The 57,671-nt window shown below is 71.4% G+C and carries 48 protein-coding genes (2 of these 48 running past the window's edge); 33 read left to right on the top strand and 15 right to left on the bottom strand.

Going from position 1 to position 57,671, the window contains the following annotated elements; genetic code table 11:
* From F4558_RS22165 to ilvA, 5 genes are all read left to right on the top strand, one after another.
* On the top strand, positions 1 to 41 hold the 3' portion of the coding sequence (locus F4558_RS22165; RefSeq protein WP_167945887.1) for a YncE family protein. 1,012 nt of this gene lie to the left of the window's left edge; the window shows 41 of its 1,053 coding nt (coding positions 1,013-1,053); its start codon lies beyond the left edge, outside the window; its stop codon occupies positions 39 to 41.
* Positions 42 to 164: 123 nt separating this feature from the next.
* Entirely contained in the window at positions 165 to 1,307 is a 1,143-nt protein-coding gene (locus tag F4558_RS22160) for a cystathionine gamma-synthase (protein ID WP_167945885.1), read from the top strand.
* Between the two features lie 12 nt (positions 1,308 to 1,319).
* Complete coding sequence (locus F4558_RS22155) at positions 1,320 to 2,729, top strand: amidase (protein ID WP_053655291.1); 1,410 nt, start codon at positions 1,320 to 1,322, stop codon at positions 2,727 to 2,729.
* 44 nt (positions 2,730 to 2,773) lie between these two features.
* The gene (locus F4558_RS22150; RefSeq protein ID WP_167945883.1) at positions 2,774 to 3,667 is read left to right on the top strand and encodes a DUF4328 domain-containing protein; all 894 of its coding nucleotides are present in this window, start codon (positions 2,774 to 2,776) and stop codon (positions 3,665 to 3,667) included.
* A 133-nt stretch (positions 3,668 to 3,800) separates the two neighbouring features.
* Positions 3,801 to 5,021, top strand: a complete 1,221-nt coding sequence (gene ilvA, locus F4558_RS22145) for a threonine ammonia-lyase (protein ID WP_053655287.1) — start codon at positions 3,801 to 3,803, stop codon at positions 5,019 to 5,021.
* 62 nt (positions 5,022 to 5,083) lie between these two features.
* Here ilvA and greA read toward each other — a convergent pair whose 3' ends face one another.
* Both greA and F4558_RS22135 read right to left on the bottom strand, forming a co-directional pair.
* Complete coding sequence (greA, locus tag F4558_RS22140; protein WP_053655285.1) at positions 5,084 to 5,581, bottom strand: transcription elongation factor GreA; 498 nt, start codon at positions 5,579 to 5,581, stop codon at positions 5,084 to 5,086.
* Positions 5,582 to 5,738: 157 nt separating this feature from the next.
* Entirely contained in the window at positions 5,739 to 6,179 is a 441-nt protein-coding gene (locus F4558_RS22135) for a DUF4307 domain-containing protein (RefSeq protein ID WP_053655283.1), read from the bottom strand.
* Between the two features lie 200 nt (positions 6,180 to 6,379).
* On the opposite strand from F4558_RS22135, the gene mca reads away from it, so the two are divergent.
* The 6 genes from mca (at position 6,380) to purE (ending at position 14,267) form a co-directional block, all read left to right on the top strand.
* The gene (mca, locus tag F4558_RS22130; RefSeq protein WP_053655281.1) at positions 6,380 to 7,261 is read left to right on the top strand and encodes a mycothiol conjugate amidase Mca; all 882 of its coding nucleotides are present in this window, start codon (positions 6,380 to 6,382) and stop codon (positions 7,259 to 7,261) included.
* A gap of 48 nt (positions 7,262 to 7,309) precedes the next feature.
* Entirely contained in the window at positions 7,310 to 7,603 is a 294-nt protein-coding gene (locus F4558_RS22125) for a hypothetical protein (RefSeq protein ID WP_167945881.1), read from the top strand.
* A gap of 179 nt (positions 7,604 to 7,782) precedes the next feature.
* The gene (locus tag F4558_RS22120) at positions 7,783 to 10,305 is read left to right on the top strand and encodes a putative bifunctional diguanylate cyclase/phosphodiesterase (protein ID WP_053655277.1); all 2,523 of its coding nucleotides are present in this window, start codon (positions 7,783 to 7,785) and stop codon (positions 10,303 to 10,305) included.
* A gap of 112 nt (positions 10,306 to 10,417) precedes the next feature.
* Positions 10,418 to 12,454 (top strand): thioredoxin domain-containing protein, encoded by a 2,037-nt coding sequence (locus tag F4558_RS22115; RefSeq protein WP_167945879.1) that lies wholly within the window; start codon positions 10,418 to 10,420, stop codon positions 12,452 to 12,454.
* A 131-nt stretch (positions 12,455 to 12,585) separates the two neighbouring features.
* Positions 12,586 to 13,761: a 5-(carboxyamino)imidazole ribonucleotide synthase gene (locus tag F4558_RS22110; RefSeq protein ID WP_167945877.1), complete on the top strand. Its 1,176-nt coding sequence runs from the start codon at positions 12,586 to 12,588 to the stop codon at positions 13,759 to 13,761.
* 17 nt (positions 13,762 to 13,778) lie between these two features.
* Positions 13,779 to 14,267, top strand: a complete 489-nt coding sequence (gene purE / locus F4558_RS22105) for a 5-(carboxyamino)imidazole ribonucleotide mutase (RefSeq protein WP_167947599.1) — start codon at positions 13,779 to 13,781, stop codon at positions 14,265 to 14,267.
* Positions 14,268 to 14,445: 178 nt separating this feature from the next.
* On the opposite strand, the gene F4558_RS22100 is transcribed toward purE, so the two are convergent.
* Together F4558_RS22100 and F4558_RS22095 are read right to left on the bottom strand one after the other, a co-directional pair.
* Positions 14,446 to 19,335, bottom strand: coding sequence for an SCO7613 C-terminal domain-containing membrane protein (locus tag F4558_RS22100; RefSeq protein WP_167945875.1), 4,890 nt, complete (start codon positions 19,333 to 19,335; stop codon positions 14,446 to 14,448).
* A 151-nt stretch (positions 19,336 to 19,486) separates the two neighbouring features.
* Positions 19,487 to 20,914: a UDP-glucose dehydrogenase family protein gene (locus F4558_RS22095; RefSeq protein WP_053655269.1), complete on the bottom strand. Its 1,428-nt coding sequence runs from the start codon at positions 20,912 to 20,914 to the stop codon at positions 19,487 to 19,489.
* Between the two features lie 245 nt (positions 20,915 to 21,159).
* Here F4558_RS22095 and F4558_RS22090 point away from each other — a divergent pair, with 245 nt between their 5' ends.
* Both F4558_RS22090 and F4558_RS22085 read left to right on the top strand, forming a co-directional pair.
* Positions 21,160 to 22,329, top strand: coding sequence for an acyl-CoA dehydrogenase family protein (locus F4558_RS22090; RefSeq protein WP_167945873.1), 1,170 nt, complete (start codon positions 21,160 to 21,162; stop codon positions 22,327 to 22,329).
* Positions 22,330 to 22,554: 225 nt separating this feature from the next.
* The gene (locus F4558_RS22085) at positions 22,555 to 23,832 is read left to right on the top strand and encodes a multidrug effflux MFS transporter (protein ID WP_369814790.1); all 1,278 of its coding nucleotides are present in this window, start codon (positions 22,555 to 22,557) and stop codon (positions 23,830 to 23,832) included.
* A gap of 51 nt (positions 23,833 to 23,883) precedes the next feature.
* Here the strand turns inward: F4558_RS22085 and F4558_RS22080 are convergent, their stop codons facing one another.
* On the bottom strand, positions 23,884 to 24,549 hold the full coding sequence (locus F4558_RS22080; RefSeq protein WP_167945871.1) for a hypothetical protein: 666 nt from the start codon (positions 24,547 to 24,549) through the stop codon (positions 23,884 to 23,886).
* Between the two features lie 23 nt (positions 24,550 to 24,572).
* Between F4558_RS22080 and F4558_RS22075 the strand changes: the two genes are divergently transcribed.
* The gene (locus tag F4558_RS22075) at positions 24,573 to 25,097 is read left to right on the top strand and encodes an acyl-CoA thioesterase (RefSeq protein ID WP_053655263.1); all 525 of its coding nucleotides are present in this window, start codon (positions 24,573 to 24,575) and stop codon (positions 25,095 to 25,097) included.
* Between the two features lie 150 nt (positions 25,098 to 25,247).
* Positions 25,248 to 27,218: an acetoacetate--CoA ligase gene (locus F4558_RS22070; RefSeq protein WP_167945869.1), complete on the top strand. Its 1,971-nt coding sequence runs from the start codon at positions 25,248 to 25,250 to the stop codon at positions 27,216 to 27,218.
* Between the two features lie 935 nt (positions 27,219 to 28,153).
* On the opposite strand, the gene F4558_RS22065 is transcribed toward F4558_RS22070, so the two are convergent.
* Positions 28,154 to 28,843: a TIGR03089 family protein gene (locus tag F4558_RS22065; protein WP_053658583.1), complete on the bottom strand. Its 690-nt coding sequence runs from the start codon at positions 28,841 to 28,843 to the stop codon at positions 28,154 to 28,156.
* A 154-nt stretch (positions 28,844 to 28,997) separates the two neighbouring features.
* Here F4558_RS22065 and F4558_RS22060 point away from each other — a divergent pair, with 154 nt between their 5' ends.
* Both F4558_RS22060 and F4558_RS22055 read left to right on the top strand, forming a co-directional pair.
* On the top strand, positions 28,998 to 30,143 hold the full coding sequence (locus F4558_RS22060; protein WP_167945867.1) for a glycosyltransferase family 4 protein: 1,146 nt from the start codon (positions 28,998 to 29,000) through the stop codon (positions 30,141 to 30,143).
* Positions 30,144 to 30,205: 62 nt separating this feature from the next.
* Positions 30,206 to 31,297, top strand: a complete 1,092-nt coding sequence (locus tag F4558_RS22055; protein ID WP_053658587.1) for a mannose-1-phosphate guanylyltransferase — start codon at positions 30,206 to 30,208, stop codon at positions 31,295 to 31,297.
* On the opposite strand, the gene F4558_RS22050 is transcribed toward F4558_RS22055, so the two are convergent.
* Positions 31,266 to 31,883 (bottom strand): NUDIX hydrolase, encoded by a 618-nt coding sequence (locus F4558_RS22050; protein ID WP_167945865.1) that lies wholly within the window; start codon positions 31,881 to 31,883, stop codon positions 31,266 to 31,268. The genes F4558_RS22055 and F4558_RS22050 overlap by 32 nt on opposite strands.
* A gap of 327 nt (positions 31,884 to 32,210) precedes the next feature.
* Between F4558_RS22050 and F4558_RS22045 the strand changes: the two genes are divergently transcribed.
* A complete protein-coding gene (locus tag F4558_RS22045) occupies positions 32,211 to 33,200 on the top strand; it encodes an ArsR/SmtB family transcription factor (RefSeq protein WP_053658589.1) in 990 nt (329 codons plus the stop codon).
* 95 nt (positions 33,201 to 33,295) lie between these two features.
* Here the strand turns inward: F4558_RS22045 and F4558_RS22040 are convergent, their stop codons facing one another.
* Positions 33,296 to 34,384, bottom strand: a complete 1,089-nt coding sequence (locus tag F4558_RS22040; protein WP_167945863.1) for a coenzyme F420-0:L-glutamate ligase — start codon at positions 34,382 to 34,384, stop codon at positions 33,296 to 33,298.
* On the bottom strand, positions 34,381 to 35,328 hold the full coding sequence (cofD, locus tag F4558_RS22035; RefSeq protein ID WP_167945861.1) for a 2-phospho-L-lactate transferase: 948 nt from the start codon (positions 35,326 to 35,328) through the stop codon (positions 34,381 to 34,383). Before cofD ends, F4558_RS22040 begins: the two co-directional genes overlap by 4 nt.
* A 98-nt stretch (positions 35,329 to 35,426) precedes the next feature.
* Here cofD and F4558_RS22030 point away from each other — a divergent pair, with 98 nt between their 5' ends.
* From F4558_RS22030 to F4558_RS22005, 6 genes are all read left to right on the top strand, one after another.
* Positions 35,427 to 36,566 (top strand): hypothetical protein, encoded by a 1,140-nt coding sequence (locus F4558_RS22030; RefSeq protein WP_167945859.1) that lies wholly within the window; start codon positions 35,427 to 35,429, stop codon positions 36,564 to 36,566.
* A 147-nt stretch (positions 36,567 to 36,713) separates the two neighbouring features.
* Complete coding sequence (locus tag F4558_RS22025) at positions 36,714 to 39,257, top strand: bifunctional FO biosynthesis protein CofGH (protein ID WP_167945857.1); 2,544 nt, start codon at positions 36,714 to 36,716, stop codon at positions 39,255 to 39,257.
* Between the two features lie 161 nt (positions 39,258 to 39,418).
* Complete coding sequence (locus F4558_RS22020) at positions 39,419 to 39,697, top strand: hypothetical protein (RefSeq protein ID WP_053658597.1); 279 nt, start codon at positions 39,419 to 39,421, stop codon at positions 39,695 to 39,697.
* Between the two features lie 55 nt (positions 39,698 to 39,752).
* Positions 39,753 to 41,147, top strand: coding sequence for a DUF4331 domain-containing protein (locus F4558_RS22015; RefSeq protein ID WP_053658599.1), 1,395 nt, complete (start codon positions 39,753 to 39,755; stop codon positions 41,145 to 41,147).
* 20 nt (positions 41,148 to 41,167) lie between these two features.
* Complete coding sequence (locus tag F4558_RS22010) at positions 41,168 to 41,497, top strand: phospholipase (protein WP_167945855.1); 330 nt, start codon at positions 41,168 to 41,170, stop codon at positions 41,495 to 41,497.
* 469 nt (positions 41,498 to 41,966) lie between these two features.
* Positions 41,967 to 42,224 (top strand): WhiB family transcriptional regulator, encoded by a 258-nt coding sequence (locus F4558_RS22005; protein WP_007455784.1) that lies wholly within the window; start codon positions 41,967 to 41,969, stop codon positions 42,222 to 42,224.
* A gap of 72 nt (positions 42,225 to 42,296) precedes the next feature.
* On the opposite strand, the gene F4558_RS22000 is transcribed toward F4558_RS22005, so the two are convergent.
* Positions 42,297 to 42,746, bottom strand: a complete 450-nt coding sequence (locus F4558_RS22000; RefSeq protein ID WP_007455785.1) for a metallopeptidase family protein — start codon at positions 42,744 to 42,746, stop codon at positions 42,297 to 42,299.
* A gap of 153 nt (positions 42,747 to 42,899) precedes the next feature.
* On the opposite strand from F4558_RS22000, the gene F4558_RS21995 reads away from it, so the two are divergent.
* Positions 42,900 to 43,265 carry a DUF3499 domain-containing protein gene (locus F4558_RS21995; RefSeq protein WP_053658603.1) on the top strand — a complete coding sequence of 122 codons (366 nt, stop codon included), beginning with the start codon at positions 42,900 to 42,902 and terminating at the stop codon, positions 43,263 to 43,265.
* A gap of 22 nt (positions 43,266 to 43,287) precedes the next feature.
* Here the strand turns inward: F4558_RS21995 and F4558_RS21990 are convergent, their stop codons facing one another.
* The 3 genes from F4558_RS21990 to F4558_RS21980 all read right to left on the bottom strand — a co-directional run bounded on the left by F4558_RS21990 (position 43,288) and on the right by F4558_RS21980 (position 46,726).
* Positions 43,288 to 44,694 carry an NAD(P)/FAD-dependent oxidoreductase gene (locus tag F4558_RS21990; protein ID WP_167945853.1) on the bottom strand — a complete coding sequence of 469 codons (1,407 nt, stop codon included), beginning with the start codon at positions 44,692 to 44,694 and terminating at the stop codon, positions 43,288 to 43,290.
* Positions 44,679 to 46,025, bottom strand: a complete 1,347-nt coding sequence (locus F4558_RS21985) for an aspartate aminotransferase family protein (RefSeq protein ID WP_053658607.1) — start codon at positions 46,023 to 46,025, stop codon at positions 44,679 to 44,681. The genes F4558_RS21990 and F4558_RS21985 overlap by 16 nt, the downstream gene beginning before the upstream one ends.
* A 188-nt stretch (positions 46,026 to 46,213) precedes the next feature.
* On the bottom strand, positions 46,214 to 46,726 hold the full coding sequence (locus F4558_RS21980) for an Lrp/AsnC family transcriptional regulator (RefSeq protein ID WP_053658609.1): 513 nt from the start codon (positions 46,724 to 46,726) through the stop codon (positions 46,214 to 46,216).
* A 162-nt stretch (positions 46,727 to 46,888) separates the two neighbouring features.
* On the opposite strand from F4558_RS21980, the gene F4558_RS21975 reads away from it, so the two are divergent.
* The 8 genes from F4558_RS21975 to F4558_RS21940 all read left to right on the top strand — a co-directional run bounded on the left by F4558_RS21975 (position 46,889) and on the right by F4558_RS21940 (position 56,041).
* Complete coding sequence (locus F4558_RS21975) at positions 46,889 to 48,073, top strand: polyamine ABC transporter substrate-binding protein (RefSeq protein ID WP_167945851.1); 1,185 nt, start codon at positions 46,889 to 46,891, stop codon at positions 48,071 to 48,073.
* Between the two features lie 5 nt (positions 48,074 to 48,078).
* The gene (locus F4558_RS21970) at positions 48,079 to 49,230 is read left to right on the top strand and encodes an ABC transporter ATP-binding protein (protein WP_053658612.1); all 1,152 of its coding nucleotides are present in this window, start codon (positions 48,079 to 48,081) and stop codon (positions 49,228 to 49,230) included.
* Positions 49,227 to 50,135 carry an ABC transporter permease gene (locus F4558_RS21965; protein ID WP_053658613.1) on the top strand — a complete coding sequence of 303 codons (909 nt, stop codon included), beginning with the start codon at positions 49,227 to 49,229 and terminating at the stop codon, positions 50,133 to 50,135. Before F4558_RS21970 ends, F4558_RS21965 begins: the two co-directional genes overlap by 4 nt.
* A gap of 117 nt (positions 50,136 to 50,252) precedes the next feature.
* Entirely contained in the window at positions 50,253 to 51,089 is an 837-nt protein-coding gene (locus tag F4558_RS21960) for an ABC transporter permease (RefSeq protein WP_231640147.1), read from the top strand.
* Between the two features lie 37 nt (positions 51,090 to 51,126).
* Positions 51,127 to 52,566 carry an NAD(P)/FAD-dependent oxidoreductase gene (locus F4558_RS21955; RefSeq protein ID WP_167945850.1) on the top strand — a complete coding sequence of 480 codons (1,440 nt, stop codon included), beginning with the start codon at positions 51,127 to 51,129 and terminating at the stop codon, positions 52,564 to 52,566.
* Positions 52,566 to 53,774: a saccharopine dehydrogenase family protein gene (locus F4558_RS21950; protein WP_167945848.1), complete on the top strand. Its 1,209-nt coding sequence runs from the start codon at positions 52,566 to 52,568 to the stop codon at positions 53,772 to 53,774. Before F4558_RS21955 ends, F4558_RS21950 begins: the two co-directional genes overlap by 1 nt.
* A 438-nt stretch (positions 53,775 to 54,212) precedes the next feature.
* The gene (locus tag F4558_RS21945) at positions 54,213 to 54,908 is read left to right on the top strand and encodes a G5 domain-containing protein (protein WP_312877382.1); all 696 of its coding nucleotides are present in this window, start codon (positions 54,213 to 54,215) and stop codon (positions 54,906 to 54,908) included.
* A 281-nt stretch (positions 54,909 to 55,189) separates the two neighbouring features.
* Complete coding sequence (locus F4558_RS21940) at positions 55,190 to 56,041, top strand: type IV toxin-antitoxin system AbiEi family antitoxin domain-containing protein (protein WP_167945847.1); 852 nt, start codon at positions 55,190 to 55,192, stop codon at positions 56,039 to 56,041.
* Between the two features lie 242 nt (positions 56,042 to 56,283).
* Here the strand turns inward: F4558_RS21940 and F4558_RS21935 are convergent, their stop codons facing one another.
* Positions 56,284 to 56,640 (bottom strand): DUF779 domain-containing protein, encoded by a 357-nt coding sequence (locus tag F4558_RS21935; protein ID WP_053657369.1) that lies wholly within the window; start codon positions 56,638 to 56,640, stop codon positions 56,284 to 56,286.
* Between the two features lie 194 nt (positions 56,641 to 56,834).
* Positions 56,835 to 57,671, bottom strand: partial view of an aldehyde dehydrogenase gene (gene adh, locus F4558_RS21930; protein WP_167945845.1) — the 3' portion only. Its footprint extends 669 nt past the window's final position; the window shows 837 of its 1,506 coding nt (coding positions 670-1,506); its start codon lies beyond the right edge, outside the window; its stop codon occupies positions 56,835 to 56,837.

The raw sequence follows: 57,671 nt of genomic DNA, 5'->3' as shown, positions 1-57,671 counted from the left end.
ACCCGGCCACCCTGCACGTCCTGCCCGTACCGGCCGGCTGACCAGCCCCAGCACTGCCGACGCGCGGGGCCGGGCCACCCGGTCCGGCCCCGCGCGAACGGCGCGAACGGCGCGGGCGGACGGGTTCCGTTCCAGCCATCGAGACGAAGAACTAGCCTCACAGGATGAACCACGGCTTCGAGACGCTCGCCATACACGCCGGTCAGGACCCCGAGGCCCGCACCGGCGCGGTGATACCTCCGATCTACCAGACCAGCACCTACGCCCAGGACGCCGTCGGCGCGCCCCGGCTCGGCTACGAGTACAGCCGGTCCGGCAACCCGACCCGCGACGCTCTCCAGGAGTGCCTGGCCGCGCTGGAGGGCGGCCCGGTCGGGCTGGCCTTCGCCAGCGGCCTGGCGGCCGAGGACACCCTGCTGCGGGCCGTCTGCCAGCCGGGTGACCACGTGGTCATCCCCGACGACGCGTACGGCGGGACCTATCGGCTCTTCGCCCGTGTCGCCCAGCGGTGGGGGATCGAGTTCACCCCAGCCAAGGTCTCCGACCCGGCCGCCGTCCGTGCTGCCGTGCGGCAGGGCCGGACGAAGATGGTCTGGGTGGAGACGCCCACCAACCCGCTTCTCGGCATCGCCGACATCGCCGCCATGGCGGGCGTGGCACACGACGCCGACGCTCTGCTCGTCGTCGACAACACGTTCGCCTCGCCGTACCTGCAGCAGCCCATCGCCCACGGCGCGGACGTGGTGGTGCACTCCACCACCAAGTACATCGGCGGCCACTCCGACGTGGTGGGCGGCGCGCTCGTCGTCTCCGACGCCGCGCTCGGCGAGGAACTGCGCTACCACCAGAACGCCATGGGCGCGATCAACGGACCGTTCGACGCCTGGCTCACCCTGCGCGGCATCAAGACCCTCGGGGTACGCATGGACCGGCACTGCGACAACGCGGAGCGGCTCGCCGGGTACCTCGACGGGCACGCCAAGGTGGCCCAGGTGATCTACCCGGGGCTGCCGTCGCACCCAGGTCACGAGGTGGCCGCCAAGCAGATGCGCCGATTCGGCGGCATGATCTCGTTCCGCGCGGCCGGCGGCGAGGACCACGCCGTGGAGATCTGCAACCGGACCAAGTTGTTCGTGCTCGCGGAGTCGCTCGGCGGCGTGGAATCCCTGATCGAGCACCCGGGTCGGATGACACACGCAAGTGCTGCCGGCTCGCCGCTTGAAGTTCCCGGGGATCTCGTGCGACTGTCTGTCGGCATCGAGACGGTCGACGACCTGCTCGCCGATCTGGAGCAGGCGCTGGGCTGACCGCTGGGGAGGATGGCCGTGCAGGACATCATGGCGACCTGGGTCGGGGCGACTGCCAAGCAGATCGCCCGGGGCGTACGCCGAGGTGACGTCTCGGCCACCCAGGTCGTCGCCGACCACCTTGAGTACATCGCCTCGGCCGACCGCGATCTGGCGGCGTTCCGCGCCGTTCGCGGCGGCGAGGCGATCACCGAGGCGGAGAAGGTCGACGAGCAGGAGGACCTGGCGAACCTGCCGCTGGCCGGCGTGCCGGTGGCGGTCAAGGAGAACACGCCGGTCGCCGGCCTGCCCACCTGGAACGGGTCGCCCGCGGCGCGTACGGAGGTCGCGGAGGCCGACCACGAGGTGGTCCGCCGGCTCCGGGGCGCCGGTGCGGTGATCCTGGGTGTGACCCGGATGCCGGAGTTGGGCCTGTGGGCGCTCACCGACGACGACAGCGCTGTGACGCGCAACCCGTGGGACAGCACGCGTACCCCCGGCGGCTCCTCCGGTGGCGCGGCCGCCGCGGTGGCGGCCGGGCTGGTGCCGATCGCGCACGGCAACGACGGCCTCGGGTCGATCCGGATCCCGGCGGCCTGCTGCGGCCTGGTCGGGCTCAAGCCCGGCCGGGGTGTGGTGCCCTGCCAGCTCGGCGCGGACGACTGGTTCGGTCTGACCGAGCACGGCATGCTCACCAGCACTGTCGCTGACGCGGCGGTCGGTTTCTCGGTGCTGGCCGGTAGGCGTCCGGAGAAGCTGGTCCCGCCGCAGCGGCTGCGGGTGGGCGTCTCGCTGCGCTCACCGGTACGCGGCGTCTCACCGGACGCGCCCAACCGGGACGCTGTCGCCGCCGCGGGCCGGCTCCTCGCCGCTGCCGGGCATGACACGGTGCCGGCCGATCCGGTCTATCCCACAGCGCTGGGCCTGCAGGGCATCGCTACCTGGTTCGCCGCCGCCGCCACGGACGTCCGGGCCTCCGGACTGGACCGGCGTGGCCTGCAACGGCGTACCCGGCGGCACGTAGCGCTGGGCGAGTGGGCGCAGCGCCGGGGGTACGTCCGGGAAGCCGACCGGACCGCCTGGCGGCAGCGGTCGATCGACTTCTTCACCGACCACTCGGTCGACCTGCTGCTCACCCCGGCGCTGGCCAGTGCCCCGCCGGAGGCCGGTCGCTGGTCCGAGCGGTCCTGGCGGTCGAACATGTCGGCAAGCATCAGGTACGCCCCGTACGCCGCGCCGTGGAACATCGCTGGCCTCCCGGCGGTAGTGGTGCCGGTGGGCCGCCGCCCGGATGGTCTGCCGGTCGGTGTGCAGATCGTCGGTCCGCCCGGTTCGGAGCTGTTGTTGCTCGGTGTGGCCGGCCAGTTCGAAATGGCCGCCCCCTGGTCACGGCACGCCCCCGGCTACCCCCGGGTCGGCAAGGGGTCGCCAGCCGCCGCGTGATCGTCTACTGTGGACGCCACGTTGCGCGGACTCGGGAGACATCGATGCGTTGTCAGACCTGTGGGGACGCCACGTCTCCCGAGCACAACGACTGCCAGCGTTGCAACACGCCGCTCGGCCAGCCCGCCGTCTGGCCCGCTGTGGCGACCTACCGGGTACGTGGCATCGGCCTGGCCGCCTGCATCGCCGTCGGCGTGGCCGTGGTGCTCTCTCTCGTGACGGCACTCGATCCGATTGTCGGGTTGCTGATGACCCGGCGGGCCCAGAACGCCGACGACGCGGACCTGCTGGTCGACGCTTTGTCAGTGCAGGCGCTGTTGTCGCAGCCCTCGGTGGTCGTGTTCCCCGCCGCCGCCGTACTGGTGATCGTCTGGATGTGGCGGGCGCGGAAGAACATCGACGCGTTCCCGGGTGCGCTGCCGACACTCGGTGCCGGTTGGGCTATCGCCGGCTGGCTGATCCCGTTCGTCAACCTCGTGGTGCCGGCCCGGGTGATGGCCAGCGTCGCGCGGGACAGCCTCTGGCGGCGCCGCACCCCGGCCACGGTGTTCGTCTGGTGGATTACCTGGCTCGTGTTCAGCATCGGCGAGGGGGTCGTCAGCAACCAGAACGCCCAGGCGTACATCAGGCTGCCGCGGAACCCGTCCACCGATGCCGACTACCAGGCGTACATCGACCACTACGGCGATTCTCTGCTCCGTAACGCCGTGCCCGCAGTGGCGTGTGTGGTCGCCGGGGTGACGCTGATCCTGTTGATCCGACGGATCTCCGCCGCTCAGGAGGCACGCATCGCCAGTGGGTCGCCAGCATGGCCGACCGCCCAGGCCTGGCCGGCTGCCCCGGTCCCGGGCGGGCACCCCGCTGCCGGGGCCACGCCGTCGGCTTCCGGATCGGGCGGTGAGGAGCCGGCAGGCCCGGAGAATCAATCCCGGGCGTGACCCACCTCGGATCGCGGACACCGCGCCGGTGGCGCGAGGTTGATGCCGCGGCGTCGGGGACGCCGAGTGGAACTGAGCCTCTCGTCCCGGTGTCGACGAAGAGGGCGCTCGGCCCGGGTGGCACGATCGGGGCATGACGGAACTGGTCGGCCTCGACGACGTACGGGCCGCGCGGGAACTGCTCGCCGACGTCGTCCGGATCACCCCGCTGGAGCCCTCGCGGCCACTGAGCGCGGCGCTTGGCGGGCCGGCCTGGCTCAAGTGCGAGAACGTCCAGCGCGCCGGCTCGTACAAGGTGCGCGGCGCGTACGTGCGGATCTCCCGACTGTCGGCGGCGGAGCGCGAACGCGGCGTCGTCGCGGCGAGCGCCGGCAACCACGCCCAGGGCGTGGCGCTGGCCGCCGGCCTGGTCGGCACGCACGCAACGGTCTTCATGCCTGTCAACGCCCCGCTGCCGAAGGTCGCCGCCACCAAGGGGTACGGCGCGCAGGTCGAACTGGCAGGCAACACCGTCGACGAGTCGCTGGTGGCCGCGCAGACGTACGCCGAGCGGACCGGCGCGGTGCTCATCCACCCGTTCGACCACCCGGACGTGATCGCCGGCCAGGGCACCGTGGCGCTGGAGATCCTCGAACAGTGCCCGGAGGTGCGGACCATCATCACGGGCGTGGGCGGCGGCGGTCTGATCTCGGGCATGGCGGTCGCTGCCAAGGCGCTGCGGCCGGACGTCCGGATCATCGGCGTGCAGGCGGCCGGCGCGGCGGCCTTCCCGCCCTCGCTTGTGGCCGGGGAGCCGGTGCGGCTGCCGGTGTTCGCCACGATCGCGGACGGCATCGCTGTCGGGCGGCCCGGTGAGATCACCTTCAACCATGTCCGCAAGCTTGTCGACGAGATCGTCACGGTGTCCGAGGAGGACATCTCCCGGGCGCTGCTGATGCTGCTGGAGCGGGGCAAGCAGGTCGTCGAGCCGGCCGGGGCGGTCGGCGTGGCCGCGCTCCTGGCCGGTGTGGTGGAGGTGGAGACGCCTGTGGTCGCGGTGCTCTCCGGTGGCAACATCGACCCGCTGCTGATGCTGCGGGTGATCGAGCACGGCCTGGCCGCCGCGGGACGCTACCTGCGCGTGACGGTGCGGTGTTCCGACCGGCCGGGGCAGCTCGCCTCGCTGCTCGGTCAGATCGCCGAGCACCGGGCCAACGTGGTGGATGTGGAACACCAGCGGGCCAACCCGCACCTGGGCCTCGGCGAGGTGGAGGTGGCACTGTCGGTGGAGACCCGTGGGGTGGAGCACTCGGACACGCTGATCAGCGCGTTGCGGGCCAGCGGTTACCAGGTGGTCTTCGCCGCCGAGGCGTGACACCGGCGGGTGCCACGCCTCGGCGGGGGTACGCCCTCAGACGGCCCGGAGGCCGGCGGCGCTCAGCCGGAGAACGGCTCGAAGCTGACCACTGTCACCTTGATGTCGGCGCCGCTGGGTGCCGTGTAGGTGCAGGTCTGTCCGGGACGGCCGCCCAGGATCGCCTTGCCGAGCGCGGACTCGGGGCTGTAGACGGTCAGGTCGGTGGTGGCGGCGATCTCCCGTGAGCCGAGCAGGAACGTCTCGGTGTCGTCGGTGTCGTCGTCGAAGTAGATCGTCACGACCATGCCGGGCGACACCGCGTCCGTGGTCGGCGCCTCGCCGACCTTCGCGGTGCGCAGCAGTTCCTGGAGATAGCGGATGCGACCCTCGGCCTTGCCCTGCTCCTCGCGGGCGGCGTGGTAGCCGCCGTTCTCCCGCAGGTCGCCCTCCTCGCGCCGAGCATTGATCTCGGCGGCGATCGCCGGTCGGTTGGCGATGTGCTCGTCGAGCTCGGCCTGGAGGCGGTCGTACGCGTCCTGGGACAGCCAGGTGGCGGGCGCCTCGTTGCCAGTGGACACAGGCGGTCTCCTCAGATGTGCGTGGCTGGCTGACAGGTGAACTACCAAGTTACCAGTGCGGTACGACACAGCGTGTCGGCGATCATCACCGCTGTCCGGATCGGGCGTCCCGTGGTAAGAGCACCCGCGCACTGCTCGGAGCTGTGGTCCGCGCAGCTCAGGCGGGAGGACGGCAGCGCAGCACCTCGCCGATGAACGGCCGGGCGGTGGTGCTCAGGCGGTGCCGGACGGTGAGGTGCCGTTCGCCAGGGGCGGCGGTCACAGTGATCTCCTCGCGGGCCACCTGGGCGCCGGCGCGGTCCCGGGCGCGCAGCACGCAGACCGCCGATTCGCCCGCCGGCACTGTCACCCGGAAGTCGAGCACCATCTGGGTGTCCGTGATGTCGGTGTAGGTGATCACCTCGGCGCGGTAGTTCGGATCACCGTACTGCTGGTAGAGCCGCACCGAGATCAGGCTCAGCGCCGCCAACAGCGCCAACAGCGCCAGCGCGGCCAGCAGCGTACGACGGCGGCCTCCGCCGGATGCCCGACGGCGGCCGTAGCGCCCGGTCGGGAAGACCGGCGCGCCCGGTGAAATTGTGGCGTGCGTCTCGGTCACCGGCGGGTATCTCCTGGCGTTGTTGTCGGCGGCATCGGCAAGAATGACAGAGTCCATTCTCCCACCCGACCCAACGGCAGCAACGGCAGGTCGGGTCGGGCCCGCAACGCCGACCAGCGGCGGGGTGCGGAGGATCCCGGCAGGTCAGCCGGTTGATACCGGTCGGGTCCACCGGCCGGCACAGACGAGGAGCGCCGACGTTGGCAGAGCAACTGCGTCTCATGGCCGTTCACGCGCACCCGGACGACGAGTCGAGCAAGGGTGCGGCGACCATGGCGAAGTACGTCGCGCAGGGCGTGGACGTGCTTGTGGTGACGTGCACCGGCGGTGAGCGCGGCAGCGTGCTCAACCCCAAGCTTGACAGGCCCGACGTGTGGGCCAACATCGCGGAGATCCGCCGCGCCGAGATGGACGCCGCGCGGGCGATCCTCGGCGTCGAGCAGGCCTGGCTGGGTTTCGTCGACTCCGGTCTGCCCGAGGGCGACCCGCTGCCCCCGCTGCCGGAGGGCTGCTTCGCCCTCCAGGACGTCGAGGTCGCCGCCGGCCCACTGGTGCGGCTGATGCGGGAGTTCCGCCCGCACGTCGTGACGACCTACGACGAGGAGGGTGGCTACCCCCACCCCGACCACATCATGTGCCACAAGGTCAGCGTGGCCGCCTTCGAGGCCGCTGGCGACCCGGAGCGCTACCCGGAGCTGGGCGCCCCGTGGCAGCCGCTGAAGCTCTACTACGACATCGGCTTCTCCAAGGCCAAGATCATGGCCCTGCACGAGGCGATGCTCGCCATCGGCCGCGAATCCCCGTACGAGGAGTGGCTCAAGCGCTGGGACGACCGACCCGACAAGGGCCCCCGGATCACCACCCGGGTGGAGTGCGGCGACTACTTCCACGTCCGCGACGACGCGCTGCGCGCCCACGCCACCCAGGTCGACCCGGACGGCTTCTGGTTCCACGTGCCGATGGAGCTGCAACAGCGTGCCTGGCCGACGGAGGATTTCGAGCTGGCCCGTACCGTCGTGGACAGCCCGTTGCCCGAGTCCGACCTATTCGCAGGGGTGCGGGAGACGGCGCACGCGCGCTGATTCCGGCCGGGTCTACCCTGGTACCCAACCGCACATCGGAGGAACGCCATGCTGACCGCTGCCCAGGTGCTCGCGGAGAACAACTTCGGGGACACCCGCACGGGTGGCCTGGCCGGACCGATGGGCCTCTTCCTCATCCTGCTGCTGGCCACCGCGACCATCCTGCTGATCCGCAACATGAACGCCCGTCTGCGCCGCCTGCCGGACCGGTTCCCGCAGCAGGCGCGGGCGACCGACCCGACCAGGGCGGACGCGACAGTCGTCGATCCGACAGACGGGACAGGAGCGAGTGAATCATCCCCGCACGCTTCCAACGGGCACCAGCAGCACCGGAACGGGTAGTCCGCGCATGATTCACGCCGAACCGGGTGGTCGACCCCTGTTGCGACCACCCGGTTTGGCTTAGCCTTCCGCCGGGGGGACCAAAAGTCTCCGAGCCGTGCGCGGAAGGGGGCGCCGATGACTGACACAGCACCGGTGACCCGTCACAGCGTCGGTCGGCCGGCTGACGGGTATGGTCGATGACCTCCGGCCCCCCTGCCGACCGGCTCGGCGCACGCGGTATGCCGGCCCGGTTGCTCGTGCTGACCGGCGCGGTGACGCTGACCGCCCTGGTCTCCGCCATGGTCGGCTGGACCCTCCCGTTCCGACTGCCGGCTGACGATCCCCTCGGTGGCCCTGCCCGCTTCGGCATCGCCGTGGCGATCCTCGCCGTCGCCCAGCTCGCCCGACTGCGGTTCCGCACGGGCGCGGGCATGGTCAGCATCACCTGGGGCGAGGCGGCGCTTATCGTCTGCCTCTACCTCACGCCGGCAGGCTGGCTGCCGTCGGCGACCCTGCTCGGCGCCGGACTGGCCTGGACGGCGCACTCGCTGTACGGCGACCGCCGTCCATTGCTGGAGATCGTCCGTATCGCCGCGTCGCTCGCCGCCGCGTCGGCACTGGCGGTGTCCGTCACGACGGCCCTGGGGGAGCCGTTGCTCGCCCCGCCGACACCGATGCTGGCGCTGGCCGTGATCGCCGGGTCGGTGACGTACCTGCTGGTGACCGCCTGGCTGGGCGGGGTGACGCTGGGGTTGCGGCACGGGCTGCCGATCGGACCGCCGCTGCTCGCCGCGCTGCGCGCCAAGCTGCTCATGTTCGTCGGCAACGTGGCTGTCGGCCTGGTGGTCGTCACGTTGCTGGAGCTGGACCCACGCTGGTTGCTGCTCCTGCCGCCACTGCTGTGGCTGCTGCACCAGACCTACCGCTACCGGCTGCGCGCCGACCAGGAACGCCGTACGTGGCGGGCCTTCGCCGAGGCCACCGCGGCCCTCAACCAGCTCGACGAGCGCGGCGTGGCCAGCGCCGCGGTGAGCGGCGCGCTGACGCTGTTCAACGCCGAACTGGTCGACGTCGACGTGGCGCGGGCCGACGGCAGGTGGCGGCGCTACCGGGGGGACGCCGGCGGTCAGCTGGTCGACCGGGAGGTGGGCCCACCGGACCAGTCTGAGCCCGATGAGCACGAGTTGGTGCGCCCCCTGTCGGTGGGCGCCGCGCCGGTCGGCCGGTTGCGGGTCCGGTTCCCCCGTTCCGCCCCGCCCACCGCCCGGGAGCGCGACGCCATCGCCGCGTTCGGCGACGCGCTCGCCGCCGCCCTGCACGACGCCGCGACCCACCGTGAGCTGCGACTGGTCACCGCCCGATCGTCGTACGAGGCGGTGCACGACCCGCTCACCGGGCTGGTCAACCGGACGGCGATGCTCAGCAAGGGCGACCAGTCGCTGCGGCAGCTCGCGCACGAGCACCCGGTGGCTCTGCTGCTGCTGGACATCAACCAGTTCAAAGAGGTCAACGACACCCTGGGGCACGCGGCTGGCGACCAGTTGCTGCGGCTCACCGCCAACCGCCTCAGCGCGCTTGCCCGCCCCGGCGACCTGCTCGGCCGGCTCGGCGGCGACGAATTCGCGCTGCTGCTCACCTCGGTGCCCGTGCTCGGCGACCGCACCGCCCCGATGGCGTACGCGCTGCGGCAGGCCCGGGAGATCGCCGAGCGGCTGGCCGCGCCGACCGAGGTGGCCGGGGTGCGGATGTCGATCGAGGTGTCCGTCGGGGTGGTCGTCGCCGACGCGGGCACCGCCGACCTGACCGAGCTGCTGCGCCGGGCCGACATCGCCATGTACCAGGCCAAGGAGGGCGGCGGGAGCGTCGCCGCGTACGACAGCACCCGGGACGCGGCCAGCACCGACCAGTTGGCGCTGCTTGCCGAGTTGCGGGAGGCGCTGGAGGTCGACGACCAGCTGGTGCTGGCGTTGCAGCCGGCCGTCGACCTGGCCACCGGCGCGCCCACCGGGGTGGAGGCGCTGATCCGCTGGCAGCATCCCCGGCGGGGCTGGCTCAACCCGATCGACTTCATCCGCCCGGTGGAGAACAGCGAGCAGTTGGGCACGTTCACCCGGTACGTGCTGAACAAGGCGCTCGGCGTCGCCGCCGGCTGGGCCCGCGAAGGACTCGACGTACCGATCTCGGTGAACCTGTCCGCGCGTAGCCTGCTCGACCCGCGCCTGCCGGCGGAGATCGCCGAGGCGCTGCGCCGCCATCAGGTGCCGCCGCATCGGCTGGTCCTGGAGATCACCGAGACCGTGGTGATGAGCGAGTTGGAGGTCATCGACGAGGTGCTGTCCACGCTCCGGTCGATGGGCGTGCAGCTCGCTGTGGACGACTTCGGCACCGGCTTCTCGTCGTTGACCTTCCTCACCCGGATCGCAGTGGACGAGCTGAAGGTGGACCGCTCGTTCGTGATCCGGATGGCCGACTCGCCGGAGGCGGCGGCGATCGTGCGGACCACCGTGGGGCTCGCCCACGAGCTGGGGCTGCGGGTGGTCGCCGAGGGCGTGGAGACCGCCGAGCAGCGGCTGGCCCTGGCCGAGCTGGGCTGCACGTCCGCGCAGGGCTACCACTTCTTCAAGCCCATGCCGGCGGACAAGATCGGCGCGGTGCTCGGGTCGCTGCGCGACTCGGCCGAGTCGAACGTCTTCCGGCTCCGCGCCGACGGCGCCTCCTGACGGGCCGGCCGCACTGCCTGCCTGACGGGCCGGCCGCGCCTCCTGACGCGCTGACTTACCGGCCGGGTGACTGCGCCCGGCACGGCTCGGCGTAGCTGGTTATGGTCGACAGGTGAACCGACTCGTCAACGCCACCAGCCCGTACCTGCTCCAGCACGCCGACAACCCGGTCGACTGGTGGCCGTGGTGCGACGAGGCGTTCGCCGAGGCGAAGCGGCGCGACGTACCGGTGCTCATCTCGGTGGGGTATGCCGCCTGCCACTGGTGTCACGTGATGGCCCACGAGTCGTTCGAGAACGAGCACGTCGGCGCGCTGATGAACGACGACTTCGTGTCGATCAAGGTGGACCGCGAGGAGCGCCCCGACGTGGACGCGGTCTACATGACCGCCACCCAGGCGATGACAGGTCAGGGCGGCTGGCCGATGACTGTGTTCGCCACTCCCGACGGCACGCCGTTCTTCTGCGGCACCTACTTCCCGCGTGCCAACTTCATCCGGCTGCTCCAGTCGGTCGCCACCGCGTGGCGCGACCAGCGTGCGGAGGTGCTGCGTCAGGGCGCCGCCGTGGTCGAGGCGATCGGCGGCGCACAGGCAGTGGGTGGCCCCACCGCCCCGCTGGACGCCCCGCTGCTCGACGCCGCGGCAGCCAACCTGGCAGGTGAGTACGACGGGACGAACGGCGGTTTCGGGGGCGCCCCGAAGTTTCCGCCGCACATGAACCTGCTCTTCCTGCTGCGCCACCACCAGCGCACCGGCGACCCGCGCAGCCTGGAGATCGTCCGGCACACTGCCGAGGCGATGGCCCGGGGCGGCATCTACGACCAGTTGGCCGGCGGCTTCGCCCGTTACTCGGTGGACGCGCACTGGACGGTGCCGCACTTCGAGAAGATGCTCTACGACAACGCGCTGCTGCTGCGGTTCTACACGCAGCTCTGGCGGCTGACCGGCGACCCGCTGGCCCGCCGGATCGCCCGGGACACCGCCCGGTTCCTCGCCGACGAGCTGCACCGGCCGGGGGAGGGGTTCACGTCCGCGCTGGACGCCGACACGGAGGGCGTCGAGGGGCTCACCTACGCCTGGACGCCCGCCCAGCTCGTCGAGGTGCTCGGCGAGGAGGACGGCCGGTGGGCCGCCGACCTGTTCGCCGTCACCGAGGAGGGGACCTTCGAGCACGGCATGAGCGTGCTGCGGCTCGCCCGGGACGTCGATGACGCCGCACCCGAGATCCGCGCCCGCTGGCAGCAGGTGGTGGGCCGGCTGCTCGCGGCTCGGGACACACGCCCCCAGCCTGCTCGTGACGACAAGGTGGTGGCCGCGTGGAACGGTCTGGCGATCACCGCCATGGCCGAGTTCCAGCAGGTCGCCGCCCTGTACGCGTCGCCGCAGGACGAGGACGCCAACCTGATGGACGGCGTGACAATCGTCGCCGGCGGCGCGATGCGTAACGCCGCCGAGCACCTGGCGAGCGTGCACCTTGTCGACGGCCGGCTGCGCCGGGTCTCCCGCGACGGCAAGGTCGGTGAGCCGGCCGGCGTCCTGGAGGACTACGGCTGCGTGGCCGAGGCGTTCTGCGCGATGCACCAGCTCACCGGCGAGGGTCGTTGGCTCACACTGGCCGGCGGGCTGCTGGACACCGCGCTGGAGCACTTCGCCGCGCCCGGCGGCGCCTACTACGACACGGCCGACGACGCCGAGCAGCTCGTCGCCCGGCCGGCCGACCCGACCGACAACGCCACCCCGTCGGGCCGGTCCGCGCTGGTGGCCGGGCTCGTGGCGTACGCCGCGCTGACCGGCGAGACCCGCTACCGGGAGGCCGCCGAGGCGGCGCTCGCCACTGTGGCACCGATCGTCGGGCGGCACGCCCGGTTCACCGGGTACGCGGCCACTGTCGGTGAGGCGCTGCTGTCCGGGCCGTACGAGATCGCCGTGGTGACCGGCGACCCGGCCGGCGATCCGCTGGTGGCCGCAGCCCACCGGCACGCCCCGCCCGGAGCGGTGGTGGTCGCCGGAGCTCCGGACCAGCCGGGGGTCCCGCTGCTCGCCGACCGTCCGTTCGTCGACGGGCGGTCCGCGGCGTACGTCTGCCGGGGTTTCGTCTGCCAACGGCCGGTGACCTCAGTCGAGGAGTTGGTCGCCCAGCTCGGCTGAACACACCGCGACCGACGTAGCGCCCGGTAGTCGCCCGCGACCCGGGAACGGTGGTGGTCGGCGTCTCGCGGAGCGGCGGGCGCCGGCCCTCCGGACGACCGTGCCGGCCACCCGGATAGGCTGGCCGCGCTATGGATTCCCGTACCGGTCTCCCCGTTGTCGGCATGGTGGGTGGCGGCCAGTTGGCCCGGATGACCCACCAGGCCGCGATCGCCCTCGGCCAGTCACTGCGTGTGCTCGCCGCCAGTCCCGAGGACGGCGCGGCACTGGTCGCCGCCGACGTCCAGTACGGCGAGCACACCGACCTGGCCGCCCTGCGCACCTTCGCCAAGGGCTGCGACGTGGTCACCTTCGACCACGAGCACGTGCCCTCCGAGCACATCCGCGCGCTGGCGGCGGAGGGCGTGTCGGTGTACCCGCCGGCGAACGCGCTGCTGCACGCCCAGGACAAGCAGGTGATGCGGGAACGCCTCACCGAGCTGGGCGCGCCCAATCCCCGGTGGCAGCCGGTCGGTGAGCCCGCCGACCTCGTCGGCTTCGGCGAGCAGGTCGGCTGGCCGGTGGTGCTCAAGGCGGCCCGGGGTGGCTACGACGGCCGAGGTGTCTGGCTTGTCGACGACGCCGCCCAGGCCACCGAGCTGGCGACCACGCTGCTCGCCGGTGGCACCCCGCTGATCGTCGAGGAGCGGGTGCCGCTGCGCCGGGAGCTGGCCGTGCAGGTGGCCCGGTCGCCGTTCGGGCAGGTGGCCGCGTACCCGGTGGTCGAGACGGTCCAGCGCGACGGCATCAACGTTGAGGTGCTGGCCCCGGCGCCCGGCCTGGACGAGGAACTGGCGGTCGCCGCCCAGCAACTCGCCATCGACCTGGCCACCGCGCTCGGCGTGGTCGGCCTGCTCGCCGTCGAACTCTTCGAGGTACGCGACGAGGCCGGTCGACCCGCGATCGTGGTCAACGAGCTGGCGATGCGGCCCCACAACTCGGGGCACTGGACCATCGAGGGCGCCCGGACCTCCCAGTTCGAGCAGCACCTGCGGGCGGTGCTGGACTATCCGATGGGCGACACCGCGCTGACCGCGCCGGTGGTGGTGATGGCGAACGTCCTCGGTGGCGAGCCGGGCGGAATGTCGATCGACGAGCGGCTGCACCACCTCTTCGCCGCCGAGCCGGGCGCGAAGGTGCATCTCTACGGCAAGCAGGTGCGGCCCGGCCGCAAGATCGGGCACGTGACGGTGCTCGGTGACGACCTGGACGACGTACGGGCGCGGGCTGTGCGGGCCGCCCGTTGGTTGCGTGAGGGGCACGAATGAGCGAGAAGGCGGCCGGGGTGCCCACCGTCGGGTTGATCATGGGTAGTGACTCGGACTGGCCGACGATGCGGGCCGCGGCCGAGGTGCTTGACGACTTCGGCGTGTCGTACGAGGTCCGGGTGATCTCGGCGCACCGAACCCCGGTCACGATGATCGAGTACGGCCAGGAGGCCGCCGATCGGGGTCTCAAGGTGATCATCGCGGGTGCGGGTGGTGCCGCCGCGCTGCCGGGCATGGTGGCCTCGGTGACGCCGCTGCCGGTGATCGGGGTGCCGGTGCCGCTCAAGCACCTCGACGGCATGGATTCGCTGCTCTCGATCGTGCAGATGCCGGCCGGGATCCCGGTGGCGACAGTGTCGATCGGCAACGCCCGCAACGCCGGCCTGCTCGCCGTACGCATCCTCGGAGCCAGCGACGAGCCCCTGCGCGCCCGAATGACGACCTACCAGCAGGACCTGGACAAGCTGATCAAGACCAAGGACGAAGCCCTCCAGGCCACCCTGTAACCCGCCCGCCCTCGCGCTCCCACCCCCAGCCCTCGGCGATCTTGCACCTTCAGTCGCCGATTAGAGCGGGTGTGCCCCTCATGCCCGGGCATGAGGGGCAAGATCGCGGGGGAGGGGGACGGGCGGATCCGGCACGCTCACCGTCCCCACTCACCTACACCGCGGGGACCCTCCGGTTTCATCTCATGCCGCGTAGCGCGGTCTGTAGGCGTTCCTGGGCTCGGCGGCGGCGCTCGTTGCTGGCGCCGAGGATGAGCAGCAGGATGCCCACGGGGATCAGCGCCAGCCACGGGCCGAGGCTGACAAGCGCATGGATCGCCGCGATCGCGGTGACCGACGCGCCGACGATGACCGGTGCCTGCTGACGGCTGGACGAGCCGAAGATCAGCACCGCGACCGCACCGAGCAGCAGCAGCATCTGCCGCAGCGTGCTGGATTCGGTGGCAAGCACGATGGCCAGTGTCGGCACGAACGCGGCGACCAGCGCCGGCCCGTACGCCACCCAGCTGCTCATGTCCGGCCGGTGGCGCAACTCCAGCACCCCGACCAGCAGGGCCAACAGGGCGAACGGAAGCGTGTACGCCTCGGGCAGCGCCACGTCGGCGACGCGCATCATGATCCACCAGGCGGTGATCTCGCAGAACACCACAGCCCAGAAGAGGATGCGGCGCTCCACCGGCCGGCGACCGGGGCGGGTCGCCGCCACGCCGAGGACAGCGCCCCACGCGGCAAGCAGGGCGGCGATGTGGCGGGGCGAGTCGAAGGCGAGGGCCAACGCGATGAGCGCCGCCGCGTACCCGCTCCACTCGACAGTGGACGCTTCGCGCTGCGCCTCGGGGCGGCGCAGCCGTGGCAGGGTCGCGGCGAGCACCTGGAGGACCGCGCCGACGGCGAGCACACCGAACGCGGACCACACAGCGGCAAGCCCGGCGACCAGGCCGGCGGTGAGCACGAACAGTTGCGCCATCAGCGACGCGAAGAGCCAGCCGAGGATGCGCGCCCGCTGTGTGACGCCGAACAACGCCGCCACCGCGCCCACACCGACGGCGCTGCCGAGGGTGAACAGGGTCAACTGCCGGTCCGCCAGGCTGCCGGCGAGCCCGGCGCTGCCGCCGGCCAGACCGATGGCGAACACCAGCACCCGGGCCAGCCGCAGCGATCGGGCCCGCTCGACGAGCGCCGGCGGCGGGGTCAGCGCGAGGCCGAGCATCGCGATGGTGAAGACGGAGAGCGCTCCGATGGTGCTCGCGGGCCAGCCCCGGCCGAGCGCGATGGGCGCGATCAGCAGCGTGACGGCCGCACCGGGCAGCACCACAGGCACGGCGCGGGACCGCCGTCCGCCGCTGAACCCGGTGGCGGCCAGCGCGGCGGTCGCGGTGAGCAGCAGCGCGGTCAGCACATGGGTCGGGTTGACCACGTCCGCCGGTGGGGTGAGCAGCTCCGGCGGTGGGCCCTGCCAGATCCGGCTCAGCGTGCGGTGCGGCTCGACGAGGGCGGTGACCAGGGCGGGCGTGATCGAGGCGAGAGCCAGCGCCGTGGGTAGGGCGGCAGCGGCGAGGGCACCGGCGGACGGGCTGATTCGCCAGCGCAGCCGGTCCGGGTCGTCCGGTAGCCGGCGTAGCGCGCCGTCGAGGAGCACCGCCCACCGCCGGACCGGCTGGGCCGAGCCGGTGGGCGGTGTGGTGGCCGCACGGACCAGTTCGGCGAGGACGCCCAGCAGGGCGGCGGCCGCCGCGTAGACCCCGGAGGGCAGGCCGGTGGGGATGGCGGCGAGGGCGCTGATGGTGGCACCGCCGACCACTGCCACGCTGACCCAGGGCAGGTACTGCGGCACGTGCCGGCGAACCGCGGCCACGGCCGCGAGACCGAGGCTGGAAGCCGCCAGCGCTGCGGTGAGCACCACCTGCGGCGAGTGCTGGAACTCGACGGCCAGCGCCGCCACCGCACCGGGCAGGGCCAGCAGCGCGGCGCCGGCGGCCGCCCCACCGATCTGGGCCAGGTGCGGCGGCATCCCCTCGGTCTCCAGGTCGGTCACCTGTGGGCCGGCCAGCACGCGGGCCACCGCGGCCACGACCACGCCGATGAGCGCGATGCTGCCCAGCGCCAGCGCTGTGGTCCAGGGGCGGACCAGGCCCGCGCCGGCGGCATGCAACGCCACCACCCCGGCGACGGTGGCCCGGGACAGCCCGGCGCGGGCCTCCTCGGTGGCCACCGAGGCCATCCCGAAGACGGTGGCCACCATCCCGCCGACCAGCACCGGCGACCACCAGGGCAGCTCGAACGCGGCCGGCGCGCCGATCGTGGCGAGCACCACGGCGGCACCGGACACGTCCCACCGCCACGGCGGCGGCAGCAGGATGCCGGCGGTGACGGCCAGCAGGAGCAGCGCGATCGGGGCCTGCCAGGTCGAGCCGCCGGTCGGTGCGGCCGGCCAGTTGCTCAGGTCGCCGTCCCAGATCGGGCCGGGCGTGGCCAGCACCCCCACCCCGCCGCGCAGGGCCATCCAACCGGCGAGCACACCGATGAGTACGCCGCCGACGGTGATGCCGAGGGTCGGCCCGCGCCGCCACTCCTCGGGCATGGCACGGGCGCCGACGGCGACCACCAGCACGAGGCTGGCGGCCACGGCGAGTTGCCCGCCGGGGGCGATGACTGCGCCGATGCGCACCATCGTGGCGATCAGCGCTGCGGTGACCGCCGCGGCGGCCAGGTCGGAGCCGTCCAGTGTGAGGTCGGAGCGGCGGCCGGCGTCGATCGAGGGCGCCAGGTAGAGCAACACCGCCGCGACAAGCAGGAGCGCGCCGACCCAGGCGTCGGCGACGGTCGCCCCGGGGGCGCCGAAGGCGGCAGCGGTGACCACAAGCGCGCCCAGCCCCGTGCCGACCGACAGGGGCGCCGGGATGCGCCGCTGGGAGACCTGCACCATGGCGGCGTACCCGAGGGTCACGCAGACCGCCAGGAAGCTCGCCGCCAGCACCGGCACTGTCACCTCGCGGAGGCTGGCCGGGGTGGGGGTCGGGTCGACTGTCGCTGTTGCGGCCACGAACGCCGCCACCGCGCCGGGCAGCGCGAAGGCGGCGCCGCCGGAGGCCCAGTCCGTGACCGTGTCGGCCGCGGCGGACGCGATCCGCACCCGGGGGGCAAGCGCGACCAGCGTGGCTGCCGCGAAGATGGTGAGCAGAACGGCGGCCGTGAGCCCCGGCCGGGACAGGCCGGCACCGACGCCGAACATGCCCACCACGGCGGCGGCGGCGGAGTGTGCCAGCGCGGCCCGGGTGGTCCGCGCCGAGAGGCCGGTCACCCCGATGCCGATCGCGGTGAGCACCATCGGCCAGGGCGCCGACACCCAGCCGAGACCGAACGAGGCCGGTACGGCGAGCGCGGTCAGCGCGGCTCCCGCGACGGCGAACTCGCGGCGGATGTCAGTTGGCAGGGCCAGCACGGCGGCGATGGTGAGCAGGAACGCGGCGGCGGCGAGCTGCCAGGTGTTGGGGCCGACAGCGGCGGCCAGTTCGGCGGCGTACCCGTCGAGGTCGGCGCCCCACGCGGGCAGCGCCGCCCGTACCGTGGCGACGCCGGCGCGCAGCGCGCCCCCGGCGACCACCAACCCGCTGACGGTGAGCGCCACAGCAGAGGCGATCTGCGGTCCGCGCCGGGCGGCCTCGGGGACCGCGCGCACCGCCAGACCGGTCGCCGTGATGACGGCGGCGATCAGCAGCAGCGACTGGCCGGGCAGGGCCACGGACGCGATCCGGCCGAAGGCGCCGATCACGGCAAGGGTGAGGATGCCGGCCCCGACGTCGGGCAGCGGTGGGCGGCGCAGCACCAGCGCGCCGGCCAACCCGACCGCCGCGGCCAGCAGCAGCACCAGCCCGGCGCCTGTCGCCGTCGGAACGGTCTGTGCCCGCAGCAGGGCGGTGACGGCGTACGCAAGGGCGACGGCGACCGCCACCGCGTGCAGCGACCAGGTCAGCTCGCGCACCCCGGGAACCGGACGGGCCGGCGGCTGGGTGGTCCCCACGCCGGCGTCGATCACCTCGCCGGCCTCCTCCGGGGCGCCCTCCGGCCGGCCTTCGGCGTCACGCTGCCGGGGCGGGGCAGGCGTGCTCGCCTCCGGCAGGTCCTGCCGGACGGGGCGTTCCACCATCAACCCGGAGCGGACCAGCCAGAGGTTGAGGAGGGCGACCACGGTCAGCACCAGCGCCCAGCCGCCCGGCCCGGTGATGCGGTCGTACGTGAGCAGCGGCAGCACCGGTTGTGCGGCGAGTACGGCGGCGAAGCGGGGTGCGCGCAGACCTGTCCACGTGGCGTAGCCGACCGACACGGCGACGGTGCCCGCGAAGATCAGGCCGGCGAAGATCGCACCGGAGGTGCCGCCGTCGCCGATCCTGTCGACTGCCCAGAGGGCGTACCCGGCGAGTGGCACGAGCAGCAGACCCACGGCGGCGATCGTCTCCGCCGTCGAGGTGAGCCCGCGCCGGGCCAGCACCGGCGGGGCGAGCAGCATCAGCACTGTGGCGATCAGCAGGACACCGAGGCGGGCGAGGGCGTCCATCGAGCTGGTCGCCACCGCGGCGAAGACCACGGCGGCCACGCCGAGCAGCAGCGCACCCAGACCGAGGGGGATGTTCTGTACCTCCCGGGAGGACGCCTCCGGGGGGTGCTCCGGGTCGTCGGCATCCAGCCAGGACGGCGGTGGCGGCGGTGGCGGGTCCTCCGGAGCGGTAGGCGTGCCCTGGCGGGGCACCCGGGGCGGGGCGCCGGTGGTGGCCGTCGGTGGGCGACGACCGGGACGGCGGCGCAGCACCCGCCGGGGGCGGGTCGCCTGCTTGAGTCGTTCCTCCCCGGCATGGGCGAGGATGTCCCGTTGGAAGAGCGCGGCCTGCATCTTGGCGGCGATCTGCCGCTGCTCACGGGCGATGGCGGCGTCGCGCGCCTTCATCTCCGCGATCGAGCGCTCGACGTTTGCCAGATGCTCGACCCACTGCGGCTGGTCAGACCCGCAGTGCGGACAGCGGACGGCCGGCTTGATCTCCCGGCCGCACGAGGAGCATTGAAAGGTCGCCACGACACCCCTCCACCCGCACTGTGGACTCCCACTGTCGCAGCATGCCCAATGCCGGCGTGGATTTCGACTCTTGTCGGCGGGTCCGGGGCAAACAACATCACCGGCCGGCCGCTACTGGTGCTTCGCGGCCGGCCGGTGGGTTCACGGAACGTCAGGGGCGGCCCATGCCCCGGTACTCCCAGCCGGCCTGCGTCCACAGTGCCGAGTCGAGGCAGTTGCGCCCGTCGACGACCTTGCGGCCGGCGACCAGCTCGCCCAGGGCGACCGGGTCGGCGTTGCGGAAGTCGGCCCACTCGGTGAGGACGCAGACCAGGTCGGCGCCGGTGACCGCCTCGTTGATGCCGGTCTCGTAGGTCAGCTCGGGAACGGCGCGGCGGGCGTTCTCGGTGCCCTGCGGGTCGTACACGTGCACGTCGGCGCCGGCCTTGTGCAGCAGTGCGGCTACGGCGAGCGCCGGGGCGTCGCGGACGTCGTCGGTGTTGGGCTTGAAGGTGGCACCCAGCACGGCGATCCGGGTGCCGGAGAAGTCCGGGCCGGCCGGGCCGGAGCGCCGGCCGAGCAGGTCCGCCGCGAGCTGGAGCACCCGGGCCCGGCGGCGCAGGTTGATCAGGTCGACCTCGTGCAGGAAGCGCAGGGCCTCACCGGCACCCAGCTCCTGCGCGCGGGCCTGGAAGGCGCGGATGTCCTTGGGCAGGCAGGCGCCGCCGAAGCCGAGGCCCGACTGGAGGAACCGGTTGCCGATGCGGGGGTCGTACCCGATCGCCCGGGCCAGCTGGGTGACGTCACCGCCCGATGCCTCGCAGACCTCGGCCATCGCGTTGATGAAGGAGATCTTGGTGGCGAGGAAGGCGTTCGCCGCGACCTTCACCAGCTCGGCGGTCGCGAAATCGGTGACCACCAGGGGCACCTCGCGGTCCTCGGTGGCGGCCAGGTCGAAGACGCCCTTGTGCGCGGCGTAGAGCATGCCGTTGGCCCACTCGCTCTTGACGCCGACCACGATCCGGTTGGGGCGGAGTACGTCGTCGACGGCGAAGCCCTCCTGGAGGAACTCGGGGCTCCACGCCACCTCGACACCAAGGTTGTCGGGGGTGTGCTTGCCGACGAGCTGCTCCACCCACTCGGCGGTGCCCACCGGCACGGTGGACTTGCCGACGATGAGCGCCTTGCGGGTCAGGTGTTGCGCCAGGCTGGTCACCGACGCCTCGACGTACGACAGGTCGGCGCCCATCCCGTCGGCCCGCTGCGGGGTGCCGACGCAGATGAAGTGCACGTCGCCGAACTCGGCGGTCTCGGCGATGTCGGTGCTGAACCGGAGCCGGCCGGCGGCCAGGTTGCGCTTGAGCAGCTCGTCCAGGCCAGGCTCGTGGATGGGCACCTGGCCGGCGTTCAGCATCGCGATCTTGTCGGCGTCGACGTCGAACCCGAGCACCTCGTACCCGAGTTCCGCGTAGCAGATGGCGTACGTCGCGCCGAGGTAGCCGGTCCCCAGGAAGGTCACCCGCGGCCGAGGTGCGCCCGACGGCGGGGTCACCGCGGCGATAGCGGGGCTCGGCTGGATGGTGGGGTAGGGGATCGTCACGCCTGTCTTCTCCGCTCGCACTGGCGGCGCTCGTCGCGTCGCATTCTGCTGCGGCGCCTGGCGGGCACCGGAGGTATGACTCTGTTTGTGTCCATCATTGCCCAGCGGCGTGGGTGCGCCGTCATGCCCCGTACCTACGCGCCGGTAACATCGCCTGAACTGCAGTCGCTATCCTTCAGTCTGCGCGGTTGGCGGTCAGGGAAGGCCACAGACTGCGCATGATAGCGGTGAAGGGGAGGGCCGACATGGCCGCAGTGGAGTCGTTCGACGTATACCGGTTGCCCGATGAGCACGAGGCGATCCGGGAGGCCGTACGTGAGGTCTGTGCTGCCAAGGTGGCTCCGCACGCCGCGGAGGCGGACGAGACCGGGGAGTTCCCGAAGGCGTCCTACGACGCGCTGCGGGCCGCCGACTTCCACGCGCCGCACATCCCGGAGGAGTACGGCGGGGCGGGCGCGGATGCCCTGGCCACAGCGATCGTGATCGAAGAGGTGGCCCGCGCCTGCGCGTCCTCCTCGCTCATCCCGGCGGTCAACAAGCTCGGCACGATGCCGCTGCTGCTGTCCGGTTCCGAGGACCTCAAGCGTCGCTACCTGACCCCTGTCGCGTCCGGCGACGCGATGTTCTCGTACTGCCTCTCCGAGCCGGAGGCGGGCAGCGACGCGGCATCGATGACGACCCGCGCGGTGCGTGACGGGGATCACTGGGTGCTCAACGGCGTCAAGCGCTGGATCACCAACGCGGGCGTGTCCGAGTTCTACACAGTCTTCGCCGTCACCGACCCGGCCGCCCGCTCCCGGGGCATCTCGGCCTTCGTGGTCGAGAAGTCCGACCCCGGGGTGACCTTCGGCGCGCCGGAGAAGAAGCTCGGCATCAAGGGCTCGCCCACACGCGAGGTCTACCTGGACAACGTGCGGATCCCCGCCGACCGGATGATCGGCGCCGAGGGCACCGGCTTCGCCACCGCCATGAAGACCCTGGACCACACCCGGGTCACCATCGCCGCGCAGGCCGTCGGGATCGCGCAGGGCGCGCTCGACTACGCCAAGGGGTACGTCGCCGAGCGCCGGCAGTTCGGCAAGGCGATCGCCGAGTTCCAGGGCATTCAGTTCATGCTCGCCGACATGGGCATGAAGCTGGAGGCGGCCCGGCAGTTGACGTACGCCGCGGCGGGCCGGTCCGAGCGGGGCGACGCCGACCTGACCTACTTCGGCGCGGCGGCCAAGTGCTTCGCCTCGGACGCCGCCATGGAGATCACCACCGACGCCGTGCAGTTGCTCGGCGGCTACGGCTACACCCGCGACTACCCGGTCGAGCGGATGATGCGGGACGCCAAGATCACCCAGATCTACGAGGGCACCAACCAGGTCCAGCGCATCGTCATGGCACGTCAGCTGCTGGCCGACACGGTCTGAGCGCCACCTGACCGCATCCGGCCCGTCCCACCGCTGCCCAGCGGCGGGACGGGCCGGTTTCGTGCGTGAGTCCGCACACAGTCGCCGTCTCAGCCCGGCTGGAGACGTTGTCGGATAGGCAGACTCACAGAGCCGCTCAGCCGCCACCACCGTCTGCCTCGTCCACTCGCAGCCCACGGTCGGGCATGCCCCACGACGTACAACACCCGCAGAAAGATCGAGATCATGAAGCAGTTGGTGGAGAAAACCGCCGAGCCCGAGGTGTTGCCGGGTGACCTGATGACCAACCGCCAGCGCGCGCAACTCGTCCTGGTGCTCGGCGCGTTGATCGCGATCGGCCCGCTGACCATCGACATGTACCTGCCGGCGCTGCCCGCCATCACGTCCGGCCTGGAGACCACCGAGACCGCCGTCCAGTTGACGCTGACCGGCACCCTGGTCGGCCTCGCGCTGGGCCAGTTGCTGATCGGGCCGCTCTCCGACGTGGTCGGCCGGCGCAAGCCCCTGCTGGCCGGGTTGGCCGTGCACATCGTGGCCTCCGTGCTGTGCGTCTTCGCACCCGACATCGCCGTGCTCGGCGTGCTGCGCGTCCTCCAGGGGCTCGGCGTCGCCGCCGCCACCGTGGTCGCCACGGCCGTCGTACGCGACCTGTTCAGCGGCTCCGCCTTCGCCCGGATCTTCTCCCGGCTGATGCTCGTGATGGGGCTGGCGCCGATCCTCGCGCCGACGCTTGGCAGCGCCCTGCTGGCCTGGACCGACTGGCGGGGCGTCTTCGCGGCGTTGGCGGTGCTGGGCGGGCTGCTGATCATCGTCGCCGCACTGAAGCTGCCGGAGACCCTGCCCGTCGCCCGTCGCCGCCGTGGCGGGGTGCGAGCGACCCTGCGCGACTACCGGGGGCTGCTCAACGACCGGGCCTTCGTCGGACTGGTACTGGTCGCAGGGCTGGCGATGGCAGCCCTGTTCGCGTACGTCTCCGGGTCGTCGTTCGTGTTGCAGCAGCAGTACGGCCTCGACGAGCAGGAGTTCGGGCTGGCCTTCGGTGCTGGCGCGGTCGGCCTGATCGCGGCCACCCAGTTCAACGTACGGCTGCTGCGCCGGTTCACGCCGCAGCAGATCCTCATCAGCGCCCTGATCTCCGGAACGGTGTTCGGCGTGCTGCTGATCGTGATCGCCGCGACAGGCTTCGGTGGTCTGGGCGCCCTGCTCGCGATGCTGTGGCTGGTGCTGGCCGCCACTGGACTGGCCATGCCGAACGCGCCCGCGCTGGCGATGACCAGGCACAGCGAGGCCGCAGGCACGGCCGCGGCGCTGCTCGGTGCCGTGCAGTTCGGCATCGGCGCGTTCTCGGCACCCCTGGCGGGGCTGTTCGGCACCGGGAGCGTACCGATGGCGGTCGTCATCGCGGGCGGTATGGCTGCGGCCCTTGCGGTCATGCTCCTGGTCGTGCCCCGCGCCGCCCTCCGCGACACCGTCGACCCGGAACTGGCGATCGGCCTGCACTGACCGGTGCCCGGTGGGTTGGTGGGCGGGCCGGGTGACCGGCCCGCCCGACGGTCATCGGATCTCGGTGGTGTCCTCGGGGCGCGGTTGGCCGCGCGGCGGGGCGGACCACGGCGACTCGCCGCCCACCCGGCGGGGCAGCGGCTCGGTCGGTGTCGGATCGGCCGGGTAACCAAGGGTCAACGGGGCGGTGTCGCGCTCCGAGGGCTCAGGCGTCGGCCAGTCGGTCATTGTGAAGTCGTCGCTGCGCGGGCCGTCCGCCGGTGCCGTCGCCGGTGCCGGCGTGGTCGCCGCCTGCGGCCAGGGCCGCCAGCGCTGCCCGCTGAACGTCGCCATCAGCAACAGCAGGCCGATCAGGAAGAGCGTGCCGTTCTCCACCGGCAGCAGCAGCGGCAGCGGGTCACCGAAGACCTTCCACCCCTGCGGGACCGCGTCCCGCACCTCGAACGGCGCCACGAACATCCCGACGTACGGGGTGGCCAGCAGTAGCCCGGCCACCAGTGGGCCGGCCGGTGAGAAGCGCAGTGTGCCGAGCAGGCCCAGCAGGACACCGCCGACACCGAGGTACACGGCCGGCTCGATCAGGTTGGCTGTGTTGAAGGTGCCGATCTCCACCCAGCGGTCGACCGTCCGGCTCGACCCGTCCTGCCCGAGTGTGACAAGCACCCAGGTGATGGGCGCCACCACCAACCCGGCGAGGAAGCTCCAGAGATGTCGCATCCGCGCACCGTACCGTTTCCGACATGACCGAGCATCCCTCCGACGCTCCGACGGGCAAGCCGACCTCGTACTCGCGAGTCACCCTCAGCAAGATCATGACCGCCGTCGACGTGAACCTCCACGGCACCGTCCACGGCGGTGTCCTGATGAAGTTCGTCGACGACGTGGCCGGGGCAGCCGCCGCCCGGCACAGCGGCGGAACGGCGGTCACCGCGGCCATCGACGAGATCGTGTTCTCTGAGCCCGTCCGGGTCGGCGACCTTGTGCACGCGCACGCCCAGGTGAACTGGAGCGGACTGACCTCGATGGAGGTCGGCGTACGGGTGGTCGCCGAGCGCTGGGACTCCGCCGAGGACGCCCCGGTCCGGGTCGCCACCGCGTACCTGGTCTTCGTCGGGGTGGACGTCGGTGGCGCGCCGCGAACGGTCCGCCCGGTGCTGCCGGAGACACCGGAGGACGAGCGCCGGTACCGGGAGGCCGAGATCCGTCGCGCGCACCGCCTCGCCCGGCGCCGAGCCATCCAAGCCCATCGCGGAACCGACGGCTGAGTGGGCACTCCCACATGCTCCGCAGTGCCGGTATGTGGTGTGGGCCCGCGTCGATGGCCGGACCCGGTCCGCAGAATGGCGTTTCCGGGTAGGGCATGATGTCGCCACGGCACATTCGCGGTGTCGTGCGTGGTCAGGGGAGGTAGGGCAGTGAACGACATGCTCTGGACGCCACCGGCGGACGTACTCGATCGGTCCCGAATCGGCGGTTACCTACGCTGGCTGCGGGAGCACCGCGGGTTGGACTTCGCCGACTACGACGCGCTGTGGCAGTGGTCGGTCACCGACCTGGACGGGTTCTGGCGCTCGATCTGGGACCACTTCGAGGTCGTGGCGCACACCCCACCGACCGCCACCCTCGCCGAGCGGGCAATGCCCGGCGCCCGTTGGTTCCCCGGTGCCACGCTCAACTACGCCGAGAACGTGCTGCGGATGCCCGGGCGCGCCGACGACGACCCAGTTGTCATCGCGCACGGCCAGACCCGCGCGCCGGTCACCCTTACCGCCGCCGAGCTGCGCGAACAGGTTCGCCGGGTGTCCGCCGGGCTGCGCCGGCTCGGCGTCACCGCCGGTGACCGCGTGGCGGCGTACGCCCCGAACATCGGCGAGACGTACGTCCTGCTGCTCGCCACCGCCAGCCTCGGCGCGATCTTCTCCTCCTGTGCGCCCGAGTTCGGCACCCGCAGCGTCACCGACCGCTGGCAGCAGACCGAGCCGTCCGTGCTTGTCGCCGTGGACGGCTACCGGTACGGCGACAAGGCGGTGGACCGGCGCGCCGAGGTCGCCGCCATCCGTGCCGCCCTGCCGTCGGTGCGGCACACAGTCAGCATCGCCTACCTGGACCCGGCCGGCGCCCCGCCGGAGGGCGCGCTGAGCTGGGACGAGTTGGCCGCGCCGACCGACGAGCCGTTGACGTTCACGCCGGTGCCCTTCGACCACCCGCTGTACGTGCTCTACTCCTCAGGCACCACCGGGCTGCCAAAGCCGATCGTGCACGGCCACGGCGGCATCCTGCTGGAACACCTGAAGATGCTCGCCCTGCACCACGACCTCGGCCCGGCCGACCGGTTCTTCTGGTTCACCACCACCGGCTGGATGATGTGGAACTTCCTGGCCTCCGGCCCGGCCGTCGGCGCGACGATCGTGCTCTTCGACGGCAACCCGGGCCACCCCGACCTGGGCGGGCTGTGGCGGCTCGCTGCCGAGACCGGAACCACCTACTTCGGCACCTCGGCGCCGTTCCTGCTGGCCTGCCGCAAGGCCCAGCTGGTGCCCCGTGACATCGCCGACCTGTCCGCGCTGCGCGGCGTCGGCTCCACAGGTGCGCCGCTGCCCGCCGAGGGCTTCGAATGGGTGTACGAGACGGTCGGCGACCAGGTCCAGCTCCAGTCGCTGTCCGGCGGCACCGACGTGTGCACCGGCTTCGTCGGCGGGGTCCCGCTCCTACCGGTGTACGCCGGTGAGATCGCCTGCCGCGCGCTCGGCGCCAAGGTGGAGGCCCGCTCCGCAGACGGCACCCCGGTGATCGGCTCGCTGGGCGAGCTGGTGATCACCGAGCCCATGCCCAGCATGCCCGTGGGCTTCTGGAACGACCCGGACGGCAGCCGCTACGCCGAGGCGTACTTCGACGTCTACCCGGGCGTGTGGCGGCACGGCGACTGGATCACCATCAACTCCCGCGGCGGCTGCGTCATCACCGGCCGCTCCGACGCCACCCTCAACCGTGGCGGGGTACGCCTGGGCACCGCGGAGTTCTACACGGTGGTCGAAGGGCTCGCCGAGGTCGTCGACTCCGTCGTCGTACACCTGGAAGACGACGAGGGCGGTGCCGGTGAGCTGCTGCTCTTCGTGGTGCTGGCTGACGGCCTGGAACTGGACGACGCGCTGCGCAAGAAGATCTGCCGCGAACTGCGTACCGCTCTTTCGCCCCGGCACGTCCCCGACGAGATCCACCAGGTACGCGCGGTACCTCGCACCCTCTCGGCCAAGAAGCTGGAGGTTCCGGTCAAGAAGATTCTCACCGGAATCCCTGTCGACCGCGCTGCGGCCAAGGGCGCGTTGGCGAACCCCGAGTCCCTGAACGCGTTCGCAACCTTCGCCCAGTCCCGCACCTCAGCCTAAGGTCCCGCGCCCGCCCTTAGCCGGCGTCCGCGTTCCGGCTGGCGCCCCGCCCTGGCTGGCGCCCCGCCCTGGCTGGCGTGGGTGCCTGGCGGGCGCCCTGACCTGGGTGGCGTCTGTCCCTCTCTGGGTCCCGCCCTGGCTGGCGTCTGTCCCTCTGGTGTCCCCCGGGGCTGGCGTCTGTGCCGTGGCGCTGACGTTCGGTCCGGATTCGCCAGGGCTGGACGTTCCAACCCGGCGGGCGCCCCCGGCTGGCGTCTATGCCCGGACGGCGCTCCGACCCGGACGGCGCTCCGACCCGGACGGCACTCCTGCCCGGCTGGCGACCGTCCCCAGCTGGCGCCCGCGCCCGCTGCGCCCCGCCCGCTGCGCCCCGCCCGCTGGTGTCGATCATGGAGTTGTGGTGCCGTGCGAAAGGCGCGTATCACCATCTTCCGCCCACCACAACTCCATGATCGATCCCAAGCCGAGCCCGAAGCCCGGCGATCTTGCACTTGCTGCCGCGACTTAACGGGCATCCCGTGCATCTCGGCGACCGAAACTGCAAGATCGTCGGGGTCGGGGTCGGGGTCGGGGTCGGGGCCGGGGCCGGCTGGGCCGAGCCAGGCTAGGTCGGGGCGGCCGGGCTGGGCTAGATGGGCGCGGCTGGGGTCGGCTGGGCGGGGCTGAGGTGTGCCGAGCCGGGTGTGCCGGGCCGGGGTGTGCCGAGCCGGGTGTGCCGGGCCGGGGTGTGCCGAGCCGGGCTGAGCCGGGCCGGGCCGAGGTGTGCCGAGCTGAGCCGGGCCGGGATGTGCCGAGCCGAGCTGGGCTGGTGCGGGCGAGCCGAGCCGAACTGGGCCGGGCTGAGCAGGGCTGGGGCGTGGGCTGGGGTGCGCCGAGCTGAGGCGGGGCGGGCTGAGGTGGGACGCGCACGGACGCGCTGGGCCGGGCTCGGGTTGTTACGGGAGGGTTTGGGTGACCTTTTCGGTGGACTGGCGGGCCGAAAGGCGCGTCTCGTCCAGGTTGGCGCACAGGACCACCGTCGCCGCCCGGGTGAGCGGGGCCAGCAGCCAGTCGACCGGGTCGGTGTAACGGTCGGCGTCGATCAGGACCCGCGCGCCGGGCTCGATGCCCAGTTCAGTGGCGCGGGCCTCCGCGCGGCTCAGCAGGTGCGCGTCGCCGGGACCGGGGCCGGGCTGTGGGCCGAAGTGGTCGCCGTGCGCGCGTACCTCGACGACGTAGTCGGCGAACCCGGGCGGCAGTTGTCGCAGTGGCGCGGCGAGCGGGGACAGCCCGAGGGCGTACCGCTCGTCGGCCGGCCAGGACTGCGCCTCGTCGATCCGGTCGGCGGCGGCGAACAGGACGTCCACCGCTCCCGGCGTGTCGGCGACGGTCAGCTTGGCCGACCAGCAGCCCAGCAGCACTGCGGCGGTCTGCCAGTGCGGCGGCAGCAGTACGCCGACCGGAGTGCCCGGCGCGAGGCCGACCTCGTCGACGAGAAGGTTGGCGGTCTTGGCCACCCAGTTCGCCAGGGTGGCGCCGGAAAGTTCGGTGCGGTCGCCGCTGGAATCGTCGTACCAGGTCAGCAGCGGTCGGGTCGGGTCGGTCGCGATCGCGTCGGCGAAAACCCGGGCAATATTGTCGGCCATCGGCGCGAACGATACGCCTCTGCGGGCCGTACTCGAAGACGATGACAAGTCGGCGTACCGTCGGGTCGCAGTCAGCGTCCGCCCTCCACTCCGGCGTAGGCTTGAGCCCCGGAGTGTTGTTCCCCACAGACGCACCAGTACAAGGAGTCGCCCCGTGACCGCCGGTCGCCCGCCCCGCGTGCTCATCGACGCCACGAGTGTCCCCGCCGACCGTGGTGGTGTCGGTCGATACGTCGACGGTCTGCTCGGTGCCCTCGGAAAGGTGTGCGGGTCGGGGGTGGAACTGGCCGTCGTGAGTCTCCGCACCGACTTGGAGCGTTACACCCGGATGCTGCCCGGCGCGGAGATCATTCCCGCTCCGGCTGCCGTGGCGCACCGCCCGGCGCGGCTCGCCTGGGAGCAGACCGGCCTGCCGCTGCTCGCCCAGCAGGTTGGCGCGCACGTGCTGCACTCGCCGTTTTACACCTGCCCGTTGCGGGCGGGGTGCCCGGTCACGGTCACCGTGCACGATGCGACGTTCTTCACCGAGCCGGAGCATTACGACAAGTCCCGCCGGACGTTCTTCCGCAGCGCCATCAAGACCTCCCTGCGCCGCGCCGACCGGGTGATCGTGCCCAGCAAGGCCACCCGGGACGAGCTGATCCGGCTGCTCGACGCCGACCCGACCCGCATCGACGTGGCCTATCACGGGGTCGACCACTCCGCCTTCCACGCGCCGAGCGAGGAGGAGAAGGCCCGTGTGCGTGCCCGGCTGGGTTTGGGCAACAGCAGCTACGTCGCCTTCCTCGGCGCCAAGGAGCCGCGCAAGAACGTACCCAATCTGATCCGTGGTTGGGCCCGGGCGGTGGCCGACCGGGAGGACCCGCCGGCCCTGGTGATCGCCGGCGGGCAGGGACACGACGACGACATCGACCGGGCGGTGGCCGAGGTCCCGTCGCACCTGCGGCTGCTGCGTCCCGGCTACCTGCGGTACGCCGACCTGCCCGGCTTCCTCGGTGGCGCGCTGATCGCCGCCTACCCGTCGTACGGTGAGGGTTTCGGGTTGCCGATCCTGGAGGCGATGGCGTGCGCCGCCCCGGTGCTGACCACGCCCCGCCTCTCGTTGCCCGAGGTGGGTGGCGACGCGGTCGCGTACACCTCTGAGGATCCGGAGCAGATCGGCACGGACCTGGCCGCGCTGCTGGACGACGAGCAGCGGCGGCTGTCGCTGGCAAAGGCCGGGTTCGACAGGGCCAAGGAGTTCACCTGGGAGTCCAGCGCCGAGGTGCACATCGCCGCCTGGAGTCGCGCCCGTTCGTGAGCATCCCGGTCCCCGAGGTGACCCGTGCCACTTCGCCCAGGTTCGTCGGGCATGATGTGCGGATGCTTTATGCGGTCATTCCGGCAGGTGGCAGCGGCACGAGGTTGTGGCCGTTGTCCCGCGCTGGCCACCCCAAGTTCCTCCATCCGCTGACCGGCACCAGCGCGTCGCTGCTCCAGGCCACCGTGGAGCGGCTCGCGCCGTTGACCACACCGGACCGGACCCTCGTGGTCACCGGTGCCGCGCACGTCGCGGCGGTGGCCCGACAGCTGACCGGGCTGCCCGAGGAGAACATCCTGGTCGAGCCGTCACCTCGGGACTCCTGCGCCGCGATCGCGCTGGCCGCGGCGGTGATCGCACATCGGGACCCGGCCGCGGTGATGGGCAGCTTCGCCGCCGACCACCTGATCGCCGACCCGGAGAGCTGGGTGCGGACGGTCCAGGAGGCGGTCCGCGGTGCCGAGCAGGGCCTGCTGATGACGGTCGGGATCACCCCGACGCGGCCGGAGACCGGCTACGGCTACCTGGAGACCGGCGACGCGACCGAGGGCGTGCCGTGGCGGACGGTGGCGGAGTTCAAGGAGAAGCCGGCCGCCGAGGTCGCCGAGGCGTACGTCCGTTCGGGCCGGCACCTGTGGAACGCGAGCATGTTCGTCTGGCGGGTGGACGTGTTCCTCGCCGAACTGGCCCGCCAGCAGCCCGCCCTGCACGCCGGCGTCACAGCGATCGCGGCCTCCTGGGGCACCCCCGAGCAGGACGACGTCCTCGGCACTGTGTGGCCGACGCTGCCGAAGATCTCCGTCGACTACGCGGTGATGGAGGGCGCGGCCACGGCGGGCCGGGTGGCCACCGTGCCTGGTGACTTCGGCTGGAACGACGTCGGCGACTTCCACACCCTGGGCGAGGTACTGCCGGCCGATGACGCGGGCAACGTGGTGCTCGGCAGCGACGCCAAGCCGGGTGTGCTGCTGCGGGACAGCAGCAACCTTGTGGTCGTGCCGCAGTCCGGGCGGCTGGTGGCCGTCCTCGGGCTACATGACCTGATCGTTGTCGACACCCCCGACGCCGTGCTGGTCTGCCCGCGCGACCGGGCCCAGGGCGTCAAGGCCCTGGTGGACGAGCTCAAGGAGCGGGGCGAAGAGGGCTACGTCTGAGGGCGGCAAGGGCCGGCGCGACCATTTGCACGGTCCCGCCGGCCAGCGGCTCGGGCAGCCGGTCCGGCGCGAACCAGCCGAGTTCCTCGGCTTCGTCGCTCACCTGCTCGACCGCCCCGGGCGGGGCGAGCACCGCGAACCGTACGTCGTGATGCAGGGAGCCGCCCTGGCAGCGCACCGGGTGGATGTCCACGTCGATCGGGACGGGGTCGATGCGTAGCCCGGCGATCCCGGATTCCTCGGTGGCCTCGCGGAGCGCGGCGCCGGCCAGGGTCCGGTCGGTGGGCTCGCAGTGCCCGCCGAGCTGCACCCACCACCCGAGTTTGGTGTGCAGGCACAGCAGCACCCGCGACCCGGTGGCGTCCAGCACCAGTGCGCTCGCGGTGACGTGGCCGGGCAGGTGCTGGCGGCTCATCGCGGCCGGTCCGCCGGCGAGCAGCGCGAGCGTCCGGTCCCGGGCGCCGGCCGCGTCCGGGCGGGTCGGCTGCCAGCCTTCGAGCAGCGCTGTGGCGTCGGCGTGCAGCGCCGCGTACGCATCGGGGTCGACCGGTTGGGCAAGGGGTCCGGCGGTGGTGGTGTCGGGCACCCCGACACTGTACGAGCACGGGCGCCGCCACGTCGTCGACGGAGAGCGTCGTCGCCTGGGCTGGCAGGGTGATGGGCCGACGGATGACCGGACGGCACCTCTGCGGAGCAAGGGCCGCAGACCCTCGTGGTGCCGCCCGATCATCGGGCTGCCCGGCTCAATGCGCCGGCAGACGTGCCGGTGCGTGCTCGGGCATCTGGAAGCATGCCTAACTGGCCCCGGAGGCGTCGAGGTCTTTCAGTTCAGACTTAAAAACGGAGATAACTACCGGCCAGGTAGAGTCGAGCGGTCACCCGGCATCCCTCTGCTGGCGACACGGGAGTTCCCATGCTGAAGATCCACTTCTCTGGCGAGGACATCCTCCGGACCCGGGTGGCGCCGACAGCGGACCCGGTCTGGGAGTTGGTTCTCAGCCTGCACGTGTTGCGGGGCCGCAACCGTGATCCGCTGACCTCGACCTGGCGGCGTGCCGTCGCCCGCGACCTGCGCCAGGATTCCGCATCAGATCAACTACGGCTGCTGTTCGCGCTGAACCCGCCGCGCGGTTACTTCCCGGACTTCCTCACCCCGTACGCCAGCCGCGACGGCTTCGAGGCCGGGCTGGACGCCGTCCGCAGCACCCCGGCGCAGCTGTTGCAGCGGGACCTGAACCTGCTGGCCGCCGAGACTCCGCTGCCCTCCTCGGCCGCCGCCCTGGCCCGGGGCGACGCCGGGGCGCTGCGGCACCTGGCCGATTCGATGGAGCAGTACCGGTCGCTGGCCATCAGCCCGTACTGGGGCCGGATCCAGGCCGCGGTGACGGCGGACCGCACCCGTCGGACACGAGCCCTGCTCGACGGCGGCGTGGAAGGGCTGCTGAGCAGCCTTCGACCGGCCATGCGCTGGGAGGACGGGGTGCTGGAGGTGCGCGACTACCCGCACAGCCGGGAGCTGCACCTCGGCGGCCGGGGCCTGCTGCTGGTGCCGTCGTTCTTCTGCGCGAGCACGCCTGTCGCACTGCTCGATCCGGAGCTGCCGCCGGTCCTTGTCTATCCGGTGGACCGGCTGGGCGCGCTGACCTCGATCAACGGCACCGCGCCAGGGGTCGCCAGCGAGTCGCTTGCGGCGCTGCTCGGCCGGACCAGAGCCGCTGTGTTGCAGGCCAGCGGAGACGGCTGCACCACCGGCGAGGTGGCCCGCCGGCTCGACATCTCAGCGGCGGCTGCCAGCCAGCACGCCACTGTGCTGCGCAACGCCGGCCTGCTTGTCAGTCACCGCGACCGCAACACAGTGCTGCACACGCTGACCCCACTCGGCCGCGCCGTCCTCGACGCCTGACCCCCGCCGGACCCGTGAGGCCACGCGGCCGGCCGAACCGTGACGGCCGCGGCGGACGGCCGGACAGGCCCCGACGACGCGAGAACGGCCCGATCTCACAGGGCGAGGGTGGCGCTCGCCGTGCTGCCGGCGGGCGGGGGCAGCAGGGTCGACCCGATGCCCTCGGCGGCCAGGGCGACGCGCAGCCGGTGCAGGTCTGCGCCGAAGCGGACCAGGTCGACCGGCTCGAGCGGGGTCGGTGCCGTGCCGAGCACAAGGGCGGTGGCGTCGTCCGGCCAGTCGGGGACCGTGGCGATCAGACCGGCGCGCGACTCCGTCTCGTCGACAAGCGTGAAGGCCGTACCGGGGGCGATCACCCCGGCGACCGCCTCGATCGCCCGTCGCACCGCGGCGGGCTCGGGCGGCGTCGGGCTCAGCGAGTCGACAAGGGCGGCGGCGTCGGCCAGCCCGGCGGCGCGGGCCTCGGCGGTGCCGAGCGAGAAGAGATCCTGCGCCGCGTCGCGGACCAGCGCCGTCGCCCCACCGGAGTCGGCGTCGTCGGCGGCGGACAGGTAGCCCCGCACCACCGCCACGGGCACCTGGTCGCACTTGCCCTTGATGAGTTCGCCGGCGCCGGCCAACTCGTCCACCACTGCCATCTGCGTCAGTTGCAGCTCGTTGCCGTACGGGTCGATCTCGCCCCGGTGATCACGGATGGCCGGCATCCCGGCCACCCCGAGCGCGACATCGGTCAGTCCATTGCGCCACGGCCGGCCCATGGTGTCGCTGATGATCACTGCGACGTCCAGGTCGTACCGCTGCTGCAACGCCGCCCGCAGCTCGCGGGCCGACCCGTCCGGGTCCACCGGCAGCAGCACCAGTTGGGTCTTGTCGACGTTGGACGCGTCGATGCCAGCGGACGCCATCACGAAGCCGTGGTGGGTCTGCACGATGCGGGTCGGCCCCCGGCTGGCCACCACCCGGGCGGTCTCACCGGCCAGCACGTCGTCCCGCGCGGCGAGCCGCTCGGGTCCGTCCGCCGGAACGTCGACAAGCCGCCCCTCCGCCTTGGAGACGATCTTGCTGGTGACCACCAGCACGTCGCCGTCGCGCAGCCAGGGCGCGGCGGTGGCGATCAGCGCCGCCAGGTCGTCGCCCTCGGTCACGTGGCCGATGCCCAGCACCGGCAGGATTTCCAGCCTCATGTCAACTCCACCGCGGCGCGGACCATCGCCGCCGTCGCCGCCTCGTCGGTCATCAGCAGCGGCAGGGCGCGGACGGTCGCCTCCGGCACCAGCGCGCCAGCGTCCTCCTCGGCCACCAGCCAGCCGTCCAGCAGCCCGCCGGCCGGCCGGCCCCCGTAGAGCCGGCCCACCCCGGCCGCACTGCACTCGACGCCAAGAACCTCGAGACAACGATCGGCCATGCCGCGCACCGGAGCCCCACCGATGATCGGCGAAACACCCACCACCGGCGCCGGGCCGTCGACCAGCGCCTCACGCATCCCCGGTACGGCCAGCACGGGCGCGACGCTCACCACCGGGTTGCTCGGCGCGATCAGCACCAGGTCGGCCGACCCGATCGCCTCCAGCACACCGGGCGCCGGCTTCGCCGTCTCCGCGCCGACGAAGACGAAGCGGTGGGTGAGGATGTCGGCCCGGTACCGCACCCACCACTCCTGGAAGTGGATCGCCCGTTGGCCGTCGCCGTCACCGACGACGGCGTGGGTCTCCAGCCGGTCGTCGGTGGCCGGCAGCAGGCGTACGCCCGGCTGCCAGCGGGTCGCCAGCGCTTCGGTGACCGCGCTCAGCGGGTAGCCGCCGTTGAGCATTGTGGTGCGGACCAGGTGGGTGGCGATGTCCTTGTCGCCGAGGCCGAACCAGGTCGGTTCCGCCCCGTACGCCGCCAACTCCTCCTTGACCGTCCAGCTCTCGCCGACCCGGCCCCAGCCCCGCTCGGGGTCCGCCCCGCCGCCGAGGGTGTACATGACGCTGTCCAGGTCGGGACAGACCTTCAACCCGTGCAGCCACAGATCGTCGCCGACGTTCACCACGGCGGTCACGTCGGCGCCGACCTCGCGGGCGTACGCCCGGACGCCGAGCAGGAACCGAGCGCCGCCGATGCCGCCGGCCAGAACCACGATGCGCATGCCGACCATCCTCGCGTACGCGACGCCTCCACTCCGCCGATGCCCGGGGAGACTAGGCTCACGTGCGCCCTGTCCGATTACGCCCCGAGGGGGAGTTCGTGACCAGCCCTGCCGAGCCCGCGTCCACCGACGCGGCCCAGGCCCGCCAGCAGACCAAGCCACTACGCGAGCTGGGTGCGCTCGCGTTGCTCGGCGCCAACGCCGTGTTCCTCTTCGTGGGTCTGATCCGGCTCTTCACCCCGAACGACTATGTCGACATCACCGACCGTGCGGGCGGTGCCTTCTTCACGTTCATCGGTGTGGAGGCCGTGGTCCTGCCGCTGCTGGCGGTGCTGCTGGCCACCCACATCTCGCCGATCGTGCCGAAGGCGAAGCTGATCACGCAGGTGGCCCTGATCGAGTACGCACTCAGCGTGCTGTTCGGCACCCTCACCCTGCTGATCTGGACGGTGGGTCGGCTCGCCGAAACGGAGATCCTCGACGCGCTGCTCGGCGTGTTGAGCCGGTTCGCCTGGCTGGTCATCTTCGGTGTCGCCGCCTGGGTGGTCTTCACCGTCTGGCGCAAGCTCTTCTACGTGCCCAAGCCGAAGTCCCAGCCGGGCGTCTACGGCCAGCCGCAGCAGGGCTGGCCGCAGCAGCAGGGCGGCTGGCCGGCCCAGGGTCAGCAGGGCGGTCAGCCCCAGGGTGGTTGGCCGGCTCCGGGCCAGCCTGGTGGTCAGCAGCAGGATGGCTGGCCGGCCCAGGGTCAGCAGCAGGGCGGTCAGCAGCAGGGCGGTTGGCCGGGGCAGCCTGGCGGTCAGCAGCAGGAGGGTTGGCCGCAGGGCGGTCAGCCGGGTCAGCAGGGCGGCCAGCCGCAGGCGCAGTTCCCGGGCCAGTACGGCCAGTCCGCGCCGTCCTTCCAGTCGGCCCCGCAGTCGGCGCCGCCGGCCCCCCAGTCGGCTCCGCCGTTCCCGCAGTCCGGGCCGCCGTTCCCGACCGCACCGCAGTCCGCGCCGCCGGTGAACGCCGCCCCGCAGTCCGCGCCGCCGGCCCCGCAGTCGGCGCCTCCCGCGCCGCCGTTCGGGCAGCCGCCGTCGGCCGACCCGACCCAGGCGATCCCGCGCCAGTCCGCCGACCCGACCCAGGCGATCCCGCGCGAGTCCGCCGACCCGACCGAGGCGATCTCGCGCCCTGCAGACGGGGACACCGACCGCACCCAGCACCTCAACCCGGGCGACCACCCCACCCAACCCCGCTGAGCCACGCCCACCGCCGGTCCCACCCGGTCGATCATGAAGTTGTCGCCCTGACGTGTCGAGATCGAGGGCGACAACTTCATGATCAACGGGATGGGGTCGGTGGGGGCGGGACCGGGTACGGCGGAATGCAGCGCCTAGGCTGGGCGGATGGTTGATCGCACCCACTCCGGTCCGAGCGAGGCGAGCGTCCGGCGGGCCCTGGGCCGGGCCGCGACCGGGCGGTCGCTTGACGTCGATGAGGCGACAGCGCTGCTGTCGGCCCGTGGTGACGCGCTTGACGAGCTGCTTCGCACCGCCGGCGGGATCCGCGATGCCGGGCTGCGCGAGGCCGGCCGGCCGGGTGTGGTCACGTACTCGAAGAAGGTCTTCATCCCGCTGACCCGGCTCTGCCGGGACCGTTGTCACTACTGCACGTTCGCCACCGTGCCGCACCGCCTGCCGGCGCCGTTCCTGGACCGCGACGAGGTGCTGGCCATCGCCCGGGAGGGCGCGGCACTGGGCTGCAAGGAGGCCCTGTTCACCCTCGGCGACCGGCCGGAGGAGCGTTGGCCGGCGGCGCGGAGCTGGCTGGACGAGCGCGGCTACGACTCCACCCTCGACTACCTGCGCGCGTGCGCGGTGGCGGTGCTTGAGGAGACCGGCCTGCTGCCGCACCTCAACCCGGGGGTGCTGTCCTGGTCGGAGCTGCAACGGCTCAAGCCGGTCGCGCCCAGCATGGGCATGATGTTGGAGACCACGGCGACCCGGCTCTGGTCCGAGCCGGGTGGCCCGCACTACGGCTCGCCGGACAAGGAGCCGGCGGTCCGGCTGCGGGTGCTCGACGACGCGGGTCGTGTCGGTGTGCCGTTCACCACCGGCATCCTCATCGGCATCGGCGAGACAGCGGCCGAGCGGGTGGACGCGCTGTTCGCGATCCGCCGCGCGCACCGGGAGTACGGCCACCTCCAGGAGGTGATCGTGCAGAACTTCCGCGCCAAGCCGGACACGGCGATGCGGGGCATGCCCGACGCGGAGCTGCACGACCTGGCCGCAACGGTGGCGGTGGCCCGGCTTCTGCTCGGTCCGAAGGCCCGGATCCAGGCACCGCCGAACCTGATCGCGGGGGAGTACGCCCTGCTGCTGCGGGCCGGCATCGACGACTGGGGTGGTGTGTCTCCGCTCACCCCGGACCACGTCAACCCGGAGCGTCCCTGGCCGCAGATCGAGGAGTTGGCCCGGCACACCGAGCTGGCCGGGTTCACGCTGCGGGAGCGGCTGACCATCTATCCGGAGTACGTCCGCGCCGGCGATCCGTGGCTGGACCCACGGCTGCTGCCGCACGTCGGCGCCCTGGCCGACCCGACGTCGGGTCTGGCGGTCGAGTCGGCCATCCCGCAGGGCCGCGCCTGGCAGGAGCCGGAGGAGGTGTTCGGCGGGCGTACCGACCTGCACACCACAATCGACACCACCGGCCGGACCGAGGACCGTCGGGGCGACTTCGACAGCGTCTACGGCGACTGGGCCGAGGTGGCCGGCAAGGTCACCCCGGAGGCGACGGCGAGGCGTGTGGGCGTACCCACGGCTCTGCCCGGTGGCGGTGTGGACCGGGACCTGGCGGCCGGGCTGCGGCTGGCGGCGGACGACCCGGCGGCGCTTCTCGATCCCCGGCACACCGACGCGGCGCTCGCGTTGTTCGGCGCGGACGGGTCGGCGCTGGACGAGGTGTGCCGGCTCGCCGACGACGTGCGCCGTGACGTGGTCGGCGACGACGTCACCTACGTGGTCAACCGCAACATCAACTTCAGCAACGTCTGCTACGTCGGCTGCCGGTTCTGCGCCTTCGCTCAGCGGGAGCGTGACGCCGACGCCTACCGGCTCTCCGTCGAGCAGGTCGCCGACCGGGCAGAGGAGGCGTGGGCGGCCGGCGCCAGCGAGGTCTGCCTCCAGGGCGGCATCGACCCGAAGATGCCGGTCACGGGTTACGCCGACATCGTGCGGGCGGTGAAGGCGCGGGTGCCGGGCATGCACGTGCACGCGTTCTCGCCCATGGAGATCGTCACGGCCGCTGCCAAGGCCGGAGTGCCGGTCCGCGAGTGGCTGACCCAACTACGCGAGGCGGGCCTGGACACCATTCCGGGCACCGCGGCGGAGATCCTCGACGACGACGTGCGCTGGGTGTTGACAAAGGGCAAACTCCCGGCCGCCGCCTGGGTCGACGTGGTGAGCACCGCACACGAGCTGGGCATCCGGTCCAGCTCCACGATGATGTACGGCCACGTCGACCATCCCGGGCAGTGGCTGGCGCACTTCCGGGTGCTGGCCGGGGTGCAGGACCGCACCGGCGGGTTCACCGAGTTCGTGGCGCTGCCGTTCGTGCACACGAACGCCCCGATCTACCTGGCCGGCATCGCCCGTCCCGGGCCGACGTGGCGGGAGAACCGGGTCGTGCACGCGATGTCCCGGCTCCTGCTGCACGGTCGGATCGACAACATCCAGTGCTCCTGGGTGAAGCTCGGCGACGAGGGCACCGTGGCAATGCTCCAGGGCGGCTGCAACGACCTGGGCGGCACGTTGATGGAGGAGACCATCTCCCGGATGGCCGGCTCCGACAACGGCTCGGCGCGTACCGAGGAGCAGTTGCGGGCCATCGCCACGGCGGCCGGGCGACCGGCGCGCAAGCGTACGACAGCGTACGGTCACCTTCGCCCCTGAGGTCGAACCTTTTCCCGCCGCCGGCCGTACCAAGCGATGCCGGTGGCGGTCGCGGCGAGGACCGCCGCCGGTGTCCCCCAGGGCCCGGCGGCGTCGGTCGGCGGCACCGGACCCGTCCGTCCCCCGCGGGCGCGTTCGCGCCGCAGCCGGAAAGGTTGCCCATGACCAGTGATCAGCGGAAGCGGCAGTGGCCGCGACTGACCCGCAGGCAGACGTTGACCGCCGCGGCCAGCGCCACCCTCGGCGCGGCCGCGCTCACCGTGCCGGGTCTGTCGGCGGCGCAGAACGCGCCAGGTGGGGCTGGCCGGGCCGACGAGCCGATCGTCGTGCACCTGCGTGACGCCGCCTCCGGAACGATGGACGTCTTCGTCGGTGAAACCCGGATCGAGGTGCGCGACCGCGGCCTGGCGGACCGGCTGCGCCGCGCCGCCCGGCGCTGAACCTCGACCTTCCGCCCTCCCACCCCTGCTTTCCGCCCAGTGAGGTTGGTCCGCCATGTCTTCCCACCGCGAGGCTCCGGAAATAGCCAAGGATCCGGTCGCCGACAGCTCCGACCTTTACGCGTTCGTCAGCCCCGACAAACCTGACACGGTCACGCTGATTGCCAACTACGTGCCGTTGCAGCTCCCGTCGGGAGGGCCGAATTTCTTCGAGTTCGGCGACGACGTGCGGTACGAGATCCATATCGACAACGACGGTGACGGTCGTCCGGACGTCACCTACCGGTTCGAATTCACCACCGAGATCACCAATCCGAACAGTTTTCTCTACAACACCGGTCCGATCGACTCCCTGGACAGCAAGAACTGGAACCGGCGGCAGTTCTACAGCCTGACCCGGGTTGTCGACGGCCGGGAGCACCGGCTCGCGCACAAGTTGCCCTGCCCGCCGTGCAATGTCGGCCCGCTGTCCACCCCGAAGTACGCCGACCTGGTCCGGCAGGCTACCTACACGCTGTCCACGGGGGAGCGGGTGTTCGCCGGCCAGCGTGCGGACGGCTTCTTCGTCGACCTGGGAGCGATCTTCGACCTCGGCACGTTGCGGCCGTTCCAGCAGCTGCACGTGGCGGGCAAGAAGATCTTCAAGGCGGCGGGGGAGCCGGTAAACGCCACCGACCGGATGAACGTGCACAGCATCGCCGTGCAGGTGCCGCTGAAGCAGGTGCGGCGGCGGGCCAACCGGTACGGCGCTGCCGACGCGGCCTCGGTGATCGGGGTGTGGACCTCGGCGTCGCGCCGGCAGGTCCGGGTGCTCGGCGACCGGGTGGCCGCGGACACCTCGACCGGCCCGTTCACGCAGGTCTCGCGGCTTGGCAATCCGCTGTTCAACGAGGTCATCGTGCCGATGTCCAAGAAGGACCTGTGGAACACGCTGCCTCCTTCGGAGGACAAGCGGTTCGCGCAGTTCGTCGAGCAGCCGGAGCTGGCCGCGCTGTTGCCGGCGCTCTATCCGGACGTCTTTCCCAACCTGGACAAGCTCACCAAGGCCAAGAAGGCTCGGGCGGACCTGGTGGCGATCCTGCTCACCGGTGTGCCGGCGGGCCTGATCGACGGGTTCACCAACGCCACAGGCGACGTGCGGGCCGACATGCTGCGACTCAACACGGCGATCCCGCCCACGCGACGTCCGGACCGGTTCGGGGTGCTCGGCGGTGACCTGGCCGGCTATCCGAACGGGCGCCGGGTCGGCGACGACGTGGTCAGCATCGCGTTGCGGGCGATCGCCGGTGTCACTGTTCCGCTTGTCGACAAGACGTTCCGTCCGGATCCGGCGGCCGTGGCGGTGACGCCCGGGTTGAGCGCGGCCGACGTGACAGCGCCGTTCCTCGCGAACTTCCCCTACCTGGGTACGCCGTACGACGGGTTCAACAACCCGCCGGCGTCGGCCTGACCGGCGCGGGGGAGCGGCGGATGCACGAGCACGCGTACGGGCCCTCGGAGACCGGGAGTGTCGTCCTCGATCTGGGCGGCGACACCGGTGCCCTGATCGTCTACACCGGCCGGGATCTGCACGGCCGGGAGATTGAGATCAGCCGGGACGGTGAACGGCGGGTCCACTCGGCGGTGCGGGAACGTCGGGTGCGCGACGGGTCGTTCCACAGTGCGGTCTATCCCGATCTGCCCTCCGGGATTTATACCGTCTGGTGGGACGGTGACACCTCCGTCGGCACCGTTTCTGTCCACGGTGGAGGGATAGGCGAGTTTGTCTGGCCCAGCAGCGGTTTCAGGCCCGTCGGCTGACCGTACCTCACCGCTTTTACGCTCACGCCCCGTCCACATCGTGGACGGGGCGTGAGCGCTGTCGACGGCTTGACGGGCAGTCTGCGCCGTGCCGCGTTAACCTGTCCCCCACCAAGATCAGCTTCGTGGAGAGGGGCCGGTGGCCATGGTCGATGTCGCGGTGACAGTCCTTCGTCGGGGGTGCGCCACGGCAGAAAAGTCGGGCAACTCGCCGGAGAGGGCGTTACTCGGCCGGGGTCTGAATCGATAGGGCAGGTTGCGAGGCCGGACGGTCCTGGTGGCCGGCCGGGGGTGTCGGGAGGGCGACTCCATTATCAAGTTTGGCTTGACGGCGCACGCATTACACGCGTGTAATTTGAATGGGGTTGTTCGCACGGAACGCAACAAAACCGGACCGGACGGACAAGCACGCCTTTCGCGTGGGGGGTTGCAGCGGCGATGACGCCGGTGCGCGACAAGGAGGCATTTGATGGACGGCCAGCTAGAGGTGGCCGACCTGCTCGGAAACGCGCCGGAGTGGCAGGAGCGGGCCCTGTGCTCGCAGACCGACCCCGAAGCGTTCTTTCCCGAGAAGGGCGGCTCGACCCGGGAGGCGAAGCGGATCTGCTCGCGCTGCGAGGTCAAGACCGAATGCCTCGAATACGCTCTGGGTCACGACGAGCGTTTCGGCATCTGGGGTGGGCTATCGGAGCGGGAGCGGCGCAAGTTGAAGCGGCGAGCCGCTTGAGCGGTGCGGGTCGGGGCGGTGGGGGCCGCCCGACTCAGCCGCCGTACGGCAGGTCACCCCGGCCTGGGCTGCTCAGGCCAACTCGTCGGGGTCGACACCGAGCAGGTTGGCGACCTGTTCGATGATCACGTCATGGACGAGGTCCGCGAGGTCCTCGCGGTCCATCGCCCGGAACTCCAGCGGACGCCGGTACAACACGATCCGCGGTGGCACCTCCTGGCGACCGGGGCGGCCCGGCAACAGCCGGGCCAGCGGCACCTCGCCGTCCTCCAGCACGTCGGAGTCGTAGACGTTCAGATCCGGCGGGACGTCCTCGACCGCGAACTCGACGCCGGCCAGCTCCTTGGCGAACCGCCGCTCCAACGTCTCGACGGTGTCCAGGACCAGGTCGTCGAAGACCTCGGCCTTGGTGCGGGCCAACGGGACCGTCGCCGGCACCAGGCGCCCGCGCAGGCCACGCCCGTGCCGGTCGCGGTGCGCACGCCGGCCGGGGCCGGGGCGGCGGTGTTCCGGGCTCGTCATGAGGCAAAGGGTAGCCCCCGCCCGGGGCCGGTCAGCGGCAGCGCCGCTCCCGTGGCGCGGCGCGGCGCGGCGCCCTGAATTGTGATCACCACGACGGGCGTGTCGCAACGCGAAGCGATGCGCCGGACCCGGTAATGGGGATACCCTGCCGCCGTGAGGTCACCACGGCGCTGCTCCCGTAACGGCTGCCCCCGGCAAGCGGTCGCCACATTGACCTATGTCTACAACGAGTCGACAGCGGTGGTGGGCCCGTTGGCGGCTTTCGCTGAGCCGCACACGTACGACCTGTGCGAGCCGCACGCCCGCAGCCTGACCGCGCCGCGAGGCTGGGACGTGGTCCGGCACGAGGGAGAGTTCGAGCCGCCCCCGCCCACCACCGACGACCTGGTCGCGCTGGCCGAGGCGGTCCGTGAGGCCGCCCGCCCGGCCCCCCGCCCCCCGGAGCCCGACCAGCACCACGAGAACCCCCACCAGACCGGCCGCCGAGGCCACCTCCGGGTGATCCCGCCCAACCACTGATCGGGTTCGCGGCCCGGGCCGGTCAGTGGCCCAGGAGTCGGGAGAACGCGGCGGCCCGGCGCGACGGTCGGCCGGTGCGGGATTCGGCCGCGTCCGCGCCCGTCATGACCCGTAGGCCGGCGTTCACGGCCAGCCAACGCAGTGGCTCCGGCTCCCAGCGGGGCGAGCGGTGGTTCACCCAGGGCAGGGTGGTCAGCTCGGTGCGCTGGCCACGGATCAGGTCGGCAAGCGTGCGGCCGGCGAGGTTGCTGGAGCCCACCCCGTCCCCGACGTAGCCGCCCGCCCAGGCCAGCCCGCTGGCCCTGTCGAAACCGACCGAGGCGGCCCAGTCCCGGGCCACGCCCAGCGGGCCACCCCAGGTGTGTGTCACCGGCACGTCCGGGCCGAGCACCGGGAAGAGTCTCCCGAGGGTACGTCGCAGCGCGGCGAAGACCCGGGGCTCGCGGTCGTAGCCCTGTCGGACCCGGGACCCGAAGTGGTACGGCGCACCGCGTCCGCCGAAGGCCAGCCGCCCGCCGGCGGTGCGCTGGCCGTAGATGATCATGTGCCCGAGGTCGGTGAACGTCTCCCGCCGGGCCAGCCCGATCCGTGCCCACGTCTCGTCCGTAAGCGGTTCGGTGGCCACCATCAGCGAGTACACGGGCGCCACGGTGCGCCGCTGACCGGGCAACGTGGACGTGTACGCCTCGGTGGCCCGGACCACCACCGGCGCCCGCACCGTTCCGGACGCCGTCACCGCCGAGCCGGCCCGGATGGCGACGACAGGGGTGCCCTCGTGGATGGTCACCCCGAGTCGCTCCACAGCGCGGGCGAGACCCCGGACCAGCTTCGCCGGGTGCACGGCCGCGCAGTGCGGGGTGTACGTCCCACCGCGTACCCCCTCGGCGGCGCAACGGGCGGCGGCCTCCTCGGCGTCGAGGACCCTCAGGTGCTCGGGGCCGAAGCCGAACGCGCGGGCCTCGCCCACGGCGGCCCGCGCCCGGGCGAGCTGCGGACCGGTGCGGGCCAGTGTGACAGTGCCCCCGTCGGCCCAGTCGCAGTCGATGCCCTCCGCCGTGACCACCTGGCCGACCTCGCGCACCGTCCCGTGCAGCGCCCGCTGCATGGCGACGGCGGCGTCCCGGCCGTGTCGACGGGCCAGCCCGGTCAGCGACGTGGGGAACAGCGCGGAGCACCAGCCGCCGTTGCGGCCGGACGCGCCGTACCCTGCGATCTCCTTTTCCAGCACCGTGACCCGCAGAGCAGGGTCCGCGCGGGCCAGGTGGTACGCCGTCCACAGCCCGGTGTAGCCGGCGCCCACGATCACCACGTCGGCGTCGGCGTCACCTGGTAGCGCGGGCCGTGGGGCCAGCGGCTCGTCCAACGTGGACAGCCAGTACGACAGGCCCCGGTAAGCGTCGGCGGGGTCGCCGTTCAGAGCCGCGTCCATGCCTCGGTGAGCACCGCGCGCAGGATCTGCTCGATCTCGTCGAAGTGCCGCTGGTCGGCGATCAGCGGCGGCGCGAGCTGGATGACGGGGTCACCTCTGTCGTCGGCCCGGCAGTAGAGGCCCGCCTGGAACAGCGCTGTGGACAGGAAGCCCCGCAGCAGTCGCTCCGACTCGGCCTCGTCGAAGGTCTCCCTGGTGGTCCGGTCCTTGACCAGTTCGATGCCGTAGAAGTAGCCGTCGCCCCGGACGTCGCCGACGATCGGCAGGTCGTACAGCTTTTCCAGGGTGGCTCGGAAAGCACCCTCGTTGGCCCGTACGTGGCCGATGAGGTCCTCGCGGGCGAACACCTCCAGGTTGGCCAGGGCCACCGCGCAGGAGACCGGGTGGCCGCCGAACGTCACCCCGTGGGCGAACATGCCGGTCTCGGTGAGGAACGGCTCCATCAACCGGTCGCTGGCGATCATCGCGCCGAGCGGGGCGTACCCGGAGGTGATGCCCTTGGCGGTGGTGATGATGTCCGGCTGGAAGCCGTAGCGCACCGCGCCGAAGTATTCGCCCAGCCGACCCCAGGAGCAGATCACCTCGTCGGAGACGAGAAGCACGTCGTACGCGTCGCAGATCTCCCGGACCCGATCGAAGTAGCCGGGGGGCGGTGGGAAGCAGCCACCGGAGTTCTGCACCGGCTCCAGGAAGACTGCTGCGACAGTGTCCGGTCCTTCCCGCTCGATGGCCCGGCCGATCTCGTCGGCGGCCCAGCGGCCGAACGCCTCGGGGTCGTCGCCGTGCTCGGGCGCCCGGTAGAAGTTGGTGTTCGGCACCTTGATCCCGCCGGGCACCAGCGGCTCGAAGTCGCTCTTGATGCCGGGCAGGCCGGTGATCGACAGGGCGCCCATCGAGGTGCCGTGGTACGCGATGTAGCGGCTTACCACCTTGTACTTGTTGGGCCGGCCGGTGCGCTTGAAGTAGGCACGGGCCAGCTTCCACGCCGCCTCCACCGCCTCCGAACCGCCGGTGGTGAAGAAGACCCGGTTCAGGTCGCCGGGGGTGAGCGAGGCGATCTTCTCGGCCAGCTCGACGGCCTTCGGGTGGGCGTACGACCAGAGTGGGAAGTAGGCCAGCTCGCCCGCCTGCTTGGCGGCGGCCTCGGCCAGTTCGGTGCGACCGTGGCCGGCGTTGACGACGAAGAGCCCGGCGAGCCCGTCCAGGTAGCGGCGGCCCTGCGCGTCCCACACGTACGCGCCCTCGCCTCGCACGATTGTCGGCACCTCACCGGCGGAGTAGCTCGCCATCCTGGTGAAGTGCATCCAGAGGTGGTCAGTGGCGTTGGCCATGTCAGCCCCATCGGTCGTCGGGCCGGTCGACGGGGTGAGACCGGCCGCTCTGACCACGGTTATCGCACAGCCCAAGGGTCAAGGGCAAGTGGTATCAGTAGCGTGACAGGTGCTTGGCGACGGATTCAGCGAACGATAATCCGCGCGGCAACGGAATCCGCACTGCGGTCGGAGGTCCCGCACGGCCGTCAGGCAGTACCCCAGGTGTAGGTCTGCTTGCGGAGCTTGAGGTAGACGAACGCCTCGGTGGACACCACGCCGGGCACGGCGCGTAGCCGTTGCAGGATCTCCAGGAGGTGGTCGTCGTTGCGGCAGACCACCTCGGTGAGCAGGTCGAACGAGCCGGCGGTGATGACCACGTAGTCGACCTCGTCGAGTTCGGCGAGCCGGTCGGCGACGGACTCCAGGTCGCCGTCGGTACGCAGGCCGATCATGGCCTGGCGGGGGAAGCCCAGTTGGAGAGGGTCGGTCACGGCGACGATCTGCATGACGCCGGAGTCGAGAAGCCGCTGAACCCGCTGGCGGACCGCCGCCTCCGAGAGCCCTACCGCCTTGCCGATCGTGGCGTACGGCCGACGGCCGTCCTCCTGGAGCTGTTCGATGATCTGCTTGGCCACATCGTCAAGCAGAGCGTGATTGGCGCCGTCACGCACAGCGACGCGTCGGCCGCCGCTGCCGTTTTCGTGCTGCCGGTTCGTCATCGTCCGCTCCCCATGTCCCGAATCGTGATGTCGCGCGTGTATCACCGCGCAGTCTGGCGTATTTCGTCGTGCATCGCTATTCCCGCAACGGAATCCCTTGTAAGGGAGGTTTCCTCATGCCAGGATCAGTCGTCCATGGCACTGACCCCCCTAGGAGTCGTCATGCGTACCCCCTTTCGGCCCCTCTCCCGGCGTGGACTGCTCACCGGCACTCTCGGTTCCGCCGCTCTGCTGGCCGCGGGCGGCAGCCTCGCAGGCTGCGGCACCAAGGGTGCGCAGCAGACCGAGGCCGGCTGCGTCAGCGAGGACCTGTCCGGCACCGAGAAGAAGCTTGCCTTCTCCAACTGGCCGCAGTACATGGACGTCGACGAAGCCGACGAGTCCAAGAGGCCCAGCCTCGACGAGTTCATCGCGAAAAGCGGAATCCAGGTCACCTACACCGAGGACATCAACGACAACAACGAGTTCTTCGGCAAGGTCCAGAATCAGCTCGCCGCATGTCAGAGCACCGACCGGGACATCATCGTCCTGACCGACTGGATGGCGGCGCGGATGATCCGGCTCGGCTGGATCCAGAAGCTCGACCCGGCGAAGATCCCGAACGTCCAGGCGAATCTGTTGCCGTCGCTTGTCAGCCGCTCCTTCGACACCGAGAACCGGATCTCGATCCCGTGGCAGTCCGGCCTCGCCGGGTTGGCGTACAACGGCAGCGTCACAAAGGAGCTGCGTACCGTCGACGAGTTGCTGACCCGGCCCGACCTCAAGGGCAAGGTGACGGCGCTCAGCGAGATGCGCGACACGATGGGCCTGCTGCTCGGTGCCAACGGCCACGATCCGTCGAACTTCACGAGCGCCCAGTTCGACGACGCGCTCACAAAGCTCAAGAAGGCCGTCGACTCCGGACAGATCCGCAAGTTCACCGGCAACGACTACGCACCCGACCTGGCCAAGGGCGACATCGCGGCGTGCATCGGCTGGTCCGGCGACGTCATCCAGCTCGCCGGTGACAACCCCAAGGTGCAGTTCGTCGCCCCCGACTCCGGCGCGATGCTGTTCAGCGACAACATGATGGTCCCCAACAAGGCCGCCCACAAGGGCAACGCCGAGGCCCTGATCAACTACTACTACGAGCCGGCCGTCGCCGCGAAGCTCGCCGCGTACGTCAACTACATCTGCCCGGTCAAGGGCGCCCAGGCCGAGATGGAGAAGATCGACCCCGAGCTCGCCGCCAACCCGCTGATCTTCCCGGACCAGGCGCTGCTGTCGAAGTCCAAGGTGTTCATGACCCTGGACGAGAAGCAGGAGAAAGAGTACGAAGGCAAGTTCCAGCAGGTCATCGGGGCGTGACGGGGATGGCGCGCGAGACACCGGCGGGCGACCTGCGCCTTGCCAACCTCACCAAGCGGTTCGGCATCTTCACCGCCGTCGACGATCTCAGCCTCAGCATCGAGCAGGGGTCGTTCTTCGCGCTGCTCGGCGCGTCCGGCTGCGGCAAGACCACCACCCTGCGGATGATCGCCGGGCTGGAGGAGCCGACGAGTGGTCAGGTGCTGCTCGGCGACCGGGACATCGCCCGGCTGCGGCCGTACAAGCGGCCCGTCAACACCGTGTTCCAGAGCTACGCGCTCTTTCCACACCTCAGCATCTTCGAGAACGTGGCCTTCGGGCTGCGACGGCGCGGCATCCGCTCGGTCAACGACGAGGTTCTGCGGATGCTGTCGCTGGTGCAGCTCGACGGCTTCGGCGGTCGCCGCCCGGCCCAGCTCTCCGGCGGCCAGCAGCAGCGGGTCGCACTGGCCCGTGCGCTGATCAACCAGCCGCAGGTGCTGCTCCTCGACGAGCCGCTGGGCGCACTCGACCTGAAGCTGCGCCGGCAGATGCAGATCGAGCTGAAGCGGATCCAGACCGAGGTGGGCATCACCTTCGTGCACGTGACGCACGACCAGGAAGAGGCCATGACGATGGCCGACACCGTGGCGGTGATGAACGCCGGCCGTATCGAACAGCTCGGCGCCCCGGCCGACATCTACGAGTTCCCGGCCACCGCGTTCGTGGCGAACTTCCTCGGCCAGTCCAACCTGCTCGCCGCCGAGGCCGCCGGCACAGGCGGCGGCGAGGTCGCGGTGACGGCGCACGGCGCGCGTTTCTCCGTGCCCGCCGGCCGGGTCCGGGCCGACCGGGGTCCGGTCCACCTGGGGGTACGCCCGGAGAAGCTCCATCTGGTCGGCTCCGCCGACCAGGTGCCCGCCGGCCATCAGCACGTCACAGGGGTCGTCACCGATGCCTCCTACGTGGGAGTCAGCACGCAGTACCTGCTGCGCACCGGCTGGGGCACCGAACTGTCGGTCTTCGCGGCAAACAGCGGAACCTCGACTCAAGTGGCGGTCGGCAGCGAAGCGGTGGCGTACTGGGATCCGCGGCACGCCTTCCTGCTGCCCCGCGACGCCACCGACACCGACCGGACCACGCCGGTTCTCGACGAGCCGGTCGGCGCCTCGTCATGACCCTCCTGGCGCCCACCAGATCGGGGAAGGCACCGGACCCACCACCGGCACCCCGGCCCGGGCGGTACCGGCTGCTGCCGTACCTGTTGCTGCTGCCCGGCGCGGCCTGGCTGCTGGTGTTCTTCGGCGTGCCGCTGCTGCAACTCGCCGCCGCGAGCCTGTACGACCCCAACGGATCGCTGTCCACCGGGTACGCGATGACGTGGGCGTTCGGCAACTACCCGGACGTGGTGCAGGCGTACTGGCCGCAGTTTCTGCGCTCGTTCGGCTACGCCGGCCTGGCCCTGGTGCTGGCGCTGCTGATGGGCTACCCGCTGGCGTACGCCATCGCGCAGAAGGCCGGCCGGTGGAAGAACCTGCTCCTGGTGTGCGTGGTCGCGCCGATGTTCACCAGTTTCCTCGTCCGCACGCTCGCCTGGAAGACGATCCTGTCGGACAACGGTGCGCTTGTCGGCCTGCTGCGGGACGTACACCTGCTCGGTCCGGACGGTCGATTGCTTGCCACTCCGTTCGCTGTGGTGCTCGGGCTGACGTACAACTTCCTGCCGTTTCTGGTGCTGCCGCTGTACGCGAGCCTGGAGCGGCTGGACCAGCGGCTGCTGGAGGCGGCAAGTGACCTGTACGCGAGCCCGGTGCAGGCGTTCCGTAGGGTGACGCTGCCGCTGTCCATGCCCGGCCTTGTCGCCGGCACGTTGCTGTTCTTCATTCCGGCCAGCGGCGACTACATCAATGCCGAACTGCTCGGCACCCCCAACGAGTACATGATCGGGAACGTCATCGACTCGGCGTTCCTGGTGCGGCTGGACTATCCGCAGGGGGCCGCGCTGTCGTTCCTGCTGATGGCGGCGATCCTCGCTGTGGTCTTCGGGTATCTGCGCAGGGCCGGCACGGAGGAGGTGCTGTGATGAGCGCGAGGAGTGCAGCGCAGCGGAGCCCCGCAGTCGCGAATGAGAGGGGGCTGTGATGAGCGCGAGGAGTGCAGCGCAGCGGAGCCCCGCAGTCGCGAATGAAAGGGGGCTCTGGTGAGGGTTTCCCGCTGGCTGGCTGACCGTTGGGTGATGATCGTCGCGTTGCTGGTGCTCGGCTATCTGGCGCTGCCGATCCTCGTGGTGGCGGGGCTGTCGTTCAACCGCCCGTCGAGTCGCCTGTCGTACGACTTCAACGAGTTCACGCTGGACAACTGGCGTCAGCCGTGCGCCACCTCCGACATGTGCGATGCGGTGGTCCGCAGCGTGCAGATCGGCTTCATCGCCACTGTGGTCGCCACAGTGCTGGGCACCCTGATGGCGTTCGCGCTCGTCCGGCACCGTTTCCGGGGCAGGTCCGGCGTCAATGTGCTGATCTTCCTGCCGATGGCAACCCCGGAGCTGGTGATGGGTACGTCGCTGCTGGCGCTGTTCGTCTCGGCGGGCGTACCGCAGGGGTTCTGGACAATCGTCATCGCGCACGTCATGTTCTGCGTGTCGTTCGTCGTGGTGACGGTGAAGGCGCGGCTGGCCGGGATGGACCGGCGGCTGGAGGAAGCCGCCATGGACCTGTACGCAAGCGAGTGGCAGACGTTCCGGCGGATCACCCTGCCGCTGGTGCTGCCCGGCATCGTGGCCGCCGCGTTGCTGGCCTTCTCGTTGAGCTTCGACGACTTCATCATCACGAACTTCAACGCCGGCACCACTGTCACGTTCCCGATGTACGTCTGGGGTGCCGCCCAGCGGGGCATCCCACCGCAGGTGAACGTCATCGGCACCGCGATGTTCGCGATCGCCCTGCTGCTGGTCGGGCTCAGCTCGCTGCGGGGGCGACGGGCCCGCCGCGCCAACCTGCTTGCCGTTACGGCGTCGCACGTGCGCCGGTCGTCATGAGCGCCGCGGCTGCGGTTCGTCCGACAGGTCTGCGGTCATGACTCTCCCGCGTGTCGGCAGGGCGCTCGCCGACGCGGCTCCCGTGCCGTACTGGCTGGACCGCCCCGACCGCCCCGACCCACTACCGCCACTCGTCGGCCCGCAGACCGCCGACCTGCTCGTGATCGGCGGCGGGTACGGCGGGCTCTGGGCAGCGCTGCTGGCCAAGCAGGCGGACCCCGATCGCGACGTGCTGCTTGTCGACGCCGGCACCTGCGGCTGGGCGGCGTCCGGGCGCAACGGCGGGTTCTGCGCCGCGTCGCTCACCCACGGGCTCGCCAACGGTGTCGAGCGGTTCCCCGACGAGGTCGGCGAACTGGAACGACTCGGCCGGGAGAACCTGGACGCCATCGCCGCCACCGTCGCCGACCACGACATCGACTGCGACTTCGAACGCACCGGCGAGCTTGCCGTCGCCGTCGAGCCGTACCAACTCGACGGGCTGGCCGCCGACGCGGAACTGGCCCGCCGGTACGGGCACCGGGTACGGCTGCTCGACCGGGACGAGGTGCGCGCCGAGGTCGACTCACCGACGTACCTGGGTGGGATGTTCGACGCCGACCGGGTGGCGATGGTGGACCCGGCGAAGCTGGCCTGGGGTCTGCGCCGCGCCTGCCTCGACCTCGGCGTGCGGGTGCACGAGCACACCCGGGTCACCGGGCTGCGCGCCGACGGCGCTGCGCTGCGCGCGGCCACCCTCGGCGCCGACGCCGGCGATCCCGCACCCGGCGGCCGTCGCGGCTCGGTGCGGGCGCGGCGGGTCGTCCTGGCCACCAACGCGTTTCCGCCGCTGCTGCGCCGGCTGCGCGCGTACGTGGTGCCGGTCTACGACCACGTGCTGATGACCGAGCCGCTCACGCCGGCCCAGCGGGACGCGGTCGGCTGGCGCAACAGGCAGGGGCTGGCCGACACCGGCAACCAGTTCCACTACTACCGGATCACCACCGACGGGCGGATCCTCTTCGGCGGCTACGACGCGGTCTACCACTACGGCAACCGGGTCGCCCCCGAGCTGGAGCAGCGTCCGGCCACCTTCACCACACTCGCCGAGCATTTCTTCACCACGTTCCCGCAGCTCGCCGACGTGCGCTTCAGCCACCGCTGGGGCGGCGTCATCGACACCTGCACCCGGTTCTGCCCGTTCTACGGCACCGCCTTCGACGGTCGACTGGCGTACGCGGCCGGCTACACCGGGCTCGGCGTCGGCGCCACCCGCTTCTCCGCCCGCGTGATGCTCGACCTGCTCGACGGCGGGAACACCCCGCTGACCCGACTCGACCTGGTACGCCGCAAGCCGTTGCCGTTCCCACCGGAGCCCGTCCGTGCGATCGGCATCAACCTCACCCGCCGGTCGATGGCCCGCGCCGACGCGCGCGAGGGCCGACGCGACCTGTGGCTGCGTACCCTCGATCGTCTTGGTTTGGGGTTCGATTCCTGATGCGTATCCTGCTCGTCGGTGCCGGTGGCGTCGGGTCCGCAGCCGTAGCCATCGCCGCCCGCCGCGGTTTCTTCGAGACGATTGTGGTCGCCGACTACGACCGGGACCGGGCCGACCGTGCGATCAGCGGGCACGGTGACCGTTTCGTCGCCGCCCGGTTGGACGCCTCCTCGGCCGACGCGGTAGCGGCGCTCTGCCGGGAGCACCGGATCACCCACGTGCTCAACGCCGTCGACCCGCGCTTCGTCATGCCGATCTTCGACGGCGCGTTCGCGGCCGGGGCCGACTACCTGGACATGGCGATGTCGTTGTCGCACCCGCACCCCGCGCTTCCGTACTCCGAGACCGGTGTGAAGCTCGGCGACGAACAGTTCGCCGTCGCGGACCGCTGGGCCGAAGCAGGCCGGTTGGCGCTGTGCGGCATCGGTGTCGAACCGGGCCTGTCCGACGTGTTCGCCCGCTATGCCGCCGACGAACTGTTCAGTGAGATCGACGAGATCGGCGTCCGCGACGGCGCGAACCTGACCGTCGACGGCTACGACTTCGCGCCCTCCTTCTCCATCTGGACCACGATCGAGGAGTGCCTCAACCCGCCAGTGGTCTGGGAGAAGGGCCGGGGCTGGTACACCACGTCGCCGTTCTCCGAGCCCGAGGTCTTCGACTTCCCCGAGGGCATCGGGCCGGTCGAGTGCGTGAACGTGGAACACGAGGAGGTGCTGCTCATCCCGCGCTGGGTCGACGCCCGGAGGGTCACCTTCAAGTACGGCCTCGGCGACGAGTTCATCGAGGTGCTCAAGACGCTGCACAAGCTCGGCCTGGACGCGACCACGCCCGTGCGGGTACGCGGCGTCGACGTGTCCCCGCGCGACGTGGTGGCCGCCAGCCTGCCCGACCCGGCAACTCTCGGCGGCCGGATGCGCGGCAAGACCTGCGCCGGCACCTGGGTGCGCGGCCTCGGCCCGGACGGGTTGCCCCGGGAGGTCTACCTCTACCACGTCGTCGACAACGAGTGGTCGATGCGGGAGTACGGCCACCAGGCAGTGGTGTGGCAGACGGCGGTCAACCCGGTCGTAGCGCTGGAACTGCTAGCCGGCGGCGTCTGGTCGGGAGTCGGGGTGCTCGGCCCGGAGGCGCTACCGCCAGTGCCGTTCCTGGACCTGCTTACGGCGTACGGCTCGCCGTGGGGGCTGGAGGAGCGGAATCCATGAGCGGTCCGCACGGCCCATTGCCGAACCCTCCTGAACCCCGCTGAGCGCCGCAGTGACGCTAACCCGACACGTCGTCGGCAGCTCCCGGGCGACCTCGGCGGATCCGCCGTAGGTTCGCTTGATACATGATGATTTGTATCCTTCCTGCATATAAGGGTTGCCCGTTCGGCTTCAAGCCCTGCCCGTGGGGCTGCCTGGGATGCCGCGTTCGGCGCTGACCGTCAACGATGCGTTGCACTGGCGGTGGCCGATGAACGTCCTGTGTAGATCAGACGGCGCACGTGACGAGCACGACGGTGGATATTGCACAAAGTATTTGCGACGACACTCATCGCCGTGACGATGCACCCACCGCCGTTTCCTGGCCCGCCGAACGCCCCGTCGTCCGGCCCCCGACCGAATTGGTTCCGCCGGGCCAGTCCCGCGAGCCGAGTTGCCGTGATCCTCGGCTCGATCGCCTTGTCGTTCCTGCTGCTCTGCTGCGCCGGCAGCGCGATCGTCGGCGCGATGGTCGGCGAGCCGACGCCCGGCCGTACCAATACCGCGGCAGACGAAGCGCAGCAGCCCATCCTGGCAGCGCCGGCCGAGCCGACCGACGAGGCTCCCGCGCAGGCGGTGCCGCCGAGCGCCGCGCCCTCTGCCGCGCCCTCTGCCGCGCCCTCCGCTGCGGCCGAACCGTCGGTCCCGGCCTCGCAGGCCCCGTCCAGTGCTGCACCGTCGCCGGTCGTGCACGTCTCGACCGTGACGGAGCGGGCCGCGATCCGGTACAGCGAGCGGACCGTCAAGGATTCGTCCCTGGCCCAGGGCAAGCGGGTCGTACGGACCAAAGGCGCCAACGGCATCCGGACCCTGACCTACGAGGTGACCACCACCGACGGGGTGCAGACGGGTAAGAAGCTGGTCAAGTCCACGGTCACGAAGCAGCCGGTCACCCAGGTCGTCGCCATCGGTACCAAGAAGCCGCAGTCATCCAAGTGCGACCCGAACTACACCCCCTGCGTGCCGATCGCCAGCGACGTCGACTGCGCCGGAGGTAGCGGAAACGGTCCTGCCTACGTCAGCGGAGTCGTCAAAGTAATCGGCACCGACATCTACGACCTGGACCGCGACAACGACGGCTACGGCTGCGACTAATCCCAAGAGCATCCGCCCCGCCCGCCCGCCCCGCCCGCCCCGCCCGCCCGCCCCGCCCGCCCCGCCCGCCCCGCCCCCGTCGATCATGGAGTTGTGGTGGGCGGTGAGCACCAGTTTGTGGCTTCTGTCCGGCACCACAACTCCATGATCGGCGGGGTGGTGGGGCGGAGGCCGTAGCACGGATGCCGTTTGTTTGGTGGTTATGCACAGGGGTGGTGGTTTTCCACAGGCGCTGAGTTGGGGGGCGCCGGATCGCCAGGTTTGCCTGCAGATTCCTGGGCATGGCGGAGCACCTCTTTCGATACTCGGAGCTACTCGCTGCTGGCCTCAGCCGGGAACAGGTGCGGAGGCTGGCAGAGCAGTCCCGGCTGCGCCGGTTGTCGCGGAGCATCTACGCGCCCTCGGCGTACTCGCCGGAGCACTTGCCGGCGATCTTCCGGCGGCTGCCTGGCAGCGCCGTTGTCGGCTTCCGCACCGGCGCGCAGTTGCACGGCTTCGGCGACGTCCGCAGCGCCGACGTGCACATAATCGTGCCGGCCGGGGAGAGCGTTCCGCGCATCCGAGGGGTCGTCGCCCACGAGGCGGTGCTGCCGGTACGCGACCCGGTGCTTCTGGGCGGAGTGCCGTGTGCTCCCGCCGCCCGGTGCGCGATCGACCTGGCCCGATCATTGCGTCGGATGGACGTGATGCCGCTGCTGGACCTGTGTCTTCGCGTCGGTGCCTGTCGACCAGAGGAACTTCGGGTCGAGGTCGATCGGCACGAACGCCTGCGCGGCGTCTGCCAGGCACGCGAACTCGTGCCACGCGCCGACCCGCGCGCGGAATGTCGCCAAGAAAGCCAGCTCCGGCTGGTGATGATCGATGGCGGTCTTCCGCCGCCGGAGCCGCAGCTCTGGGTCCCCGACGGCAACGGGATACCGCTGTACCGCCTTGACCTCGGCTACCGACAACGCAGGGTCGGAGTCGAGTACGACGGCTCGTCCCACCTGGACCGTGACCGGCTCCGGCGTGATCGGTCCCGGATGAACTGGCTCGCCGCCAACGGCTGGCAAATGCGCCACTTCACCGACCTGGACCTCTACCGCCGCCCAGCCCACATCATCGCCACCCTCGCCCCTCTCCTCCACCAGTAACCAACCCAACCCAACCGACCCCAACCGACCTCGACCTCGACCCCGACCCCGACCCCGACCCAGGCTCCTGGCCGGGCCACCCGCCACCGCGTCGATCATGGAGTTGTGGTGCCTCACAAAAGGTGTAACTAGTCATCTAGCGCCCACCACAACTCCATGATCGACGGGTCGGGTCGGGTCGGGCCGGGCCGGTCGGGTCGGGTCGGTCGGGTCGGGCAGGGCGGGGGCTAGGGGCTAGGGGGCTAGGGGGCTAGGCGGGAGCGGATTAGGAAGCGGACGCCGTCTGGGGCTTCCAGGGAGAAGCCGCTACCTCGGCCCGGGACCACGTCGACGGTGAGCATCGTGTGTTTCCACAGTTCCCACTGGGACTTCGAGATCCAGAACTCCACCGGCTCGGGCACCTCGTCGACAGTTAACGAGGCGAGCAGCACGTCGGACGAGCCGGTACGGAATTCACCCGCCGGGTAGCACATCGGGGCGCTGCCGTCACAGCAGCCGCCGGACTGGTGAAACATCAGCGGCCCGTGCCGCCCCCGCAGTGACCGGATCAGCTCGGCCGCCGCAGGGGTCAGAGCGACCGGAGAGGCCGCACCAGGCAAGCTGGCCGCTGCCGCACCGGGCACTACGGCACCGGACGACCTGGGCACTACGGCACCGGACGACCTGGGCACCGCGGCACCGGACGACCTGGGCACTACGGCACCGGATGACCCGGGCACTACGGCACCGGACGACCCGGGCGCCGCGGCACCCGATGACCCGGGCACCGCGCCGCCGACGGACGTGTCGCTCATCAGAAGAAGCCGAGCTTCTTGGTGGAGTAGCTGACCAGCAGGTTCTTGGTCTGCTGGTAGTGCTCCAGCATCATCTTGTGGTTCTCCCGCCCGATGCCGGACTGCTTGTATCCGCCGAACGCGGCGTGCGCCGGGTACGCGTGGTAGCAGTTCGTCCACACTCGACCGGCCTGGATGGCCCGCCCGGCCCGGTACGCGGTGTTCATGTCCCGGCTCCACACGCCCGCGCCGAGCCCGTACAGGGTGTCGTTGGCGATCTTCACGGCATCGTCGAGGTCGGCGAAGGAGGTCACCGAGACCACCGGCCCGAAGATCTCCTCCTGGAAGATCCGCATCGAGTTGTCGCCTTCGAAGATCGTCGGCTCGACGTAGTAGCCGCCCGACAGGTCGCCGCCCAGGTCCGCGCGGGACCCGCCGGTCAGCACCTTGGCGCCCTCCTGCCGGCCGATGTCCAGGTAGGACAGGATCTTCTCCAACTGGTCGTTGGAGGCCTGCGCCCCGATCATCGTGTCGGTGTCCAGCGGGTGTCCGGCGACGATCGCCTTGGTGCGCGCCACCGCCGCGTCCAGGAAGTCGCTGTAGTGGCCCTGCTGGATCAGCGCCCGCGACGGGCAGGTGCAGACTTCGCCCTGATTGAGGGCGAACATGGTGAAGCCTTCGAGCGCCTTGTCCAGGAAGTCGTCAGAGGCGGCGCTGACGTCGTCGAAAAAGATGTTCGGGCTCTTGCCGCCCAACTCAAGGGTGACGGGTTTGATGTTCTCACTGGCGTACTGCATGATCAGCCGCCCGGTGGTGGTCTCGCCGGTGAACGCCACCTTCGCGACCCGGGGTGAGGA

The sequence above is a fragment of the Micromonospora profundi genome (genome assembly GCF_011927785.1).
In the GTDB taxonomy this organism is placed as follows: Bacteria; Actinomycetota; Actinomycetes; order Mycobacteriales; family Micromonosporaceae; genus Micromonospora; species Micromonospora profundi.
The sequence above is the reverse complement of the archived record's forward strand: the minus strand, read 5'-3'. Positions and strand labels throughout refer to the sequence as shown.

Bases quoted from the DNA above. Each gene is read 5' to 3' on its own strand.
- F4558_RS22160 (WP_167945885.1), top strand. From the start codon at position 165: ATGAACCACGGCTTCGAGACGCTCGCCATACACGCCGGTCAGGACCCC.
- F4558_RS22155 (WP_053655291.1), top strand. From the start codon at position 1,320: ATGGCCGTGCAGGACATCATGGCGACCTGGGTCGGGGCGACTGCCAAG.
- F4558_RS22150 (WP_167945883.1), top strand. From the start codon at position 2,774: ATGCGTTGTCAGACCTGTGGGGACGCCACGTCTCCCGAGCACAACGAC.
- ilvA (WP_053655287.1), top strand. From the start codon at position 3,801: ATGACGGAACTGGTCGGCCTCGACGACGTACGGGCCGCGCGGGAACTG.
- F4558_RS22125 (WP_167945881.1), top strand. From the start codon at position 7,310: ATGCTGACCGCTGCCCAGGTGCTCGCGGAGAACAACTTCGGGGACACC.
- F4558_RS22120 (WP_053655277.1), top strand. From the start codon at position 7,783: ATGACCTCCGGCCCCCCTGCCGACCGGCTCGGCGCACGCGGTATGCCG.
- F4558_RS22110 (WP_167945877.1), top strand. From the start codon at position 12,586: ATGGATTCCCGTACCGGTCTCCCCGTTGTCGGCATGGTGGGTGGCGGC.
- F4558_RS22090 (WP_167945873.1), top strand. From the start codon at position 21,160: ATGGCCGCAGTGGAGTCGTTCGACGTATACCGGTTGCCCGATGAGCAC.
- F4558_RS22085 (WP_369814790.1), top strand. From the start codon at position 22,555: ATGAAGCAGTTGGTGGAGAAAACCGCCGAGCCCGAGGTGTTGCCGGGT.
- F4558_RS22080 (WP_167945871.1), bottom strand. From the start codon at position 24,549: ATGCGACATCTCTGGAGCTTCCTCGCCGGGTTGGTGGTGGCGCCCATC.
- F4558_RS22075 (WP_053655263.1), top strand. From the start codon at position 24,573: ATGACCGAGCATCCCTCCGACGCTCCGACGGGCAAGCCGACCTCGTAC.
- F4558_RS22065 (WP_053658583.1), bottom strand. From the start codon at position 28,843: ATGGCCGACAATATTGCCCGGGTTTTCGCCGACGCGATCGCGACCGAC.
- F4558_RS22055 (WP_053658587.1), top strand. From the start codon at position 30,206: ATGCTTTATGCGGTCATTCCGGCAGGTGGCAGCGGCACGAGGTTGTGG.
- F4558_RS22045 (WP_053658589.1), top strand. From the start codon at position 32,211: ATGCTGAAGATCCACTTCTCTGGCGAGGACATCCTCCGGACCCGGGTG.
- F4558_RS22040 (WP_167945863.1), bottom strand. From the start codon at position 34,384: ATGAGGCTGGAAATCCTGCCGGTGCTGGGCATCGGCCACGTGACCGAG.
- cofD (WP_167945861.1), bottom strand. From the start codon at position 35,328: ATGCGCATCGTGGTTCTGGCCGGCGGCATCGGCGGCGCTCGGTTCCTG.
- F4558_RS22025 (WP_167945857.1), top strand. From the start codon at position 36,714: ATGGTTGATCGCACCCACTCCGGTCCGAGCGAGGCGAGCGTCCGGCGG.
- F4558_RS22020 (WP_053658597.1), top strand. From the start codon at position 39,419: ATGACCAGTGATCAGCGGAAGCGGCAGTGGCCGCGACTGACCCGCAGG.
- F4558_RS22015 (WP_053658599.1), top strand. From the start codon at position 39,753: ATGTCTTCCCACCGCGAGGCTCCGGAAATAGCCAAGGATCCGGTCGCC.
- F4558_RS22010 (WP_167945855.1), top strand. From the start codon at position 41,168: ATGCACGAGCACGCGTACGGGCCCTCGGAGACCGGGAGTGTCGTCCTC.
- F4558_RS22005 (WP_007455784.1), top strand. From the start codon at position 41,967: ATGGACGGCCAGCTAGAGGTGGCCGACCTGCTCGGAAACGCGCCGGAG.
- F4558_RS22000 (WP_007455785.1), bottom strand. From the start codon at position 42,746: ATGACGAGCCCGGAACACCGCCGCCCCGGCCCCGGCCGGCGTGCGCAC.
- F4558_RS21990 (WP_167945853.1), bottom strand. From the start codon at position 44,694: ATGGACGCGGCTCTGAACGGCGACCCCGCCGACGCTTACCGGGGCCTG.
- F4558_RS21985 (WP_053658607.1), bottom strand. From the start codon at position 46,025: ATGGCCAACGCCACTGACCACCTCTGGATGCACTTCACCAGGATGGCG.
- F4558_RS21980 (WP_053658609.1), bottom strand. From the start codon at position 46,726: ATGACGAACCGGCAGCACGAAAACGGCAGCGGCGGCCGACGCGTCGCT.
- F4558_RS21975 (WP_167945851.1), top strand. From the start codon at position 46,889: ATGCGTACCCCCTTTCGGCCCCTCTCCCGGCGTGGACTGCTCACCGGC.
- F4558_RS21970 (WP_053658612.1), top strand. From the start codon at position 48,079: ATGGCGCGCGAGACACCGGCGGGCGACCTGCGCCTTGCCAACCTCACC.
- F4558_RS21965 (WP_053658613.1), top strand. From the start codon at position 49,227: ATGACCCTCCTGGCGCCCACCAGATCGGGGAAGGCACCGGACCCACCA.
- F4558_RS21955 (WP_167945850.1), top strand. From the start codon at position 51,127: ATGACTCTCCCGCGTGTCGGCAGGGCGCTCGCCGACGCGGCTCCCGTG.
- F4558_RS21950 (WP_167945848.1), top strand. From the start codon at position 52,566: ATGCGTATCCTGCTCGTCGGTGCCGGTGGCGTCGGGTCCGCAGCCGTA.
- F4558_RS21940 (WP_167945847.1), top strand. From the start codon at position 55,190: ATGGCGGAGCACCTCTTTCGATACTCGGAGCTACTCGCTGCTGGCCTC.